Genomic DNA, 57,050 nt, shown 5'->3' with positions numbered 1-57,050 from the left:
CCCAGCGGCGTCGTCCCCTCGAACGTCTTGCCCTGCAGCCACTCCTTGGTACGGAACTGCCAGTCCCGCATGGTGACGTCGTTCATGACGGTGAACCCGGCGATGGCCCGGACCGCCTCGTCCTCCGACGCCCGCCGGACCGTACGGCCGATCACCACCGTGAGCTCGGCCTCCCAGTCGACGGCCGACGACTCCGGCGCCAGCAGGATGTCGTCCCGCGCGCCTATGAGGGCGTCGGCGAACTTGGCGAACAGGGTCGGGTGCTCCGGCAGGTCCCGGCCCATCTCCAGGATGTGGTTGCGGTAGTTGAGCCCGACGCACAGCACCTTGCCCGGCCGCGGCACCACGGGAGCGAGCGTGGTCTCGTCCAGGGGACGGACCTCCCCGCCGGCGGACGCCGCCGCCTCGGCCCCGTTCTCGCGCGCCAGGAGCGCGCCGACGTCGGGAGCGTCCAGCAGCACGCACCCACCGGGGACGACACGGGCGGCGCGGGTTCCCTCGCCGGTACGGACGGTCGCGAGCTTCACTGCGGGTTCTCCTGAGTGTCGTTCTGGACGCGGTGCTGGTACAGCCGCTCGAAGATCGGGGTGTCGCTGAAGCGGAACAGGTCCAGGCCGTGCTCGGTGGTGAGCGTCAGCGGCTGCCACGACGGCACCACGAACAGGTCGCCGCGCTCGACGGACCACGAGCGCTCCCCCACGGTGACCCGGCCCGTGCCCTCGAAGACCTGGAACACCGAGGAGCCGACCTCCCGCTTCGCGGCGGTCGCGGTGCCGGGCGCGAGCCGGTGGAACTCGGTGCGCAGCGTCGGCATGACGTCGTCCCCGGTGGTGGGGTTGGTGTAGCGGACGGCGGCGTGACCGGGCTCGACCGTCGCCCGGTGTCCCTCGGCCTCCAGCGCCAGCTGCTCGGTCAGCGCGCGGTCGGTGTGCTCCCACCGGTACGCCAGCAGCGGCGTGGCGTGCGTCGGCCGCAGGTGCGTGAGCGGGCGCAGGCCGGGATGGCCCCACAGGCGCTCCGACCGCGACCGTTCCGGAGCCTCGCGCGTCTCGACCTCATCGGGCCCGAACTCGAAGAACGTGGACTCCCCGAAGTGCTGGAAGGGCATGTCGAGCCCGTCGATCCAGGCCATCGGCCGGTCGGTGACGTTGTGGTGCCCGTGCCAGTGCCAGCCGGCCTGGGGCAGGAAGTCGCCGCGCCGCATCGCCACCGGGTCGCCGTCCACCACGGTCCACACGCCCTCACCCTCGACCACGAACCGGAAGGCGTTCTGGGTGTGCCGGTGCACCGGGGCGTCCTCGCCCGGGTTGAGGTACTGGATCGCCGCCCACAGCGTCGGCGTGGCGAACGGCCGGCCGCCGAGCCCGGGGTTGGCCAAGGCGATCGCCCGCCGCTCACCGCCGCGCCCGACCGGGACCAACCGCCCGGCCCGCTCGGCCATCGGCAGCAGGGCGCTCCACCGCCACAGATGCGGCAGCGCCTTCGACCGGGGGGACGGCGGCATGAGGTCGCCGATCTCGGTCCACAGCGGGACGAGCAGCTCGGACTCGAAGCCCCGGTACAGCGCCTCGAGTTCCGGCGTCCGTGTGGGCTGGTCCTCGGCGTCGGTCGCGACGATGGTCACCGGCGATCCATCGGTCACCGTCATGGGCCCCTCCTTCGGTTCGGACGGTCGCCTCCAGAATGCCGATGGTTCTTCAGGACAGATAAGCTTTTTCTGCTATGAGGAATAAGCCGCCGTACGCGCTCACCTCGGTGGACCACGCGCTCCAGCTCGCCGCGCTGTTGCAGCAGGAGGGACCGCTGCGGGTGACCGACGCGGCCGAGCGGCTGGGCGTGGCGGTATCGACCGCTCACCGGCTGCTGGCGATGCTGGTGTACCGGGACTTCGCCGAACAGGGCACCGACCGGCGGTACGGGCCGGGGAAGGTGCTGCGCCCCGCGGAGGTCTCCGGCGCCCCCATCGCCCTGCTGCGCGCGGTGTGCGACGCCCCGCTGAAGTGGCTCGTCGACCAGACACAGGAGTCGGCCAACGTCGTGGTGCCGGCCCACACCGAGGTGCGCTTCATCGCCACCGTCGAGTCGCCGCGCGTCCTGCGCGTGGGCGACCGGGTCGGGCGGTCGCTGCCGGCACACCTGACCTCCGGCGGCAAGGCGATCCTCGCCGCGCTCCCGCCCGAGGAGGTGAACGCGATGTACGCGGAGGACGCCGAGGTCGATCTCCGGCGCCTGCGGCGCGAGCTGGCGCTGGTGCGCAAGCGGGGCTTCTCGATCAACGATCAGCTCACCGAGACCGGCCTGACCGCGATCGGCACGCTGATCGCGGACACGGACGGGGCCCCGCTGGCCGGGCTGTCCATCGCGCTGCCGACCGCCCGGTTCGACCGCGACGCCCTGCCCGCGTGGGTGAACGCGCTGTCCACCGCGGCGCGGCGCATCGAGGCCGCCCTGGCGGACTACCGCTGACCTCGCGGCGCCGCTCGCGCCCGGGCGACCGGTTGACATCGCACGTGACGGCGGCGGAGACTGCCTCCACAATTGTGAAGGAAAGTTCACTAGGCGAACGGCGCGGGTGAGGAATGGACAAGGTGGTGGCGAGCGCCGCTGCGGCGGTCGCCGACGTACGGGACGGGGCCTCACTGGCCGTCGGCGGTTTCGGGCTGAGCGGCGTGCCGAACGTCCTCATCGAGGCGCTGCGGGTGGCCGGGCCCCGCGAGCTGAGCGTGGTGTCGAACAACTGCGGGGTCGACGGCGGCGGCCTCGGCCTCCTGCTCGAGGCGGGCCAGATCGTCCGGGTGACCGGCTCCTACATCGGCGAGAACAAGACGTTCGCCCGCAAGTACCTCGGCGGTGAGGTCGAGGTCGAACTCGTCCCGCAGGGGACCTTGGCCGAGCGGCTCCGCGCCGGCGGCTGCGGGATACCGGCCTTCTACACCCCCGCCGGGGTCGGGACGGCCGTCGCCGAGGGCGGCATGCCGTGGCGCTACGCGGCGGACGGCACCGTCGCCGTCGCCTCCCCCGCCAAGGAGGTCCGTGCCTTCGACGGCGTCGACCACGTGCTCGAACGCGGCATCACCACCGACTTCGCGCTGGTACGGGCGCTGCGCGGCGACCGGTACGGCAACCTGGTGTTCGCCAAGGCCTCCCGGAACTTCAACCCGCCGGCCGCGATGGCCGGCCGCACCACGATCGCCGAGGTCGAGGAGCTCGTGGACGCTCTCGACCCCGAGGAGGTCCAGCTGCCGGGCGTGTTCGTCCAGCGGGTGGTGCCCCTGACGGCCGAGCAGGCCGCCGCCAAGGGAGTGGAGAAGAGGACGGTGCGCGCCTGATGGCCTGGACCCGTGACGAGATGGCGGCCCGCGCGGCCGCCGAACTGACCGACGGCGCCTACGTGAACCTCGGCATCGGCCTGCCCACGCTCGTGCCGGGGCACGTACCGCCCGGTGTACAGGTCGTCCTGCACTCGGAGAACGGGGTCCTCGGCGTCGGTCCCTACCCGCGCGAGGACGAGCTCGACCCCGACCTGATCAACGCGGGCAAGGAGACGGTCACCGTCCTTCCGGGCGCCTCCTTCTTCGACTCGTCCCTGTCGTTCGGGATGATCCGCGGCGGCCACATCGACGCCGCGATCCTGGGCGCCATGCAGGTCTCGGCCCGCGGCGACCTGGCGAACTGGATGATCCCCGGCGCGATGGTCAAGGGCATGGGCGGCGCGATGGACCTGGTCCACGGCGCCCGCCGCGTGATCGTCCTGACCACGCACAACGCCAAGGACGGCAGCCCGAAGATCGTCGAGGAGTGCACCCTGCCGCTGACCGGACGAGCGTGCGTCCACCGGATCATCACCGACATCGCCGTCCTGGACGTCACACCGGCGGGCCTCGTCCTGGTCGAGACCGCCCCCGGAGTCGGCGCCGACGAGGTCGCGGACCGCACCGGCGCGCCGATCACCTCCGCCTCCGCATAGGCGCCGGCCGCGCGACGGCGGGTACCGCGACCGCGGCCCCTCTTCCACGCCGGGCGGATAGGCTCACACGGTGATCGCCAAGATGCCGCCGATGCCGGCACGGGTCCAGTCCCTGCGGACATGGTGGCGGGCACGGAACCTGGTCGTACGCGACGGCGCGCTGGCCGTGCTGTTCGCGCTGCTCGCGTTCGCGCCCGGTGTGGCGCGCCAGGGTCTCGTCATGGCCGAGAACGCCCGGCGGCACGACGACCCGCTCGGCCTGGTGCTGCTGGCGGCCCAGTGCCTGCCCCTGGTGGTTCGCCGTAGCCGGCCGGTGTGGTGCCTGGGCATCGTCGCCGCCGCGTTCTCGGCGCACGAGCTCCTCGGCTATCCGGCCACCTTCGCCAGCGAGGGTCTGGTCGTCGCGCTGTACAGTGCCGGGGCGCACCAGGGGCGCTTCCGCCGGGTGACGGCCCTCGCCGGAACCGGCGCGTACGTCGTGCTCGCGGTCACGGTGCACGTTCAGGGCTCGCCCGAACTGCCGGTCGAGCTCTTCACCTTCTACCTGTTCCTGTCCGCGTGCTGGGCGGCGGGCACCTGGATGCGGGCGCGCGCCCGGCAGGAGTCCGAACGGCGCCGGCACGCCGCCGACGCGGCGATCGCACAGGAGCGGGCCCGCATCGCCCGGGAACTGCACGACGTGGTGACCCACCACGTGACGGCCATGGTGGTCCGGGCCGACGCCGCCCAGTTCACCGTCGCCGACGCTCCCGAGCAGGCCGCGGCCGACCTCGCGTCGATCGGCGACACCGGCCGCCGCGCCCTGACCGAGCTGCGGTACTTCCTCGGTGTGCTGGATCCGGTCCCCGAGGCCGAACAGGCACCCAGGGTCGGGCGGTTGCTGGACCTGGTGGAACAGACCCGTTCGGCGGGGCAGCCCGTCGAGCTGAGCGAAGAGGGCGAGCGGCGGCCCATGACCGACAGTGCCGAGCTGGCGGCGTACCGGGTCGTGCAGGAGGCGCTGACCAACGCGCTCAAACACGCCCGCGGGCACCGCACGGTGGTCCGGATCCGCCATGACGCCGCCGAGGTCGGCATCGAGGTGAGCACCGACGGACCGGGCGTCCCCTCGCCCCGCACCGCCGAAGGACGGGGGCTGACCGGCCTGCGGCAGCGTGTCGGGGTGGTCGGCGGCGAGCTGCGGGCCGGTGGCCGCCCGGGCGGCGGCTTCACCGTGCACGCGCGCATCCCGACGGGAAGCGGGCGGTGACCGCGGGCGCGCCCGGCGCGGACCGGGTCCCGATCGGCGTGCTGGTCTGCGACGACCAGGGCGTCATCCGGGCCGGCTACACCACCATCTTCGCGGCCCAGCCCGACATGACGGTGGTCGGCGAGGCCGGCGACGGCCGGACCGCGGTGGACCTGGCCCGCCGGCTGCGCCCGGACGTCGTCGTGATGGACGTCCGCATGCCGGGGCTGGACGGTATCGCGGCGACGCGGCTGCTGGCCGGGCCGGACGTCGCCGATCCGGTGAAGGTGCTGGTGGTCACCACGTTCAACCTCGACGAGTACGTGTACGAGGCGCTGCGCGCCGGCGCCAGCGGCTTCCTGCTCAAGGACTCGTCGCCGGCCGATCTGGTGGCCGGGGTGCGCACCGTCGCCGCCGGTGAGGCGCTGCTCGCGCCCTCCGTGACCCGCCGGCTGATCGGCCGGTTCGGCTCGCGGGTACGGCCGGATCCCGACCCGGCGGGCACGGACGGCCCGCTGGCCGCGCTGACCGGCCGCGAGCGCGAGGTGCTGAAGCTGATCGCCGCCGGGTTGTCCAACGCCGAGATCGCCGCCACTCTGGTGATCAGCCGGGAGACCGTCAAGACGTACGTCTCACACATCCTGACCAAGCTCGACCTGCGTGACCGGGTGCAGGCGGTGGTCTTCGCCCATCGCATCGGCCTCGTCACCGCCGAGGCCTGAGCCCATCCCCCGAGCGAGCTATCCGAGGTCTCAACTCCAGCGCGATGACCTTCTTTTCCGCCGTCCCTAGCGTTTGTGAGGTCGCGGCCGACGTCCGGACCGCGGACGGGAAAGGGAGGCGGACAAGTGAGAGAACGCGACGGCGCCGGCACGGCGGAGCAGGCACCGCCGGAGTACGCGGCGGGACCCGGAGGGCTCGCGCCGGCCGAGGGCGCCCCGCGGTGGGCGCGCCCGGCATGGGTACGCCTCATTGTGATGCTCGTGCTGTTCGTGCTGGTCGAGGGCATCGTGAGCGCGATCAACTCCGCGCTGGACGGCAACGCCGTCGCGGGGCTGCTCCTCGGCCTCGTCTGCGCCGGGCTCGTCCTGTGGGGGTACGCGAAGGCGGTGGGTCTCCTCGAACACCGCCAGGTGGCGGAGCTGGCCCGGGACGGCGCGGCCCGCAGCGTGTGGCGCGGGACGCTGGCCGGGCTGGGGTTGTTCGCGGTCACCATCGGCGTCATCGCGATGTTCGGCGGATACGGGATCGCCGGCTGGGGTTCCTTCGGCGCCTTCGTGGCCTGTCTGGGACTGATGTGCGCGGTGGCGGCGGTCGAGGAGGTTCTCCTTCGCGGCGTGCTGTTCCGCATCGTGGAGGAGATGACCGGCACCTGGGGCGCACTGGCCGTCTCCGCACTGGTCTTCGGGGTTCTGCATCTGGTCAACGCGAAGGCCACGGTCTGGGGCGCGCTGGCCATCGCCATGGAGGCCGGCCTGATGCTCGGTGCCGCCTACGCCGCGACCCGCACCCTCTGGCTGCCGATCGGCCTGCACCTCGGCTGGAACTTCGCCGAAGGCGGGATCTTCGGAGTCACCGTCTCCGGCAACGGCGACGGGCCGGCCGGGCTGCTCAAGGGCACGCTGTCCGGCCCGGTGGCGCTGACCGGCGGAGGCTTCGGGCCGGAGGCCAGTGTCGTGGCGATCCTGGTCTGCGGCGTCCCGACGGTCCTGCTCCTGCGCCGGGCCCGGCGCGACGGCCGCATCCGTCCGCGGCGCCGCCGTGCCACCGCCGGGCGCTGAGCCGCCGGACACCGTCCGCGACGAGCGTTCGGCCCGGTGCCGCCCCCACACGGCACCGAGCCGAACGGATCAGCCGCTCGTCATCGGGGTCAGGACGGCCGGATCCGGTAGGTGTGGCCGGGACGGGTGTCGAACACCACCACGTTGGCCTCGGGACGTTCGACGCTCGCGCCGGTCACCGACACCGGCGCCTGGGTGCGGAGGCGCACCTGCTCGCCGAGGTCGGAGCGGATGTCGGCCTCGGTCAGGCGTCCCTGCGCCCATTCGATGCCGACCTCGAAGCCGCCCCGGGCCCGCAGGCCGCGCACGTGGCCGGCCGGCCACGCGTCGGCGGGCAGCGTCGGGAGCAGGAACACCTCGCCGGCGTGGCTGTGCAGCAGCATCTCGGTGATCCCCGAGACGCCGCCGAAGTTGCCGTCGATCTGGAACGGCGGGTGCAGGTCGAACATGTTGGGCGCGGTCCGCGCGGTGGTGAGGAGCCGGGACAGGTGCTCGTAGGCCTTCGCGGAGTCCTCCAGCCGGGCCCAGATGTTCATCTTCCAGGCCAGCGACCATCCCTCGCCGGCGTTTCCGCGCAGTTCGAGGCTCCGCTTCGCGGCGTTGACCAGGTCGGGGGTCTGCCGGGGCACGATCTGCGCGCTGGGGAACACGCCGTACAGGTGGGAGACGTGCCGGCTCTGTTCCAGGGCCGCCTCCCGCCAGTCCTCCAGCCACTCCTGCAGCTGGCCCAGGTAGCCGATCTGCATGGGCGCGAGCCGGGCGCGGGCCGCCTTCACCTTCGCGCGGAAGTCGCGGTCCTGGCCGAGGATCTCCGACGCCTCGGCGCAGGCGTCGAACAGGTCGCGCAGGATCTGCATGTCCATCGTCGGACCGGCGCAGATGCTCACGCTCTCGCCCTCGTCCTGGTGGTGGGTGACCTCGGGCGACTGGGACGGGTTGGTGATCAGCCAGCCGTGCTCGGGGTCCTCGACCAGGGTGTCGAGGAAGAACTGCGCTGCCCCCTTCATCACCGGGTAGTCGTGCCGGAGCAGGTTCTTGTCACCGGTGAACCGGTAGCGGTCCCACAGCACGACCGACAGCCACGCTCCGCCGCTCGGCCACATGCCGTACTGCGCGAAGTCGACCGGTGCGGTGCCGCGCCAGCCGTCGGTGTTGTGGTGGAGCACCCAGCCGCCGGCGCCGTACTGCACCTTCGCGGTACGGCGGCCGGACTCCGCCAGCTCGTGGACCATGGCCGCCGCGGGCGCCCAGCAGTCGGCGAGGTTCGTCGGTCCGGCGGGCCAGTAGTTCATCTCGAAGTTGATGTTGACGGTGTACTTGGACTCCCAGGCCGGAGTCATGCTGTCGTTCCACAGGCCCTGCAGGTTCGCCGGCTGGCCGGGCGAGCGCGAGCAGGAGATCAGCAGGTAGCGGCCGTACTGGAAGTACAGGGCGGCGAGCTGCGGGTCGGCGCCCGAGGCGAACAGCGGGATCCGCTCGTTGGTGGGCAGGCTCACGTTGTCGGAGGTGCCGAGGTTGATGTCGACGCGTGAGAACAACCGGTGGTGGTCCGCGACGTGGGTGCGCCGGAGCAGGTCGTACGGCTTGGCCGCCGCGGGCGTGAGCGGCCGGCGCGCCCGCGCGGCCGGGTCCGCGCCGACGTCCTGGTAGTTGCGGTAGCTCGTGCCGACCGAGATGACCAGGGTGACGGAGTTCGCCTCGTCGACGATCAGCTTGCCCTGGTCGGTGTGGACCTTCCCGCCGTCCGCGGTGGCCCGTGCCAGCGCCTGGAAGCGTACGGCGCCGGCCCGGCCCTGCCACTCGCCGCTGACGCCGTCGAGCGCGATGGTGCGGCCGTCGGCGGCGGACGTCGTCGTCTGCTGCGGGCTGTCGAAGTTCGCCTGGAAGGAGATCGAGCCCGGCTTGTCGGCGGTCAGGCGCATCACGATCACCTGGTCCGGGGTGCTGGCGAAGACCTCACGGGTGTGGTGCACGCCGCCGCGCAGGTACGTGACCTTCGTGATCGCCGTGGTGAGGTCGAGGTCGCGCTGGTACTCGGTCACCTCGCCCGTGTCGGGGAAGGTGAGGTTCAGATTTCCGACGGGCTGGTACGCCGCCTGCTCCGAGGGCCGGCCGAGGAACTTGGCGTCGACCAGCTTCTGCGCCTGGTTCCACTTCTCGTCGAACACCAGCTGGCGGATCTGCGGCAGGGCGGCCAGCGCGTCGGGGCTGTCGTAGTCGTGCGGGCTGCCCGCCCAGATGGTGTCCTCGTTGAGCTGGAGGCGTTCGGTGTCGGTGCCGCCGAAGACCATCGCGCCCAGCCGGCCGTTCCCGACCGGGAGGGCTTCGAGCCACTCCTGCGCCGGGCCCTTGTACCAGAGGCGGAGCGGATTGGTCTCCTGGCCGGAGGCGGTGCCGGCGAGGGCGGGGTCGGCCAGGGCCGAACCGGCGACCACGGTCGCCGACGCGACCGCCGCGCCGACGCCGGCGGCCTTGAGGACATCGCGCCGGGATGGTTGGGACATGTCGGTGCCTTTCAGTTGTTCCTGCGAGCGACGGACCCCCGAGAGACAAAGGTTCAGGGCGGCGCGAGGTGGTACGCGCGGGCGGCGGTGCCGCCGAAGACCGCCTCCCGGTCCTCGTCCGGCAGGCCGCCGATGAGGCCTTCCGCGGCGGCGACGACCTCCGCGTACGAGGCGGCGAGCAGGCAGACGGGCCAGTCGGAGCCGAACATGACCCGGCGCGGGCCGAACGCCTCCAGCACGACCTCCGCGTACGGGGTCCACGCCTCCGGCGGACCGGCGGTCAGCATCCCGGACAGCTTGCAGAACGTGCCGGGCTCGGCGGCGAGGGCGCGGATGTCCGCCGCCCACGTGCCGAACCCGCCGTCGGCGGGGCGTGGCGCGGCCAGGTGGTCCAGCACGAGCCTCAACCCCGGAACGGCCCGCGCGGCGCGGACCGCGGTGGAAAGATGCTTCGGCCGGATGAGCAGGTCGAAGGCGAGGCCCGCGTCGCGTACGGCGGTGAGCCCGCGCCGTACGCCGGGCCGGACCAGCCAGAGCGGATCGGCCTCGGTGTGCACGGGATGGCGGAGCCCGGCCAGGTGCTCGCCGCCCCGCGCGGCGCGCAGCTCCGCGAGGGTGCCGGCGATGCCCGGTGCGGTCAGGTCGGCCCAGCCCACGACGCCCGCGACCAGGTCCTCGCGGTGTGCGAGCTCCAGGAGTTCGAGCGTCTCCTTCTCCACGCTCGCCGTCTGCACCACGACCGTGCCGGAGACGCCCGCCGCCCGTGCGGCGGGGCGGAGGTCCTCGACGGTGAAGTCGCGGCGGATCGCGGCCATCGACGGCCCGGCGATCCACGGCTGGTCACGGACGCCCAGGTCCCACACGTGATGGTGGGCGTCGATCCGGGGCATCCTAGAGCTCCTCGAGTTCGGCCCACAGCGCCTCGGGGATGGGCGGGGCCGCCGTCGCCGCGGACACCTCCGCGGGGGTGCGGGCGCCGACGACCACCCCCGTCACGGCGGGATGCCGCAGCGGGTAGCGCACGGCCGCGGAGCCCAGCGGCACCCCGTACGCGGCGCATCGCCGGGCCATGGCGCGCGCCCGCTCCAGCACGGCGTCTCCGGCCGGGGCGTAGTCGAAGTGCGCGCCCGGGCGTGGATCGGCCAGGACCCCGCTGTTGAACACCCCGGCGACGATCACCGCGACGCCCCGCTCCCGGCAGCGCGGCAGCAGGTCACGGGCCGCCTCGCGGTCCAGCAGCGAGTAGCGGCCCGCCACCATGACGCAGTCGATGTCGGTCTCGGCGACGAAGCGCGCGAGCAGGCGGGTCTGGTTCATGCCCACGCCGATCGCCTTGACCGCGCCCTCGTCGCGGAGCCGCTCCAGCGCCGGGTACGCCTCCCCCGCCGCCTCGGCCCAGTGATCGTCCGGGTCGTGGATGTAGAGGATGTCGAAGGCGTCCAGGCCGGTCCGTTCGAGGCTGCCGGCCAGGGAGCGGTAGACGCCGTCACGGCTGTAGTCGCGGACCTGTGTCCCGTCCGGCCGCAGCAACCGCCCGACCTTGGTGGAGACGACGGCCTCGGCGCGACGGGCCGGGGTGAGGAAGGCGCCGAGCCGGCGTTCGGCCAGCCCCGCCCCGTAGTGCGGGGCGGTGTCGAAGTAGCGGAGTCCCGCGTCCCAGGCGGCTTCGAGGGTCGCCGCCGCCTGGTCCTCCCCCACCGCCGTGAACAGCCCGCCGATCGGCGCGGTGCCCAGCCCCAGCCGCCCGACGGTCAGGCCGCCGCGGCCGATCGGGCGGCGGTCCGGTGTTCCCTCCATCGCCGTCATCTCAGGAGAGACGGGTCTGGAGGGCGGCGATCTCCTCGGCGCCCTGGTGGACCCGGAAGCTCGTCCGGTACGTCCGGGTCTCCCCCGGCTCGAGCCAGATCATGCTTCCGTCGTCGCGGGCCGCCGCGTCGCCGGCCACGTGGTGCGTCGAGGGCTCCACGCCGACCGCGTAGTCACCCGCGCGCAGGTTGAGCCACTGGAAGAAGCAGGGGAACTCCGCGGCCCGCCACTCGACGCTCACCGCGAGGCCGAGCCGGTCGTTGACGAGGGCCGCGCCGGTCAGCCCCTTCGCGTCCGACGCGAGTTCGTGCTCGTACACCTGCTCGACGAAGCCCGGCAGCGGGGCCGGGAGCACGCGGTTGTCCACGCCCTGCTCGACGACGCTGTCCGACCGCCACACCGTGTCGCGCACCGGCGCGAGGAACCGGCTGCCCTGGTCGAGGAGCGGCCAGCCGAGGTTGATGTGGTAGAGGAACATGTGCGGGACCGGGTCGAACCCCGGGTTGGTCACGGCGTCGATCAGGCGGATCTCGTCGCCGCCCAGGTCGGCCTCGATGCGGCGCGTGAGCCGGAGGTTCTCGGCGAACACCGCGGCCTGCCGCACCTCGCCCTCGGCCCACAGCACACAGCGGTCGCCGTCCCACCGCTCGCCGTAGCCGGTCAGCCGCGCGGGGATGTTGCCGACCCGGCCGTGCAGCCCGTGCCGTACCGTCCGCCGCGGCGGATACCGGTACGACGACGCGTCCACCTCACCGCCGAACAGCGTGTGGTCCAGCCCGGCGGTCACGGTCAGCCCGGAGAACGAGCGGAGCCACGACAGCCCGTCCTCGTCCGCGTTCTCGTGCAGCCCGGGGTGCCGGAACCCGGTCCGCGACCGCCAGCCGAACGCCCGTCCGGCGTGTTCGGCCGCGCCGATGTCCATGCACCGGTCCACCAGCACGTCGAACGCCAGCCCGCTGCCGGTGCGGAACTCCAGCGTACGGATCCCGCGCTCCAGGCCGTCCCCGAGCGTCACGAGCCGCACGCCGCCGGCCGCCGCCAGGTCACCGGCCCGTGCGGCGAGGTCACGCCGCCCGGTCTCTTTTCCGTACAGGTTCATCGAGCCACCCTTCTCACGTGCTCCCAACGGCCGGTTCACGTCATCACCCAGCCGCCGTTGACCTCGATCGTCTGGCCGGTCACGAACGACGCGTCCGGGCCGGCCAGGAAGGCCACGACGGAGGCGAGCTCCTCGTTCCTGCCGCGCCGCTGCAGCGCCTGCCGCTCCAGCACGAACCGGGTGTAGGCCTCCGGGTCCGGGTGGATCTCCTCCGCGGCGGTCGGGAAGGCGCCCGGCGAGACCGCGTTGACGCGGATCTCGTACGGTCCGAGCTCGCGGGCGAGCGCACGGGTCAGCGCGGTCACCGCGCCCTTGGTCGCGACGTAGGCGGCGAGGTTCGCCCACCCGCCGTGCATGGTGATGGACGCGATGTTGACGATCGCGCCGCCGCCGCTCTCGGTCATCCGCCGGGCCGCGGCCTGGGCGGCGACCCAGTACGCACGCTGGTTGACCGCCTGCACGTCGTCGTACTCGGCGAGCGGCACCTCCAGGAACGGCCGGCTGGGATAGACGGCCGCGTTGTTGACGAGGACGCCCAGCGGGCCGAGCCCGGCGGCGGCAGCGGTCACCGCCGTCTCGATCGCCGTCGCGTCGCGCAGGTCGACGGTGAGCGGCAGGACGGTGCCGCCCGCCCTCTCGATGAGACGGACGGTCTCGGCGAGCGACGGCTCGTCGACGTCGAGGGCGGCCACCGGGTGTCCGTCGGCGGCCAGGCGCAGCGCCGTGGCACGGCCGAGGGCTCCACCCGCGCCGGTCACCAGTGCACTCGTCATGGGCATCTCCAGGAGCGATAGAGGGTGTCGAGGTCGTGCAGAAGCCTGCGGGGCGGTACGCGGTCGGCGGCCCCGTCGCGGAGCAGGCGTGACGCGGCGTCCTGGAACGGGACGTAGCCGGCGGTCGCCGGCCGCACCCAGGCCACCTCGATCGTGGCGAGCGTGGCGCGGTAGAAGCCGCCGCTCAGCGCGCTCGCCTCCGCGTCGGTCCAGGTGGAGCGGGCCGCGGGCTGGCCGCCGGCGGCCGGGTACAGGTCGCGCTGCACCGCCGGGGAGCAGAGGCGGCGCAGGTGGCCGCGGATCGCGTCGCGCACCGCGGGATCGGCCGCGCGCGGACGCGAGACGGCCAGCCCGGCACCGCCGAGCACACTGCCCGGCCGCCCACCCGGCTCCCACGCGGGCGCGTCGGCGTACCGCAGGTCCCCGGCGTACGTGACGTATCCGTGGACGAGCGGGCAGTACGCCGGGCCGTCGCCGGCCGCGAGCGCCTCCAGCAGGCCGGCCGGGCCGTGCCGCCAGACCTCGGAGTCGCAGCGCGCGACCAGCTCGGCCATGGTGTCCAGCGCGGCCTCGCCCGCGTCCGGCGGGACGACGGCGCCCTCGTACCGGAAGGGTTCGGCGCCCTGGGCGACACAGAGCGCGCAGAAGGTCAGGAAGGCGTGGGGCCCGCCGAGGCACAGCGCGACCGGCAGCGAACGGGCCAGCTCCCGCACCTCCGCCCAGGTGCCGGGCAGCGCGGACGCGAGGTCCCGCCGGGCGGCGGCGACCTGGGCCGTGGCGTCGACCGGCAGCGCCCACGCGCGGCCGTCGACGACGTAGCTGTCATAGGAGGCACCGACCGTGCCGTCCCGCCACGCGGCCAGCTCGGACCCGGCGAACAGCTCGTCCATGGGCAGCAGGCAGCCGTCGGCGACGGCCGTGCCGAGGCCCACGTGATCGACGACGAGGACGTCGTAGTCGGCCGTGAGCGTCGCCAGAGGGCGCGACTCGAAGTCCTCGAGCGGCCGGCGTTCCCAGCGCAGCGGGCGGCGTACGGCCTCGTACGGATAGGGTCCGCGCGGGCCCGACCGGGCGTCCAGGCGCGCCAGCGTGTCCAGCGGCGCGTACCCCCGCGGGTGGTCCCACGTCGTGCCGCGCAGTTCGGCGGTCATGGGCCCTCCTTCGTCGGGGAGGGTGACCACAAGGGCGTGTCTTCGATTCCCTCGCTTCGCTCGGTCATGTGACCAGCCACCGGTGTAGATGGTCGATGGCGGACTCCTGCAGGACGCAGTCGAACCGGTGCGGGCCCGGGTGGAACTCACCCACGTACGCGCCGGGCGCGCCCGCCCGGCGGTAGTGCTCGGTGAGCCGCCGATGAGCGGCCTCCATCCCCGCGAGGGGGAACAACCTGTCGTCGCGCAGGTACTGCACCAGCAGCGGTGACGGCGCGCGGGCGGCGGCCAGGTCGGGCCAGTCGCCGGCCCGCCGCAGGTCCGGCGGGAAGAACATCCAGGTGTGCCCGGTGACGTGCCGGTCGAGCAGCGCCTCGTGCGTGCTCATCATCCCGGCGACGACCGCCGCCCCGACGTACGGGCTGGTCGCCTGCAGCAGCGCCGCCCGGCACCCTCCGCCGGAGAAGCCGACGCAGCCGATCGCCCCGTCGTTCACGTCCGGCCGAGCGCGCAGGCAGGCGGCGGCGATCCGGTCCTCGTACGCGGCGACTCCGGCCAGGCTCAGCCCGAGCACCGCACAGTGCTTGGCGACCACGTGCTCGTGCCGCGCGGCGAGGCGGTTGTACCGGCGGAGATCGGCCGGGTCGCCGCCGGCGGGCTCGGCCGCGATCCACTCGCCGTCCGGTGAGGGCTCCACCATGTGCTCGGCGGGGAAGCGGCGGCTCCCCCACAGGAAGACGTCGGGGACCAGCACGGTGAAGCCGGCGCGGGCGACCGCGTCGGCGAACGGACGGCCGCCGTAGAACTCCCGCCGCAGGTCCGCGACGCCGGGGACCTCGCCGTCCGGCCCGTCGGCGATCTTCTCCTTGCCGTGGTACTTGAAGGCGTCGTGGCCGTGCAGCGCGAGGACGCCCGGGAGCGGTCCGCGCGCCCCGGAGGGGCGGAGCAGCCACGCGTGGGTCCGCGGGCCGTAACCGACCGACCAGGAGACCTCCTCTCCGTCGATCCCGTCCGCGGACCAGCGGCGTTCCACTCTCGGCGCGATCGGGGCCCCGTCGCGGTCGGCGCCGACGATCCGGCGCGCCGCGGCCATGTCGAGGCGGCCGTCGCCCGGCGGGGCGAGGACGGCCGCGGCCTCGGCGAGATCGCCGAACGCGCCGAGGCCCGCGTCGCTGTGTGTCACCTACTCTCCGTCCGTCCCGTGCCGGTCGCAGCGGAGCAGGTTCAGGTCCACCGAGTCGGCGATGGCCTGGTACCCGGCGTCGCTGAGGTGGAGGTGGTCGCCGGAGTCGTCCGCGGGAAGCAGCCGCGTCGGGTCCTCCGGATCACGGGTCGCCCGGTCGAAGTCGACCACTCCGTCGAACACGCCGCTCGTACGGATGAACGCGTTGACCTCCTGGCGGACGGCCTCGTTCTTGTCGCCCAGGTAGACCGAGCCGCCGAACGGCGTGATGGTCGCGCCGATGAGGCAGCGGCCCGCGGCGTGGGCCTTGGCGACCATGTCCCGGTAGCCGGCGATCAGCGCGTCCGCCGAGGCCCCGCCCGTGCCGATGTCGTTGACCCCTTCGAACAGGATCACCGTCCGTACGCCGGGCTTGGTGAAGACGTCCTGGACCAGCCTCGTCCGCCCGCTGCGGCCGACACCGTCCTTGAGGACCTGGTTGGCGGAGATCCCCTCGTTGGTCACCGCGAGCCGCCGCGACGGCGGCAGCGCGCGCAGCCGGTCGGCGAGGAGGTCGGGCCACCGGTGGTTGGCGTTCTCGGTGGAGCCGACGCCCGAGGTGATCGAGTCACCGAGGGCGGCGACCGTCGAGACGGTCCTCGGCGCGGTCACGACGACGGCGTCCAGCCAGAACCATACGGCCGACTGCGTCGGGAACGACGCCCCCGACTCCTCGGCGGCGTGGTCGCCCGTCGTCGACTTGTAGGTGTACTGCATGGTCCGGTTGTGCGCGGTCAGCTTGCCGCTTTCGCCCTGGAGGTACAGGCTCACCTCCAGGTCGCTGCCGTCCGGCACGCGGCCCGGAAGCGGATCGCTGAACACCACGCCGCCCGCCGGGACCGTCACCGACGGCCGCCCGCCGAACGTCATGCGGCGGTTGGACCCGGGCACCAGCTCCGGCCCCGACCGCTGACGCCCGACGTACGCGGCGCCGAACGTCACCGGCCGGTCGCCCATGACGTTCGACAGCCGGATCCGCAGGCCCGTGCCGCCGCGGCTGATGTGCACGGGGTTCCGTACGGTCATCTCGTGGAGGGTTCCGCCGGTGGTGTCGTCGGCGGCGGCCCAGGTCGACACCTCGTTCGGGCCCCTGCCGTGCGTCTCGGCGGCGTGGGCCGGAGTGCCGGCCAGACCGGTGGCGAGCGCGGTGAACACCACGCCGGCGGCCATGCCGAACCGGCGCGTTCTTTCCTTCGAAATCAACGTCGCTCCTCGACGTCCTGGCGCGGGGCGGGCCCGTGCGGGGCCCGCCCCAGCGCGTCGGCGGCTCAGTGGGCCGGGGTGTTCTCCGGGAGCGGATACGGGAAGTTCGGGGTGACCCCGATCTTGTCGAGCTCCAGCTTGGACTCGTCGAATCCGTCGTTCCAGCTGTCGTTCTCGAACGTGTTGCAGTGCGTGTCACCGTGGAAGGGCGACTTGTACTGCGCATTGGTGATCTTGATGTTGCTGAAGTTCCAGCCGCAGCCGCCGGCGTCCATGTGGATGCCGCTCGGCACGACGTCCGGCATCGACGGGTCGGCGTTGACGTCGTCGATGGTGATCTGCGACATCTGGCTCTCGATGGTGTGCGGCTCGAAGTTCTGCACGCCGTAGGAGTCGATGGCGCCCATGTCGCCGCTGTCCTGGCCGGCGTGCGCGATGCGCAGGTACTTCAGCACGTTGCCGCCGGCGTAGTTGTCCGCGTTGGCGACCGTGGTGATCGCCTTGACGCTCACGGCGTACCGGGCGCTGTGCTGGATGACGCTGTTGCTCAGCTCGTTGTGGCCGCTGTCGACGACCTCGTAGCCCGAGGCGTCGCCGGGTACCAGCTGGCCGACCCAGTTGATGTAGTTGTCGGTGAGGACGTTGTCGTGCGAGATGTTCCCCTCACCGGGGTAGCCGCCCTCGAGCTTGACGCCGTCGCCGCCGAGCCGCTCGAAGAGGCTGTCGGAGATCGTGTCGTGGTCGTTGGCGAACAGCATGAACACGCCGGTCCAGCCGGTGTCGGCGATGTGCATGCGCCGCAGGGCGACATGTGTCGTGTTGGTCAGCGTGATGGTCCCGTACTGGTTACGCGGCATCTCGATCTGACGGTCGTAGTCGGGGTACTTGTGGATCACGCCCGAGTCGCCGTTGCCGTTCCAGCCGTAGCGGTACCAGTCGGTGAAGTCGCTGTACTGCACGGTCAGCCCGTCGAGGGACAGGTCGTGCACCTTGGCGTTCGGCGAGCTGCCCGCGATCGAGAAGACCGTCTGCACGGTCGGCGCCCAGACCTGGGAGTTGTCGATCGAGCCGCTGCGCGGCCAGTAGTACAGCTCACCGGTGGCGTGGTCGAGGTAGTACTCCCCGGCCTCGTCGAGGAAGTCGAGGGAGTTCTGGAGGAAGTACCTGGACCCGACGTGGGAGAACAGCGCGTATCTCGTCGGGTAGCGGAGGCTGATGAACTTCTTGGTCCAGTTGACGTTGAGGATCGGATCGGTGTCGGTGAACCAGGTCCAGTGACCGCCGGACCAGACCACGACCTGCGCGTCGTGCAGGTCCCAGTCCTGGTTCAGGTCGCCGTCCTTGTAGGCCATCCACTGCTGGGAGTTGGTCAGCGCGTCGTCGGAGCTCTCCACACCCTGGAAGTACGGGCCGAGCGTCTCGGTGGACGTGCGGTTCGGCGTGCGCGCCGTCGTCGCCCGCTGGCCGTTGTCGTACAGCGTGTAGAAGGGCTGGTTCTTGTCGACCTGGGTCTTGTAGATGTTGCCCTTGTACTTCTGCCAGCCGGTGATCTGCCGGGCGCCGAGGAAGCGCGCCTTCCCCGGGCCGTCATAGCTCTGGTAGACGACCGAGTGCCCGTTGCTGCCGGAGTCGGCCTCGTTGAACTGGATGGTCTTCGCCACCGGGTAGTCCCCGGCCCGCAGCTCGACCTGGATGTCGCAGGACATGTGCTTGTTCAGCCCGCGCTGACGGATGACGTCCCGTGCGTGCTCGACCGTCTTCCACGGCTTGCCGATCGTGCCGTTCGCCCGGTCGTCGCCCTGCGGGGAGACGAAGAAGCGCTTCGGCGTGCAGGTGCTCTGCCCGGCGTCGGCGGCGCCGGCCGTGGCGGCCGGTGCGGTCAGGCACGCGAGCGCGGCGGCCGCGCACACGGCGCCGCGCAGAAATCTGTGACGGGATTTACGGAACAATGAGCCCTCCTGGGATCAAAGGTGAATCGGGCCCCCCGATGTCCTTTGGTCAGTGCCGGTCGGCGCGCCAGCGCTCGTACTCGGCCCGGGTCTCCTGCGTGAGCGGGTAGTAGTCGACGAGGGCGCCGCCCTCCTCGATGCGGGACCGGCTGAACTTCTCCCACTCCTCGTGCTCGCCGGCCGACTCGATGACCTCGCGGGCACGCCGGCGCGGCACGATGACGGCGCCGTCGTCGTCGGCCACCACCAGGTCGCCGGGCAGCGTCAGCACGCCACCGCAGGCGATCGGCACGTCGTACGCCCACGGGAACAGCTCGGACTGCGACGCGTAGTGAGGGGTGACGCCGGTCGTCCAGATGGGCACCCCGAGCTTGCGCACGCGCGGCGCGTCCCGGATGCAGCCGTCGACGACGATGCCCGCGCCGCCCTTCTGCTTGAAGTAGCGGACGAGCATGTCACCGAAGCAGCCGGTGTAGGCGCTGCCGTAGGCCTGCACGACGAGCACGTCGCCGGGCTGGACGGTCTCCAGCACCGCCCACAGCGCGGTGTGCCGCTCGATGTACTCCTGGCCGAGGCCGGAGGCGATGTCCTCGCGCTGCGGCATGAACTGCAGGGTCAGCGCCCGCCCGGCGACCTTCTGGCCCGGCTCCAGGGGCCGCGGCCCGGCGACGAACGTCCGGCGTATGCCCTGCGCGTGCAGCTTGGCGCAGGCCGTCGCGGCGCTGACCGCGGAGAGCCGCCGCACGAGGTCGGGGTCGGCCGGCTCCGGGGCATCGCCCCGTACGGGCAGGTCCCACACCGAATCCTCGTCGGCACTTCGGCCGCTGTCTTCCACTGACGACTCCTTCATGGTCATGCGTCCGCCGGGATGGTCCCGGCGTGCTGATGGGCGGGCCGCGCGGCCCGCGGGTCCAGGTGCAGGTCGAGCCGGATCCGCCGGCCGGGCGGCAGGACGACCTCGATCCGTGGCCCGCCGACCTCGACCTCCCGGCTGACGACGGCCGCGTCCGGCGCGACGTACGAGGTCAGCTCGCCGGGGTAGGCCGTCTCCGCGGCGGTGACCACCGCACGCGTGATCCGGTGCTCGCCGAACGCCCCGGCCTGCACGACCACGCGGCGGGTGCCGGTCAGCCCGGTGTGGACGAGCTCGACGCCGGTACGGTCGGGGCCGACCTCGTCGACGAGCGCGGCCACGTCCGGCGGCAGGCCCGGCCGGCGGCGGGCGGCGTCGAAGTAGGCCAGCCGCGCCGGCAGCAGGCCGCCGTTGTAGAGCACCTGCGGCGTGCCGGTGGTGAGCTGGAGCAGCGCCTCGGTCAGCACCGGGTTGAGCCGCTGCCAGTGGTGGACGTGGATCTCGCCGGGGTCGGCCTCGTCCGCGTCGATCAGCGCCATCCGCCGCTGCACCTGGCCGAGCGCCGCGGCGAGCATGGCCTCGGGGAAGCCGGGGTTGTCGCCCCGCAGGAACTCGAGCCACGGCGCCTCGTGGCCGGCCTCCTCCTTGTTACGGAAGCCGCGCACCACCCGCCAGTCGTAGCCGGACTCCCGCCGCAGCCGGTCGAGGCGGGCGCGGTCCGGCTCGGCCATGCCCACGTGCCACAGCCAGACCGGCAGGCCGAGCTGCGGCGGCTGGAAGTCGAACCAGCCGCCGTCGTCGTGCCGGTTCGGCACGAGCAGGGTCTCGCGGGCGGCCTCGTCGCCGAGTTCGGCGTACCACCGGTCGCTGATGCTCATCTCTGTCCCGGGCGGTAGGTCGGGGTTGGTTGGTCGGGAAAAATCCGTGACGGCGCCGCGCTTGCTCTGGCCCAGCACCAGGTCGATCGGGCCGCGGCCGAGGTCCAAGTGGTCCGTGCCGCCGGTGAGCAGGACGGAGTTGACCGCGGCGACGGCCGCCGCCGCGCCGACGCTGTAGATCCCGTGCGGCCACTGCCAGCCGTAGTTGCCGCCGTACCAGCGGCCGTCGTGCAGCTCGCCCACCCGGCCGGAGAGGCCGACGTTGTCGGGGAGGATCCCGCCCAGCTCGGCGGCGCGGCGCTCCCACGCCTCCATGTAGCGCAGCGCCCAGTCGCGGAACCGGTCCTCGTGGCCGTACAGCCAGGCGTTGGTGGCCAGGCTCGTGGCGGCCAGGTTCACGGCCACGTCGCCGCGGCCGATCCGCTCGTTCATCGCGGCGCCCATGCGGGCGGCCTTCGCCGGGTCGGCCAGGTCGTTCCACTCGGTGATGCCGGGCAGGTCGCGCAGCGGCAGCCCGAAGGGCCGCATCGACGGCTGGTCCGGGCGGTACGACGACGCCCACTCCTCGTTGACGCCGTAGCGCGGGCCGCCGGCGCCGTTGTGCGGCGCGCGGATGATGTCGTGCTCGGGGTCGTAGTTACCGGTCGGCGAGCCCGGCAGGTACAGCTCGGCGAAGCGGTGCGCGCGCTCGGCGTACTTCTGGTCGCGGGGGTCGGCGGCGCAGATCCCGTAGAACAGCAGCAGGGACTCGCCCTGGTGGAACCAGTCGTAGCCGCGCTCGAACTCGTCCACCAGGTAGCCGAACCCGGTGAGCTGGGCCGTCACCCCCTCCCAGTGGTGCTTGCAGGCGTCGAGCAGGTCGTCGGCGCCACCGAGCTGGTACAGGACCGGCCAGTTGAAGAACGCCTCGTAGAAGTCGTCGGCGCCGTCGCGGCTCGCCAGCTCGCCGTTGTAGCGCAGCGCGCCGTCGGGCAGGCAGTAGTGCGCGGCGAACGCGCGCCAGGCCTCGTCCAGCGCGTCGAACAGCCGGCGCTCCAGCACCGCCCAGGCCGGCGGCGCCCCGGCGGGCACGCTCGCCACCACGCGTGGCAACTCCTGGTTCACGAGCCCTCCTTCGCCGGAAGAGAGACCCGGCAGGCGTGTTCACTGGTTCGCGCGCTTCGCTCGTTCACGGGTCAGCCCTTCGTCGCGCCGGCCGTCAGGCCGCTGATGATGTGCCGTTGCATGACCACGAAGAAGACGAGGAGCGGCGCGATCGCCAGCAACAGCGTCGGGAAGACCACCGAGTAGTCGGTGGAGTACTGGCTGACCGCCGCGTAGACGCCCGTCGTGACCGTGTACAGGCCGCTGCCGGGCCCGAGGATGATCTGCGGGTTCACGAAGTCGTTCCACACCGAGAAGGTGTTGAGGATGACCATCGTGGCGACCACGGGCCGCATGAGCGGAAAGATGATCTTCCAGAAGGTCCGGAGCCGCCCGGCGCCGTCGACCGCCGCGGCCTGGTCCAGCGTCGCCGGGATCGTGCCGATGTAGCCGGCGTACAGGAAGACCGAGAAGGGCAGCGTGAGCGCGGTCTCGAAGAGCACGAAGCCGCGGATCGTGCCCATCAGCCCCAGCGTCTTGAGCACGTACACCACCGGGATGACCAACACCTGGCCCGGGATGAACGTGCCGGCCAGGAAGGTCAGCAACAGCAGCCGGTAGCGGCGGCGGGGGCTGCGGGCGACGACGTAGGCGACGGGCCCGGCCAGCACCACGGACAGCACGTTGACCGCCACCACGAACAGGATGGTCACGGCGTACCCGCGCACGATGTTGAACTGCGGGTTGTGCAGCGCGTGGGACAGGTAGCGGGTGGTGAGGGCGCCCAGCGGCAGGCCGAAGGGGTTGGCGAGGATCTCCTCCTGCGGCTTGAACGCGTTCACCACCAGGACGTACAGCGGGGTGAGCATGAAGATCGCGACCAGGCCGAGGAACACCGCCCGTGGCAGCCCCGCTCGCCGCCGGGCCTGCCGCCGCCCGGGAGCGGCCGCCTCCGTGACGGCCGTTTCCTCCTCCGTACGAGGTTGAGTCATCAGCCCGCCACTCATGAATAGACCGCCATCTCGCCGCGACGGCGCATGCGGGTGACGGCGAGGGCCAGGATCCCGGTGACGATCATGAGCACCACGGACTGCGCCGAGCCGAACCCGAGCTTGTTGTCATGGAAGGAGTTCCACAGGATGAGATAGGCGATCGTCTGGGTCTGCCCGGCCGGCCCGCCGGCCGTCAGCGAGACCACCAGGTCGTAGGTCTTCAGCAGCGTCACCAGCGACAGGACGATGTTGATGGTCACGACCGGCCCGAGCGCCGGGAGCGTCACGTGGCGGAACACCTGCCACCGCGTGGCTCCGTCGATGCGCGCCGCCTCCACGAGCGAGCGCGGAACCGCCTGCAGCCCGGCGAGGTAGAGCACGACGTTCACCCCGAAGCCCGCCCAGACCAGGACCGCGATCATCGTGATCAGGGCCCAGGTGGGATCGGACAGGAACGGCAGGACGCTCCCGCCGTGCGCGGTGAGCAGGCTGTTCACCGCGCCGGTGGTGCCGAGGATGGCGCTCCACAGGAAACCCACGACCAGCGCGCTGAGCACGTGCGGGTAGAACAGCACGACGCGCAGGAAGCGGTTCACCCGTGACGTGCCGTTCACCAGGACGGCGAAGCCGAGCCCGAGGAGGTTCATCCCGATGGTGCCGGCGACCGCGACGAGCAGCGTGACGAAGGTGGCGCGCCGTATCTCCGGGTCGGAGAACAGGTGCGTGTAGTTGGCCGCGCCGATGATCTTCGGCTGGGCGCTGTAGCCGTCCCAGTCGGTCAGGCTCAGGTAGATCGCCAGGCCGACCGGGACGACGAGCATGACCACGAAGACCAGGGTCGCCGGGGCGACCATGAGCAGGGTGGCGGCACCCTCACCCGCCCGCTTGGTCCTTTTTGCAAAATTCATGAGTGCGAGCTGACCCACTGGTCGATGGCGGAGGCGACCTTCTCGGGTGAGCGGCCGACGTAGAGGCCCTGCACCTGGGTGTTCCACGCGTCGTTGAAGCCGCTCGGGAGGGTGTAGTCGCCGTAGCCCTCACCCTGCGGCACGCCGGAGGGCGCGGCGTCGAGGATCTGCTGCACCTGCTGTTCGAGCGGGGTGAACTTCCGGTCGTAGCCCTTGCGGAAGTTCCCGTCCTGCTGGAGCTGGCTGGTCACCGCGGCCTTGTCGGTGACGAGCCACTGGACGAGCTTGAGCGCCAGCGCGCGGTGCTTGGTCGACTTGAGGATCATGTACGGCGCGGCCATGGTGGCGCCCTGCGGGCCGGGGCTCTTCTGCCCCGTCTGGACCGGCGCGGGGAAGACGCCGACGTCGAACTTCTTCTTGGCCGTCGCCTCCGACGCGGTGAACCAGCTGCCCATGATGTACATCGCGGACTTGCCGGAGAAGAACCGGGTCTGGGAGTCGTGGTACTTCAGGCCCATGGCGTTCTTGTCGAGGTAGCCCTTGTCCAGCCAGCTCTTGTAGAGCTTGAGGTAGGGCAGCAGCGACTCGCCGACCTTGAGGCGCTTGGCCCGGATGTCCTGGTACCACTGCGGGTGGCTCTGGGCCAGCGAGGGGTCCGCGAGCTGGAGCATCTGCAGGCCGGTGACGAAGTCGCCGGCGGTCTGGAGCGGGAGGTAGCCGGCGCTCTTGAGCTTGCCCATGTCCTGGGTCAGCTCGTCCAGCGTCGTGGGCGCCTGCGCGATCCCGGCCTTGGCGAAAGCGTCCTTGTTGTAGAAGATCAGCGACTGCGCCTGCTCGCCGACGCCGACCGTGTAGATCTTGCCGCCGAGAGCGGCCTCCTGGGCCAGCGGCGTGCCCTTCACCCACGGCTGGTCGGTCAGGTCGAGCATCTGCGGCGCGAGGGTGCGGTCCGCCATCAGGGTTTCGACCACGTCAGGGGCATTGCCCGCGGCGAGTTGCTGTGGCAGCGTGTCCGAGACCGTCTTGCCGGTCGGCGCCTCGATCTTCACGTCCACACCCGGATTCGCCTGCTCGAACGGCTTGACGAGCCCCTCCCAGTAACTCTGGGTGAGGTTCGGGGTGATGTTGACGAGCATGCGAACCGTGCCCTTGTCACCACCGTCCGACGAGCTCTCGCCAGAGAAACCTCCCCCGCCGCCGCAGGCGGCCAATGCGAGGGCCAGCACGGTTCCGACGGCAGCCCGGCTCAGGTGTTGTACGCGCATCACGCCTCCTCCCCGTTGAGCCCCCCGGCCTTCAACGTTCTAATGGGTCAATCATCGAGTAACGATGCATTAATAAATGGGGCTGGGGTACGATGTCAAGGGTTACCTTGGTGTAACAAGCCGATGGACAGCGTATTTCTCACTCACGATGAGTCGGAAATTCATGAATCAACGGGGTACCATGATCCAATGACGACCACGTCCAAGCCCTCCTTCGCCCTGAGCGACGCGGACCGCTCGACGCTGCTCGCCTGGGCCGCGCAGGATGACGGGGCCCTGAGCCTGCGGAGCCGGATCGTGCTCGCACTGGCCGATGGCCAGTCCAACAAGGACGTCGCCGCGCGGCTGGGCGTCAGCCCCGCGACCGTCGGCAAGTGGCGGAGCCGGTTCGCCGAGCACGGCCTCGACGGGCTGGCCGACGCACCGCGCTCGGGCCGCCCGCGCAGCGTCGAGCGCGAGGAGGCCGAACGCCTCATCGCCGTCGCGCTCAGCGAGGCCGAGCGCGGCGGCACCGTGCCCTCCACCCACGCGCTCGCCCGCAGCCTCGGCCTGTCCCAGTCGACGGTCTCCCGGATCTACCGCGACCTGCAGGAGGCCGGGCCGCTGGAGATGCCGGCCGGCTCACCCCAGCCGCAGGCCGTTCCCGGCGCCGACGCCGACCTGCTTCCGCGCGAGCTGCTGTCCGACCGCGTGTACGAGATGCTCCGCCGCTGGATCGTCGAGGGGCGGCTCACGGCGGGCCAGCGCCTCAGCGAGTCGGAGATCGCGCGCCGGCTGGGCACCAGCCAGGCGCCCGCACGCGAGGCGATCAAACGGCTGGTGCACGAGGGCCTGGTCCGCTACCTGCCCCACCGCGGCAACTACGTCGCGCAGATCTCCCAGGAGCAGGCCCGCGAGGTCCGCGACGTCCGCCTCCTGCTGGAGGAGCACGCCGCCCGCAGCGCGACGGCGCGCATCGAGCCGCAGACGCTGCAGCGGCTCACCGAGGACGTCGAGCGGATGCGCCGGGCCGCGGGCCGCGGCGACATCGGCGGCTTCCGCGACGCCGACATGGCGTTCCACCGCGACGTCTGCGCGGCCAGCGGCAACTCCTTCCTGCTCCGCGTCTGGCGCATGATAGAACCCAGTCTCTGGGGCCTGCACGTGCTCGGAAACCCGCTGTACGCGGGCGACTGGGTGGCGATGGCCGAACATCACGCGACCCTCCTGACCGCCCTGGCCGGCGGCGACCCGGACGAGGCCGGGCGCCTGTTCGCCGCCCACGTACGAGGCGAGTCCACCCGTACCTGACCCCCCGCCTTCGATTCACCGCAGGAACCCCCTCCTGCCCTCTCCCGCGAGGAGCCCCCATGACCAGACCCGTAAGACGTGACGTACTCCGGATGGGCGCGCTGATGGCAGGTGGGCTGCCGCTGCTGGGCGCCCTGCCGAGCGCCGCCGCCGACGACCACGCCGCGGGCATCGCGGGGCGGGTGCGGCCGCCGCGTTTCCCCGACCGCTGGTTCCGGATCGACGCGTACGGCGCGGTCGGCGACGGCACCACCGACTGCACGCGCGCGGTCGACGCGGCCATCCGTGCCTGCCACGCGGCCGGCGGCGGGCACGTGCTCGTCCCCCGCGGACGCTGGGCCACCGGCGCGATCCACCTGCTGAGCCGGGTCGACCTCCACCTGGAGGAGGGGGCGACGCTGCTGTTCAGCACCGACCCGGCCGCCTATCTCCCGGTCGTGCGCACGCGCTGGCAGGGCGTCGAGGTCTACAACTACTCCCCCCTGATCTACGCCTACCGGCAGCGGGACATCGCGGTGACCGGCCGGGGCGTCCTCGACGCGCAGGGCGACAACGCGCACTGGTGGTTCTGGATCGGCTCGGGGCAGTACGGCTGGAAGTCCGGGATGCCGAACCAGCGGGCGGACTGGGCCGCCCTGGAGCAGATGGGCGAGGAGGGCACCCCACTCGACCAGCGGGTGTTCGGCGACGGCCACTACCTGCGCCCGAGCTTCATCCAGCCCCACTCCTGCGAGAACGTCCTCATCGAGGGCGTCACCCTGCGCCGGTCCCCGATGTGGAACATCCATCCGGTGCTGTGCCGCAACGTCATGATCCGGGACGTCTCGATCGACGGCCTCGGCCCGAACGGCGACGGCTGCGACCCCGACTCCTGCCAGGACGTGGTCATCCGCGGGACGACGTTCGCCACCCATGACGACTGCATCGCGATCAAGTCCGGCCGCGACCAGGACGGCCGGCGGGTCGGCGTGCCGTCGAAGAACATCCTCATCGAGGACTGTGAGTTCCGCAGCGGCGGCGGCGCGGTGGCGGTCGGCAGCGAGATGAGCGCGGGCGTGTCCGACGTGGTGGCCCGCAGGCTCCGGATGCCCTTCGACGCGTCCCTGGACGAGGCGAGCGTCCAGTGGATCCTGTCGGTCAAGTCGACCTCGACGCGCGGCGGCTACATCCGGGACGTCAGCGTCACCGACGTCTCGTGCCCGGCCTGGACGTACGTGCCGTTCGAGGTGACCTTCACCTACCAGGGCGGCGCGGGCGGCGACCTGTACCCGGACGTGTCGCGTCTCTCGGCGAAGAACTGGTCGGTCTCCGGCCAGTGCGACTACCCCGTCCGGATCCGCGGCGTCGAGACCGCGCCGGTGCACGACGTGCGCCTGACGAACCTGAGATTCGACCAGGCCGCGAACCAGCCGCTCATCCAGAACACGAACGACGTCACGACCCGCCGCGTCCTGGTCAACGGGGCACCGCCCTCCTGAGAGACCGGCGGCGCGCCGGCGTGACCAGGAGCGGCGACCGGGCGGGCTGTCCGCGCACCGGCACGGGATCTACGATGGCGAATCACCCTGTTCGGGCCGGAAAGGAGCGCCGCGATGGACGCGGACGTGATCGTCGTCGGAGGCGGGCTGGCCGGACTGGTCGCCGCCCACGAGCTCACCAGCCGAGGTCGCAAGGTGGCCCTGGTGGACCAGGAGAACGCCGCCAACCTCGGCGGCCAGGCTTACTGGTCCTTCGGCGGGCTGTTCCTCGTCGACTCGCCCGAGCAGCGGCGTCTGAGGATCAAGGACTCCTTCGACCTGGCGTGGAACGACTGGCAGGGCAGCGCGCAGTTCGACCGGCTGGACGACGAGGACTCCTGGGCGGTGCGCTGGGCCCGCGCGTACGTCGAGTTCGCCGCCGGGGAGAAGCGCTCGTGGCTCGCCGGCCACGGCATCGAGCTCACGCCCGTGGTCGGCTGGGCCGAGCGCGGTGACCTGCGCGCGGACGGCCACGGCAACTCAGTGCCGCGCTTCCACATCGCGTGGGGCACCGGAACCGGGGTGGTCGGGCCGTTCGTCCGCCGGGCCCGCGAGGCGGCCGACGCCGGCCTGCTGACGTTCCACCACCGTCACCGGGTCGACGAGCTCATCGTCCACGACGGCGCCGTCACCGGGGTCCGCGGCACCGTGCTCGCCGACGACGACTCGGCGCGCGGGGTCGCGAGCAACCGCGAGGAGACGGGGACGTTCGAGCTGAGCGCGCAGGCCGTCGTCGTCGCCAGCGGGGGGATCGGCGCCGACCACGACATCGTGCGGCGCTACTGGCCCGAACGCCTGGGCACCGCGCCGAAGAGCATGGTCACGGGGGTGCCGGCCTACGTGGACGGGCGGATGCTGGAGATCTCCGCCGACGCGGGGGTACGCCTGGTCAACCGCGACCGGATGTGGCACTACACCGAGGGAGTGCGCAACTGGGACCCCGTCTGGCCCGGCCACGGCATCCGCATCCTGCCGGGGCCCTCCTCGATGTGGTTCGACGCGCTGGGCCGCCGGCTGCCGGACCCCTGCCTGCCCGGGTACGACACCCTCGGCACGCTGAAGCACCTGCGCACCACCCCCGACATCGCCGAGTACGACCACTCGTGGTTCGTCCTCACCCAGAAGATCATCCAGAAGGAGTTCGCGCTGTCGGGATCGGAGCAGAACCCCGACCTCACCAGCGGCGACCGCAAGGCGGTCCTCCGCGAGCGGCTGTCCCGCGGAGTGCCCGGCCCGGTGGAGGCGTTCAAGCGTCGCGGCGCCGACTTCGTGGTCGCCTCGGCGCTGGATGACCTGGTGGCGAAGATGAACAAGCTGACCGACGAGCCGCTGCTCGACCCGGCCGTCCTGCGCCGCCAGGTCGAGGCACGCGACCTGCAGATCGCCAACCCGTACAGCAAGGACTCCCAGATCCAGGGGATCCGCAACGCGCGCCGCTACATCGGCGACCGGCTCGGCCGCGCCGCAGCGCCGCACCGGATCCTCGACCCGCAGGCCGGGCCGCTGATCGGCGTCAAACTCCACATCCTCACCCGCAAGACGCTCGGCGGCATCCAGACCGACCTCGACTCCCGCGCCCTCGGCCCGGACGGGCGGCCCGTGGACGGCCTGTACGCGGCCGGCGAGGTGGCCGGGTTCGGCGGCGGAGGCGTGCACGGCTACAACGCGCTGGAGGGCACCTTCCTCGGCGGCTGCCTGTTCTCCGGACGCCGGGCGGGCCGTGCGGCGGCGGAGGCCACCGCCTGACCCCGGGCCTCCCGTCCCACCACGATGATCCGGTCCGCATCCGGCGCGAGGTGGAGGTCGTGGGTGATGAGGATGGTCGTGCGTCCCGCCATGAGACGGCGCAGCGGACCGAGCACGCGACGGACGGTCGGGGCGTCCAGGCCGGTGGTCGGTTCGTCGAGGATGAGCACGGGCGCGTCGCGCACCATCGCGCGGGCGATGGCGATCCGCTGACGCTGTCCGCCGGACAGCAGGCGTCCCTGCCGGCCGACCGGTGTGTCGTACCCCTCGGGCAGGGCGGTGATGAAGTCGTGGGCGTCGGCGGCCCGCGCGGCGGCGACGATCTGCTCTTCGGTGGCGTCCGGCCGGCCGTACGCGATGTTGTCGCGCACCGACCCGGGGAAGAGCATGGTCTCCTGCTGCAACACGGTGACGTTCTCCCGCAGAGTCGTCAGGGAGAGTTCGCGGATGTCGACGCCGTCCAGGCGGATCCGCCCGCGCTCGGGATCGTAGAACCGCAGCAGCAGCTTGCCGATCGTGGACTTGCCCGCGCCGCTGGGGCCGGTGACCAGGACGAGTTCCTCCGGCCCGGCGCGGAAGGAGAACCCCTCGAGCGCCGGCCGGTCGGCGCCGGGATAGCGGAAGGTGACGTCGTCGAAGGCCACCCGTCCACGGCGCGCGGCGCGGGTGCGGGGCACCGGGGGCTCGGCGACCGCGGGCGGCGTCTCCATGATCTCGATGACGCGGTCGGCGCCGGCCGCCGCCTCGGAGGCGGTCAGGCCGACGTCGCCCAGGCTCTGGATCGGCGGGTAGAGGTAGCCGAGGTAGGCGGCGAAGGCGAGCAGGCCGCCGAGCGTGACGCGACCGCGTGAGAGCTCCCAGGCGCCGAAGCCGAGGACGAGCAGGACGCACACCGTCTCGATCACCTGGACCAGCGGCTCGTACAGCGCGGACAGCCGATTCTCCGCCATCTTCGCCTCCAGCCACGTCACCCCCTCGCGGTGCAGGCGCCGCCGCTCGGCCGGCTGCCGGTTGTACGCCTGGACGAGGGTGTGGTTGGACAGGCTCTCCTCGACGACGCTCGTCAGGGCGCCGTTGCCGTCCCGCTCCCGTACGGCCGTCTCGCGGAACCGCGCGGTGAAGCGGCGCACGGCGACCCAGAACAGCGGTGCGAGGGCGAACGAGACGAGGGCCAGGTCCCAGCGGACGTACAGCGCCGCGCCGGCGAAGAACACCGCGCTGACGACGGAGGTGACCGCCTTGATCAGCCCGGACGCGACGAACTGCTCGATCGCCTCGACGTCGTCGGTCAGCCGTACCATCAGGTCACCGGTCCGGCCGCGGTCGAAGAAGTCCGGCGAGAGGCGCTGGACGTGGGCGAAGACCGAGTCCCGCAGCCGCAGGAGGAAACGCTCCCCCACGATGGCGGTGAGATAGTCGCCGCCGAAGGAGGCGACGGCGGTCAGCACCGAGAGTTGCAGCCACACGAGGGCGGGCGTCCAGAACGCGGCCAGGTTCCCGGCGGCCAGCACGTGGTCGGTGATGAGGCCGAAGATCCAGATCGCGGCGGCCTCGCCGGCGGCGGCCAGGATCAGCAGCAGCGCTCCGGCGACGAGCCATCGGCGGATCCCGCGCGTGTACGGCCAGAACCGGCGAAACGCCTCCCGGGCGGAGACGTCCTCTCGCGGAGCCTTCGATTGCGCGTTCATTTTCCCTCCCGCGACGAGAAGGGAGCCGGCGGCCGCCGGCTCCCTCTGCCCCCGTTGATTCGTCAGCGGGACGTCCGCTTGATCTGCTTCTTGTGGCGCTTCGGCGCCGGCTTGCGCGGCGGCTCGGCCTTGTGGTTCTTGCGCGGCACGGGCAGTTTACGGAAACTCATCATCGGGTCCTTTCAGTACCCCTTCATCGCCTTTCGGCGCTTACCGGGAAGACATTAGGAACCGACCCTGAAAATCCGGCGAGACCAAGATGAGATCAGCTTTAATTGAGCGTGATACCGAGCTGAGCGGCCCCGGGCACGCGGACGTACGGACCCGGCCGGCGACCGGGTCCGTACGTCGCGGGCCTACCCGAGCAGCAGCTGCCGCCGGGCCGAGCTGACGTGGTGGCGCATCGCGGCGACCGCGGCCTCCGGGTTGTGCGTCACGATGGCGAGCAGAATGGCCTGGTGCTCCTCGAGCGAACCGCGCCGCGGGTGCGGGGCGGACAGGTTGCGGTACTGGCGCATCACGAGCGGGTACAGCAGGCTGTCGTAGGCCCGGGCCAGCGTCATCTGGTGTGCGGCCTCCTTCACCTGCTGGTGGAATCGGCGGTTGCCCTTGGAGTACTCCGCCTGGTCGCCGCGGGCCCGGGCGTCTTCCATGGCCTCCAGGGTGCGGCGCATCTCGCGGATGTCCTCCTCGGTCGCGCGTTCCGCGGCCTTCCCGGCGAGGGCGGACTCCAGCGTCTCCCGCGCCTCGAGGATGTCGGCCGCCTCCTCGGCCGAGAAACTCCGTGTCCGCACCCCGCGATTGACCTCGCTGGTGACGTATCCCTCCTGGACCAGGCGGACCAGGACCGAACGCATCGTGCCGCGCGAGACATTGAACTTCTGGGTCAGATCCGCCTCTGTCAGCCGCGTGTTCGGTTCGAGGCTCCCCGACAGCAGCAGCGAGCGCAGACCTTCGTAAGCCTGGCTGTACCGGGTGGCCGACGCGCCGGTCTTGTCGGGGGCGCCGTTGTTGCTGCTCAGATCCACGATGATCGCCTATGCACCTCAAGGAAATGGATAAACCGCGTGAAGCGGTTCAATTCTGCGTGTTGGCCAGGCTTGGATACAAACGCCGGGCCGTGCCCGCGAAGATAGCCTCCCGGGCCCCCTCCGGAAGCGGACTCAGGACGTTCCGCGCGAGGTCGAGAAGTTCCGGCAGCGACTGTTCGGCCGCCGGGCAGTTCGAGCCCCACGCGATGCGGTTCGCGCCGAACGCCTCCAGCACGGGCCGGAGGAAGTCGGCCGCCTCGTCTCCGGCGTCGTGCAGCCGCTCCAGGTTCCGGTGCGTGAGCTTGAGGTGCAGGCCGGGATTTCCCGCGAGCTCGGCCACCTCCTTTCCCGCGCGGGCGGGCGAGGCGGCGATGTCCGGATATCCCATGTGGTCGAGGAGCACCTTCACCGTGGGGTACCGCTCCAGAACCGACACCAGCTGCGCCGTCGCCGGCCCGAGGCGCATGTGGAGGCAGACGGTGACGCCCAGCTCACCGGCCCGCTGCCAGATCTCCTCCGTCTCGGTCACGGCGAACCACTCGCCCTGGGTCGGTACGGTGCTGCCGCTGGTGAACAGCCGCACTCCCGCCAGGCGTCCGTCGCCGCACAGCTCCGCGAGACGCGCGCCGGCGTCCGGCCGCAGCGGGTCGAAGGTGCCCACGGCGATGAAGCGGTCGGGCCATCGCCGGCGGCTGTCCAGGACGTACGAGTTGTCATACCCGTAGTTGGTGGTGGCCTGGACCAGGACGGACTGCCGGATGCCCACCTCGTCCATGCGGGCGACCATCTGTTCCGCGGTCACCGGCCAGCACGCGGCCCACGTCGACTGTTTCCCGCCGATGGGCGCCCGCGGATACCGGGTCTCGTCCACCGAGATGATGTGGCAGTGCGTGTCGATGACATCCATGGTTACTACTCCCCTGCTCGTACGCGTGTTCTCCGGGTGGGTGCGACCTAGGCGTCCGGGTAGTCGCCCTCGGCGAAGAGCTCACCCGGCTCGTGAGCGAGTCCGCGTCGAGCAGGCCCTGGTCGCGGGAGAAGCGCACGAGCGCGTCGATCGTGGCCTCGTTGGCGTGACGGCCGTACGGGACGGGGTCCCCGCCGATCTACGCGCCTGCCGGGCGAAGCGCGGCAGCGCGGACCACTCCGGGTCTGCGGCGACCTGCCGCCGCTTGCTTTCGGCCAGCGCCGCGTACAGCGCGGTCGGCAGGCCTGGGTTCCGCTCGTCGAGCTCGGAGCGAAGCGCGATCACCGAGTGGCACGGATAGATCCCGGTGCGGACGTACCAGTCGGCGGCCAGCACGTCGGACTCCGCGAACAACGGGTAGGGGCCGTCGCCGGCGGCGCCCTGAGGCTCCGCCGCCGCCGTCCAGCCGGCCCGGGGCGCGCCGGCCCGGCCGGTGCCGGCATTGCCGGTGAAGGCGGCGTCGATCTCCCCGGCGCGGAGCAGCTCACCGAGGGACCGCCCGTCGGTGACCCGCTCCACGTTCGGCGGAACCCGTCCCTCGACGTGGTCGTCGTCGTCCACGATCCAGGTGATCTTCTCGGTGTTCACGCCGTACTCCTCCTGGAGAATTCCGCGCACCCACACCCCGGTGGTCACGGAGTACGCGCGGACCCCGACGCGGCGTCCCTCCAGGTCCGACGGAAGCCTGATCCCGGACTCGACGACGCACTGGACGTGGAGCCCTCGGAAAGGAACCCATGAAGGTCATCCTCGACCAGGACAAGTGCGTCGCCTCCGGCCAGTGCGTGGTCGCCGCCATGGAGGTGTTCGACCAGCGCGACGAGGACGGCATCGCCGTACTGCTCAACGACAGCCCGCCCGCGGACCAGGCCGCCGGCGTCCGCCACGCCGCCACCGTCTGCCCGGCCCTGGCCATCACCGTCGAGGAGTGAGGGCCGGACCGCACTCGGCGGGGCGGTGGCCCGGGAGGCGTGGGTGAGCGCGGTGACCGCTGTGATCCGCGCACCGCGGTCGATCGGGTACAAGGCGCGCGCGGACGGGTACGGAGGGCTTAGCGGGGTGGTCGCGGCCGGCCACGCGACGGCCGGGCGCACGCGAACCCGGCCCGGCTCCCGACATCCTCTGGTGTGAGGAGGGGTGACTCACATGCCCCAGAAGGTACGCGACGTGATGACGCCCGCGCCGGTGAGCGTGTCAGGGCAGACGTCTCTGTCGCACGCGGCCGGTCTCATGCGCGCGCACGACATCGGCGTCGTGCTCATCCTCGACGACGGCCGGCTGCTGGGAATGGTGACCGACCGCGACATCGTCGTCCGGGCCGTGGCCGACGGCCGCGACGTGACCCAGACGACCGTGGCCGAGATCTGCAGCTGCGACCTGATCACCGTCTCGCCCGACGACGACGCGGGCATCGCCCTCCGCTCCATGCGCGAACACTCCATCCGCCGGCTGCCCGTCGTCGAGGACGACCATCCGGTCGGCGTGCTGTCCATCACCGATCTGGCGAGCGACGCCGGCGCGCTCTCACCGGCCTCGCCGTCGCGCGGCGGCCGATTCTGGTAGCGAGGCGTTCTCCGGTATAAGTCGCCGGGCGCGGGTATGCGTGTCTGCTGTGACCGTGCTGCCTGCTCGACCGCCCCCCGCCGGCCCGTACGAGGCCGGCGGCTCACCGGCCTGCCGATCCCCCATGACGCGTCCGCCGGCGAAGCGCCGGCCCACGGGAGAGAGGACCATTGGCCGTACACGACGACGTACTGAGGTACCCGCCGCAGGTGCTGCGGCAGTACGCGCTGCTCGCGGACGGTGAGCGCGGAGTCATCGTCGGCCCCCGCGGTGACTTCTGCTGGATGTGCGTCCCCCGCTGGGACAGCGACGCCGTCTTCTCCTCCCTCATCGGAGGCGGCGGTATGTACGCGGTGACGCCGGAGGAGCCCTTCGTCTGGGGCGGCTACTACGAGCGGTCGTCGCTGATCTGGCGCAGCCGCTGGGTCACCACGAGCGGCGTCGTGGAGTGCCGCGAGGCCCTGGCCTTTCCCGGCGATCCCGGGTGCGCCGTGCTCCTGCGGCGGATCATGGCCGTACGCGGTGACGCCCGCGTTCACGTGGTCTGCGACCCGCGCCCGGGATTCGGCGCGCACGGCCTCCGCTCTCCACGGCGCGGGGACGACGGCGTCTGGCGGACCGATCTCGGCGGCGTGCACCTGCGCTGGTCGGGCGCTGACGACGCGTCGGTGCGCACGACCGCGCACGGCGACCGGCGCCTGGAGACGACCATCGAGATCCCCGCCGGCGACCACCACGACCTCGTCCTCGAACTCGGGGACCGGCCGATCACCGGCCGCTGTCCCGACGCCGATCGCCTCTGGCGGGCGACCGAGACCGCCTGGCGGGAGACCACCCTCCAGACCGGGACGGTCGCCGATCGCGACGCGCGGCACGCCGTCGCCGTCATGCGCGGCCTGACGAGCGGCGGTGGCGGCATGGTGGCCGCCGCCACCACCAGCCTGCCCGAGCGCAGCGGCGCCGGACGCAACTACGACTACCGCTACGTCTGGATCCGCGACCAGTGCTTCGCCGGGCAGGCCGCGGCCACCGCCGGCGTCGACTCCCTCCTGGACGACGCGGTCCGCTTCGTCTCCGCACGCCTGCTCGACGACGGGCCCGCCCTCCGACCCGCCTACACCGTCAGCGGTGGGCCGCCCCCCGAGCAGAGCAGCCTGGACCTGCCCGGATACCCCGGGGGCCATGACGAGATCGGGAACCGCGTCACCCACCAGTTCCAGCTCGACACGTTCGGAGAGGCGCTCCTGCTGATCGCGGCCGCCGCCCGGCGCGGGCGGCTCGACGACGACGCCCGCCGTGCCGCGCACGCCGCGGCCGACGCCATCGAGCAGCGCCGGCACGACCCGGACGCCGGCGTCTGGGAGCTGGAAGACCGCGTATGGACGCACAGCCGGCTGATCTGCGCCGCCGGCCTGCGCGACCTGGCCGACGCCGTCCCGGAGGATCCGGCGGCGAAACGCTGGGCCGGCCTGGCCGAGACCATGGTCGCCGAGACCGCCGCCTTCGGCGTTCACCCGTCCGGACGCTGGCAGCGCGCCGCCGACGATCCGCGCAACGATGGCGCGCTCCTGCTGCCGGCCATCCGCGGCGCGGTCCCTCCCGACGACTCGCGCAGCCGTCGCACCCTCGACGCCTACGTCGAAGAGCTCACCGACGACGGCTACGCCTACCGCTTCCGGCACGACGACCGCCCGCTCGGGGAGGCCGAAGGGGCCTTCCTGCTGTGCGGCTTCCTCCTCGCGATCGCCACCCACCAGCAGGGGGACGACGAGCAGGCGTTCCGGTGGTTCGAGCGCAACCGCGCCGCCTGCGGCCCGGCCGGCATCCTGTCGGAGGAGTACGACGTCACCGAGCGGCAGATGCGCGGCAACATCCCCCAGGCCTTCGTGCACGCCGTTCTCCTCGAGGCCGCGGCCCGGCTCGCCGGGCCGCCGTGCGGGCCGAGGAAGACGGCCCCGCTTCGTTGAACGGCCCTCGCGTCCCGCGCACGTGCCACACGGTGAGCGGCGCGGCGGCTACAGCGGCTGGCCGTCGGCGGCGAGGCGCTGCTGGAGCCGGCCCACGTCGACCCGCTGCACCGGCGTGCCCCCGATCGCGGCGAGCGCGGCGGCCACCCCGGTGGCCTGCCCCAGGGCCATCAGGGTGGGCTCGGTCCGTACGGACGCGAACGCGACGTGGCTCGCCGACAGGCAGATCGGCACCAGGAGGTTGGCGCAGTCGTCCGCCGAGGGGACGACCGCGCGGTACGGGATGGCGTACGGCTCGATGCCCACCGAGACGTACCCCTCGTTGAAGACCGCGGGAACTCCCGGCCGGCTCACCGGCCCGGTGGCGTTCGGCGGCGCGGGGTCGAGGTACTCGGGCAGGTATCGCCACGTCCGCTCGATCTCGCGGATGTCGATGTTGTACGAGCCCACGGCGATCGTGTCCGGCTGACTGACGCGGTTGAGCAGCTCGTGCTCGGTCAGCACGGCCGCGCCCACCATGCGCCGGCCGTCCCGGACGTACAGCTGGTGCGGCCAGCCGTCCGTGTCGTCGAACTCGTCGGCGCACAGGAACCACCCGCTCAGCTGTTCGCGGATCCAGGCGGGGACGCCGTCGTCGTTCTGCAGGTAGTAGAGCAGCTCATGGCTGTAGGCGAGGTGACGGTCGCGGATCTCCTGACGAGTCTCCTCGTCGCCGTCGGGGTAACCGCGGTTCGACCCGTCCAGGAGGTTGAGGGAGAACGGCCCGACCGAGTTGACGTCGCACTTGCCGCCGGGCAGGAGGTCCCGGCGCAGCCCCAGCAGCCAGCCCTCGGCGCTGTCGTACGCGCCGTCCGCGGCCAGGTATCGCCGCAGCAGCTCGAAGCGGCCCGGGTCGTACCCCTTCGGCTCCTCCAGCGGCCGGCCGTTCGCCGGCCGGTCGGTCATACACAGCCGGAAGCCGTACGCCTGCAGGCCTCCGTCGCCCTCGCCGAGCAGCTCGGCGGGCCAGCCCTGCCGGTCCAGCTCGGGCGGGCGGATGAACGGCAGCAGTCCGCCTTCCTCCTCGAACGGCGACAGGATGACGGAGAAGTTGTGCCGGCTCGGCCGGTAGGCGGGCTGGCGCCCCGCCCACGTCTCCCCGTACAGCGCGCGGCTCTCCCGCCCGACCCGGTACGGCACGCCCGCCGCCGCCAGCAGGTCGCCCTCGTAACCCGCGTCCACGAAGACCCCGGCCGGGTGCCGGCCCGCGGTGGTCCGGACGGCCCGGATGCGGTCGCCGTCCATCTCGGCGCCGGTCAGCCGTTCGCCCAGGACGACGTCGACGCCGGCGTCCGCGAGCATGCTCGTCAGCAGGTGCTCGGCGACGTGCGGCTCCGGGCCGGGCACGTCGAACAGCCCGATGTCGTAGTGCTTGGCGACGAGCTCGTAGAACCGCCGGGTCAGCCCGCCGATGGCGTCGAGCGTGCCGACGTCGGTCCAGCTCAGCCCGCCGGACACCATCCCGCCCACGTGCCGGCCCGGCTCGACGAGCCGGACCGTGGCGCCGGTCTCGGCCGCGGCGACGGCGGCGATCACCCCCGCGCCCGTGGCACCGTACACGAGCACGTCTGGCTCACTCATGCCTGTCCTCTCCCGCGACTCTTCCGTCTCACCTGCCGGAACGGCCCGTCCGGAACTCTCCGGCTCCGAAGGCTACGCCACGCCAGAGCCGGTCCGGCCGGTGAAATCCGCACGGCGATAAGGTGCCGGTGTGAGCGATCCCGGAGAGTCCGCCGCGCCGGAGCCGGACCGCCCGGACGCGCCGGCCGCGATCGACACGTCCGTCGCCAGCCCGGCGCGCATGTACGACTACTACCTCGGCGGCACGCAGAACTTCGCGTCCGACCGGCGCGCGGCCCAGGAGATCTACACGATGATCCCCGAACTGCCGGAGATCGCCCGGGACAACCGCGCCTTCCTGCGGCGCGCCGTACGCACGCTGGCCGACGCGGGGATCCGCCAGTTCGTCGACATCGGCAGCGGCCTGCCGACGCAGGGCAGCGTCCACGAGATCGCGCAGGAGGCCGATCCGGCGTCACGGGTCGTCTACGTCGACAACGACCCGCTGGTGCTGGCCCACGCACGCACGCTGCCGGCCGGCGGCACCGAGGGCACGACCGCCTACGTCGCCGCCGACCTGCGCGAGCCCGACGCGATCTTCACGCATCCGGACGTGCGCGCGCTGATCGACATCGACCGGCCGATCGGCCTGCTCCTCGTCGCCGTCCTGCACTTCATCACCGACGAGGAGGATCCCCGTGGACTGGTGGGCCGTTACCGGTCCCGCCTGGCACCCGGCAGCCACATCGCGATCGCCCACGCGACCCGGGACGACCGGCCGCCGGAGGCCGTGCGGAAGATGACCGACGTCTACAAGCGAGCGTCCGCGCCGTTCACCTTCCGCACGAGAGAGCAGATCCTGTCCTTCTTCCACGGAACGCACCTGCTCGATCCCGGCCTGGTCCACTCCCCGGACTGGCGCCGCGAACCGGACACCCCTCCCTCGCCGTCCGCCGCGTGGAACTACGCCGGCGTCGGCCTGATCCCACCCGAGCGGTAGACGTCCACCAGGCTCCGGCACGGTCGGCCGGGTGCGGAGACCGAACGGATCGAGGGCCGCGTCCGTTCCCGGCCGGAGAGCCGGAGGCCGAGGCCCCCGCACTCGGAACCGGCACCCGCCCGGCGGAGACGATCGTCGGACTCCCGACCGGTGATCGACTCATGTGGAGTTCGCGGCGGACGATTACTTCACATCAGTGGACGCACTCTCATTAGACTTGACCTCCAGGATCACTGTCAACAAGTATGAATTAACAAGCTATTCCATTCACAACAGTCGTAGGAGGTGGGGTTGGGCGACGACGAGTCGCGGCGGCGGACGCTCGCCGAGAAGCTGGAGTATCTGTTCCGCACGGTCCGCGAGACGGACCGGCGCGAGTACAGCAACGAGGACGTGGCGGCGGCCATCGTCCGCGACCAGCAGGTGACGATCTCCGCGTCCTACATCTGGTACCTGCGCACCGGGCAGCGGGACAACCCGACGTTCAAGCATCTCAACGCCCTTGCGCGGTTCTTCGGCGTGCCTCCCGCGTACTTTTTCGACGACGAGACGAATGCGCAGGTCGAAGCCGAACTCGGGCTGCTGGCGGCGATGCGGGACGCAGGAGTGCGCGACGTCGCTCTCCGCGCGTCCGGCCTTTCGGCCAAGAGCCTCGACACCATCAACGACGTCATCAGCCGCGTACGGGAACTGGAGGGTCTCCCCCCGTACGAGGAGAAATGAGAACGGAAAGGTACAACGGTCACGTCAAGGACCGAATTCGTGGTGTCATACCCGGCATAATCGGGATGTGGACTTCGCGGCGCTGACCGAACGCTGCCGGACGACGTTAAGGGCACTCGACCTACCGCGTCCGTTCGACGTGCACGCGTTCTGCGCGCAGGTCGGCCGCGACCGCGGCCGGCCCCTCTCGCTGCTGGTGATGGACCTGCCGCCCGACGCCCCCTGCGGCCTGTGGGTCAGCACCGAACAGCGCGACTACATCGTCTACGAGCGTGCGACCACTCCTTTGCACCAGGAGCACATCATCCTGCACGAGCTGGCCCACGTGCTGTGCGGTCACGTCGAGGGCGCCGGGCTCGGTGACGAGCACGCGCGCCGGCTGTTCCCGAGCCTGTCGCCGGGGACGGTCCGGCGCGTGCTGGGCCGGGGCGCGTACTCCAGCGAGGAGGAGCAGGAGGCCGAGCTTCTCGCCTCCATGATCCTGCAGCGGGCCGGCCGGGCCCGCCGGTCGCCACGCGTGACGGATCCGGACGCGGCCGACCACCTCCGGCGTCTGGAGTCGGGTATTTGAACGAGGTGATCCGGTGAGCACTCCTGTGCTGCCGTACCTGGTCATCACGGGACTGCTCCTGTTCGGCCTGGCGCAGAAGCTCTACGGGCTGCGCCGGAGACGGGACGACCCGGTCCGCTGGGCGGTGTGCTTCTGCCTGGCGAGCCTGGCCATGGCGACGGCGTTCCAGTGGTTCACCGACGCCATCGACGAAGGCAGCGGCGTTCCGCATCTCGCCGACGCGCTGAGCGACGTGGGCGCGATGTGCGCGGCGGGCGCCGGACGGGTGTTCCTCATTCACGTCTACTACCCGGTGTCCTCGGCGCGCGTGCGCGCTCGGCGGAGCTACGCGGGGCTGGCGGCGGCCGTGGTGATGGTCGCGGTCCTGTTCGTGGCGGTGCCCCCGGAACCCGACACCGGGCACGCCGGGGCGCACGTCGACGCGGTCTACCTCTACGTCTACGTCTGGTACATCGCGATCGCCCTGCTGTCGGTCTCCCGGCTGGGACTGCGCTACTCCCGGCTCGCCGACCGGTCCTCCCTCCGCCTGGGGCTGCGGGTCATCGTGGCCGGAAGCGCGTGCGGACTCGCCTTCCTCGCCGTGAAGGCCGTGATGCTGATCGGTGAGGAGACCGGCAGGCCGCTCGGGTGGCTGGACCAGTCCGTGGACCTGCCGCTGGAGCTGAGCACGGAGGCGCTCCTGCTGGCGGGGGTGACGATCCCGGCGTGGGGCGACCGGCTCGGCACCCTGGTCCGCTGGGTCGGCGACTGCCGCTCCTACCGCCTGCTCCATCCGCTCTGGCTGGCCCTGCACGAGACCAACCCCGGACTCAGCCTGATGCCCCGGACCGGCGGCCGGTACTGGCGCCGTGACGTCGGCTTCCTGCTGTACCGCCAGGTCATCGAGATCAGGGACGGTCAGCTCGCGCTGCGCCCGTACGTCCACCCCGGCGCCACGGAGGTCGCCAGGGACCTGGGCCGGCGCGCCGGGCTCCCCGACGAGGAGATCCGCGCCGCCGTCGAGGCGGCCACGATCGCCGCCGGCATCGCGGCGAAGGCACAGGGCCGGGGCCCCACCGACATGCCGTCGCCGCCGCCGGCGCCACCCCTCGGCCCCGACCTCGACGCGGAGATCACCTGGCTCACGAAGGTCTCCCGCGCCTTCGCCGGCTCGCCGGTCGTCCCGGCGACCGTGGCCTCGCTCACCGAGCCGAGCGGGGACGGCACGACGCTGTGACCGCCGTGTGACGGGTCGGAGGCCGGAAGTCCCGCCGCCTCCGGCCGGCGCCCGCGGTGCTCACATGCCGATGGGCAGGCCGGCGTAGTTCTCCGCGAGGCCCGTCGCGCCGGCCATGCTGCCGGCCACCCACCGCAGCTGGGACAGCTGGAGCTGGGCGTCGAAGGGGTCGCCGCCGGCGTGCAGCATCGTCGTCATCCACCAGGAGAAGTGCGTGCAGCGCCAGACCCGCCGCAACGCCGTGTCGGAGTAGGCGTCGGCCAGGGCCGTGCTGTTCTTGCGGAGCAGCGCCGTCAGCGCCGGCGCCAGCAGGGCGACGTCCGCCACGGCGAGGTTCAGGCCCTTGGCTCCCGTCGGCGGCACGATGTGCGCGGCGTCGCCGGCCAGGAACAGCCGCCCGTACCGCATCGGCTCCATGACGTAGCTGCGCATCGGCAGCACGCTCTTGTCGGTGATCGGCCCCGGGGTGAGCTCCCATCCGTCCTGCCCGTGCCCGAGCCGTACGGCGAGCTCGTCCCAGATCCGGTCGTCGGGCCACTCGGCGATGTCCTCGCCCGGCGCCACCTGCAGGTACAGCCGGCTGACGGTCTCCGAGCGCATCGAGTGCAGCGCGAAGCCGTTCGGGTGCCAGGCGTAGATGAGCTCGTCCGTCGAGGGCGCCACGTCGGCGAGGATGCCGAGCCAGGAGTACGGGTAGGTGCGCTCCCACGTCCTCTTCACGCCGTCGGGCACCGCCGCGCGGCTCGGGCCGAAGGAACCGTCGCACCCGGCGATGACGTCCGCGTCGAGGCGCACGTCGCGGCCGTCCGCGGACCGGAACGTGACGTAGGGACGGTCGGTCGTCAGGTCGTGCACGGCGGTGTCGCTCACGCCGTAGCAGAACTCCTGGCCCGCGGCCTCGCGCGCGCGGCCCAGGTCCTTGGTGACCTCGGTCTGCCCGTACACCCAGACGCTGCGTCCGGCCAGGTCGACGAAGTCGAGGTGGTGGCGTTCCCCGGGCCACCGCAGGTAGATGCCGCGGTGCTCGTCGCCCTGCTCGTGCAGGCGGTCCCCGAGCCCGACGGCGTCGAGCAGTTCGACGGTCGAGCTCTCGAGAATGCCGGCCCGGATCCGGGCCTCCACGTACTCGCGCGTACGGGTCTCGATGACCACCGAGTCGATGCCTTCGTGGGCCAGCAGATGGGAGAGCAGCAGGCCGGCCGGACCGGCCCCGATGATGGCGACCTCTGTACGCATGCCGATCAGTCAAACCCAGCGCCATTTCGAGACGGTCACGCTCTTTCACTGAATGGAAGGCGTGATGTCGCGCCGGGTCGCGGACTCACGGCGCGACGGTGAACCAGTCGGTGAAGCCGCTCGGGTCGTGCCGGCCGAGCGCGCCGTGCTCGAACAGGCCGTAGCCCGTCGCGCCGTCGCAGGTGGCGCGCGCGACGTGGTCGACCATGCCGAACATCAGCTTGCCGGCGACGTCCGGGGAGCTCAGGTCGTAGGTGCGCCGCTCGGTGAACCCCGGGCCCTTCCACACCCCGTGGGACCAGTCGGAGTCGCCGCCGTAGCCACCGCCGAGGTGCAGCGCGACCGGCAGCAGCGACTCGACCTCCAGCGTGACGGGGCCGCCGTACGCTCCGGAGCAGCGGATCACCGCGCCGGTGGGGATCCGGGTGCCGGAGGCGTAGGAGATGGCCACCTGCGGCCAGCCGAGCTGTTCGATCCGGCCGTCGCCCCACACGCGGTTGCAGTCGTTGAGGGTGCGGAAGCCGTCCGGGTCCTCCTGGACGATGAGCACGATGGCGAAGTCGTCGAAGCGCAGCGGCAGGTAGAGCCACCACATGCCCTCGAACGGCGGGTCCGCCGGCCGGCCCGCCGGCTCGGGCTCGCCGACCGGGCGGATCCCCCACGAGCGGTCACGCGTGCCGACCCAGCGGTCCGGCGTCACCGCGATCTCCTCACCGTCGATGACGATCGAGCCGGACCAGGTGCCCACCTGGGCGAACCGCTGGGCGTCGAGGGTCACGCGGCTTCCGGAGCGCAGGAGGTGCGGCTGCTCCCGGACGACGTCGAACGATCCCTCCCAGGTCAGGTCGAAGGCGATGCCCTCGGTCTCGTCCAGGACCGCGCGCAGCCGCCGGAGCGGTTCGAGGACCTCGATCCGGTAGCCGCCGACCCGCTGGTTCAGCCGGTCGTCGTCGATCGCGTCGCCGAGGTGCACGGCCGTCTGCGTGTCGCCGCGCCGGACCAGCACGAAGGCGTCCTTGGTACCGAGGTGGGGATACCAGCCCATGCCGGTGACGACGAAGATGTCGCCCGTACGGTCGTGGGCGCCCAGATAGCAGCGGTCGTAGAAGTTGCGGTCGCTCGTGGCCGGCCAGGTGACCGGCAGCGGAGCCTGGTGGATGGGGTACTCATCGAGCGGGCCGACCATGGCTACGCACCCACCTTTTCCAGCAGTTCGACGAGCAGCGGCCGGTGGTGGAGCAGGGTCTCGATGTCGGCCGGGCGTTCGACCTCGCCGAAGTGGATCTGCCGGGCGCCGGTCCGCATGAACACGATCGCCCACCGCACGCCGTTGTACACGTGGTACCAGGTCAGGTCGTCCAGGGTGACACCGGCGGCCTTCTCGTACGCGGCCGTCACGTCCTCCTCGCGGAGGAAGTCCGGCATGCCCGGCAGCGCGAGCACCGTGGTGATCGACTCGAAGACCCGGTGGGCGAGGATCAGCCAGGAGACGTCGAGTTCGCGCGGGCCGAGCGCGGCCATTTCCCAGTCGAGTACGGCGGCCGGCGTGAAGTCGCGGTAGAGGATGTTGCCGATCCGCGCGTCGCCCCAGCACAGGACCGTCTCACGGGTCCGCGGCACGGTGGCCGCGAGCCAGGCCAGGCCGCGCTCGACCAGAGGAGACCGGCCCAGGCCGGTCACGGCGAAGTCGTACCAGGCCCTGGTGTCCGCCAGGCCGCGCGCGAGCGGGGTGTCGCCCGCCGTGCTCCGGGCGAGGAAGGCGAACGCCGAGCCGGCGCCGGGGATGGCGTGCAGGCGGGCGATCGTCTCGACCGTACGGTCCTGCAGGCGGCGCCGGTCCTCGGGCGCGGCGTCGTAGAGCCAGTTGTCGCCGAAGTTGTAGGGCAGCACGTCGCGGGGGACGACACCGTCGACGTGGTCCATCAGGAAGAACGGGCTGCCGATCACCTCGCCCGTGGGTTCGAGCCGGTGAACGCGCGGAACGGGTACGTCGGTCAGCTCACCGACCAGCCGCATGGTGTCGTACTGCTCGCGTAAGGAGTAGCGGGGGAAGACCGGGACGTCTTCGGGGTCCGGGACGACGCGTGCGACGTAACGGCCGGACCGGGGCCGGCCGCCCTCGGTCCAGGTGGCCTCCAGGCACAGCGTCTCCGAGGACATGCCGTTGGCGTCGATACCGTCGAGCAGCGTCACGCCGAGGTCACCGGGCCCCGCGGGAAGCACGGTCGCCAGCCACGGGGCGAGACGGGCGGCTAACGCGGCCGTGTCACGGCCCGAACGCCGCAGCTTCGTGTCGGCCGGTGGGCGTGGGCGATCCATCGGAGTTCCTCCCAGCCCGCTGAAACGGAATTTCACCGAGATTACCCGGCGGACCGCGGCACGAACAGGTCCGCCGCGAGGGGCCCGTACCGGCTCCGTTTTGGATTAACTGGAAAGAGTCTTGACAGTAGGTGGCGAGATCGGGCACCTTGACAGTCGCCACCGTGTCGCCATGACACGACTGTCAAGGCAACGGCAACCGGACCGACCCCGCCAGGAGGTTCCGTTGGTCACCCGCAGATCGTTCCTCGCCGCCGCCGGCGCCGCCGCGCTCGCCGCCCCGCTCGGACGCGGGCTGCTCGGCGGCCCCGCGTCAGCGGCCGCCGCGACGTGCGCCCTCACCCTCGCCAACCACGGCTCCAGTCCCGTCAACGCCTACATCACCGGCCGCGAACAGGGCACCGACAAGCCGATGCTGCTGCGCGCCGACGGCACGCCGTACCATCTCGAATCGCCGTCGGGGCCGCAGACCCCGCTGCCCGTGGACTGCTCGATCCCGGTCGGCGCCGGCGGCGAGGCGAACCTCACGCTCAGTCAGATGTACGCCGCGCGCATCTACTTCGTGAAGAACGACAAGCTCGACTTCTACGTCAACCCCGGGCCGGCGCTCGTCGAGCCGGCGTTCGCCAATACCTCCGACGCGAACTACGGCAGGACCTGGTCGTTCTGCGAGTTCACCTTCAACCCGTCCCAGCTGTTCGCCAACATCTCCTACGTCGACCTGCTGACCGCGCTGCCGATCGGACTCGAGCTCGTCGGCGACGCGACGCACACGGTCGCCCCCGCGCCCGCCGGAGCGGTCGGCGCGGTGGCCGACGCCCTCGTCGCGCAGAAGAACGCCGACGGCGCGCCCTGGGATCGGCTCGTCATCCGCAACGGCGACGGTGTCCTGCGGGTCATCGCGCCGCAGGACCTCATGGCGAGCGACTCCGCCGCCTTCTCCTCGTACTGGGACGGCTACGTCGGCCAGGTATGGGACAAGTACGCCACGACCGACCTCAGGGTGGACCTCCAGGGCGGGCGCGGCGTCCTCACCGGACGCGTCAAGGGCGGCGTGCTGACGTTCAACGACGGCAGCACGTTCGCGCGGCCGGCGTCGAAGGACATCTTCACCTGCAACGACGGGCCGTTCGCCAACAACCCGGCCGACTCCGACATCAAGAAGGGCCTGCTCGCGCGCATCGCGGCGGCGTTCAACCGCAGCACCATCCTGAGCAGCGCCGACCAGCCGAACGGCACGCCGGAGTCGGGGTTCTACCAGGCCCCGACCACCAACCACTGGGCGCGGATCGTGCACGCCCACACCCCGATCGGCTACGCCTTCCCGTACGACGACGTCTGCCCGGACGGGCAGCCGGACGTCTCGGGCGCCGCGAGCGACGGCAACCCGCGGCATCTGACCGTGAGCGTCGGTTAGCGTCCCGCGCCCGTTCCGGAGAGCCGGAGACGGCTTCCGCACCACGGCGCGCCCCGGCCCGGTCGTCACCGGACCGGGACGCGCGCCGTCCCGCTACCGCGAGCACGGCGATGCGGATCGGGCAGCGCATGTGGTGGCTCGGGAACGCCGCCCCGTGCCCCCGGCGGCCGCGAGGCGGTCCTTCCCACCCGCCCCGGGGCGTCGGCCCACGGGATAGCGAGGACGGCGGGCGAGCGTCCGCGCCGCGACGCCACGGTCTAACCTTCTCGATCAGAGCCGCGCCGCACGCGGCCGTCGCAGCGAACCCACGGGAGAATCACGGAATGAGCGACCGAGCGGACGAGATGATCCACGCCCTGCGCACCGGCCACGACGACCTCGCGGCGATGGTGCGCGGTTTCACCCCCGACGACCTCGCCCGGCCGTCCGGGGCCGCCGAGTGGGACGTCTCGCAGGTGCTGAGCCACCTCGGCAGCGGCGCGGAGATCACCCTCGCCTCGCTGGAGGGCGCGCTGAACGGCACCGGCAATCCCGGCGGCGACTTCAACCAGCGCGTGTGGGCGCGGTGGGACGCCATGTCGCGCGAGGAGCGCGCCGAGACCTTCCTGACCGCCGATGAGACGCTGGTGCGCCGCTTCGAGTCGATCGACGCGCCGGCCAGAGAGAGTCTCCGCATCGACCTGGGCTTCCTGCCCGCGCCCGTGGACCTCGCCTTCGCCGCCGGACTGCGGCTCAACGAGGTCGCCCACCACGTGTGGGACGTCAAGGTGGCCTTCGACCCGGCGGCGACGCTCGCGCCGGAGGCCGCTCCCCTGCTCTTCGACCAGGCGGCACAGCTCATGGGCTTCCTCGGCAAGGCGGAGGAGATCGACGGCCGGCCGGTGACGGTCGCGGTGACCACGACCTCCCCGGAGCGCTCGTTCGGGGTCCGGCTGGATGAGAAGGTGACGGTGACCGACGTCCCCGCCGACCCGGACGCGTCGCTGACCGCGCCGGCGGAGTGGTGGCTGCGCCTGGTCACCGGCCGGCACGCTCCCGAGCACACCCCGGACGACGTGAAGCTCACCGGCGGCAGGCTCACGCTGGACGACCTGCGCCGCGTCTTCCCCGGCTTCTGACCCCCACGCGGCGCGGTCACGCTCCGGCTGTGGAACGGCGTGCGCGGAGGGTACGTAACCGCGCATGCGGGTCCTTTTGGTGGGTTGGTTCAGTTTCGTCGACGGTGAGGCGACCGCCGGTGATGTGCTCAGCCTCCAGGCGGTACGGTCGGCGCTGGCCGACGTGCCGTGCGACGTGGCGTGGAGCCCGGTCTTCCGGCCCGGCGAGCTGACCCTCGACGACGCCGCTCCCGAGGCGTACAGCCACGTGGTGTTCGTCTGCGGCCCGCTGCACGGGCCGCAGCTCCGGCGGCTGCACGAGCGGTACGCCGCGTGCCGGCGGATCGCGGTCGGGGTATCGGTCATCGATCCCCGCGACCCCGCGGTGACCGGCTTCGACGTGGTGCTCGCCCGCGACGCTCCGGACGCGGCACCCCACCGGGACCTGGCCGCGCTGCCCCCCTGTGCTGCGGTGCCGGTGGCCGGCGTCGTACTGGCGCCCGGCCAGGAGGAGTACGGGGCGGAACGCCGGCACGACGAGGTGCACGCGCGGCTGACGTCGTGGCTGGCCCGGCTCGGCTGCGCCCGTCTCGTCCTGGACACGCGGCTGGACCACGACGACTGGCGTTGCTTCGGCACGCCCGATGAGCTGTTGTCGGTGGTCGGCCGCCTGGACGTCGTCGTCACCACCCGGCTGCACGGCCTCGTGACCGCCCTGCGGTGCGGGGTGCCGGCGCTCGCGGTCGACCCGGTGTGGCGGGGCGCGAAGGTCTCGGCGCAGGCACGGGCCTGGCACTGGCCCGCGGCGCTGACCGCCGAGGAGATGTCGGAGGGGGCGCTGGACCGGTGGTGGCGCTGGTGCCTCGGCGCGGAGGGGCGCCGCGCCGCCGAACGGGCGGCACGCGACCCCGACGGGGCGCTGCTCGCCGAGCTTCGCGAGGCCCTGGGCGCGCCGCCTCGTTGACCGGCACTCGGGGAGTCCCGTCGCGCAGGTCTCAGGGGGACGGCTTGCCGACCGGGGCCGGGGACAGGTCCGGTGCGACACCGTCCGGGTCCGGGTCGCCCGGCAGTTCCTCGACGGCGGGCGGACCCGCGGTCACGAGGGTCAGCGTCCGTACGTCGCGGCTCAGCAGCGGCGCCAGGCTGGCGGCGGCGACGATGATCCCGCACATCAGCAGGGTGGCGCGGATGCCGATCGCGTCGGTGACGGGCGCGACCAGGAGATAGCCGACCGGGGTCAGGCCGATCTCGGCGATGTCGGCGAACGCCGAGACCCGGCCCTGCTGGTCCGCGGGAACGTCCTGCTGGATCGCGGTCCGCCACGCCACCACCGACATGCTCAGCCCGCACGCGGCGACGACGACCGCGGCCATCACCGCGGCCAGTGGCGCCCCGGCCGCCATCAGCGGATCCGGCAGGGCCAGTGCGGCCGTCCCGAGGCAGTTCGTCCATCCCGCCCGGCGCGGGCGCCAGATGAGCGAGACGGCCGCGCCCAGCGCCATGCCGCAGCCCAGGCTGGAGGCGATCAGCCCCCACGCCCAGGCGCCGCCCAGGCAGGACTCGGCGTACGGCGGCCCGAGGATGCCGTAGCCGACGTGCCAGGCCGGGATCATGATCCCGGCGCCGATGAGGCAGGTCCAGATCCAGCGCCGGGTCCGGATCGTGGTCCAGCCCTCGATCAGGTCGGCGCGCATGGTGGACGGCTGCCGGTCGGCACACGGGGCGTGGATCCTCGCCATCAGCGCGCCGGAGGCGAAGAAGGAGACGGCGTTGCATCCCACCCCGTAGCCGGCGCCCGCCGTCGCGACGAGGGTCCCGCCGATCGCCGGGCCGACGGTCAGGACGATGTGCCGGGCGAGCTGGCTGAGGGCGTTCGCCTCGCTCAGCTGTTCTTCGGCGACGACCGCGCGGATGAGGCCGACGCGCGCGGGTCCGGAGAACGACGCCGCGGCGGAGTTCGCGCCGGCCAGTGCCGCGAGGTTCCACACCGCGGCCCGGCCGGTGAAGATCAGCGTGGCCTCGACCACCGTGATCAGCCCGATGATGACCTGGACGACGGAGATGACCAGCGCGCGGGGAAACCGGTCGGCGACCACCCCGCCCATCGGGCCCGCGAGGATGCCCGCCACCATGGTGGCCAGCAGCACCATGGCGATTCCGCGCGCCCCGCCGCCGATGCCGAGCACGGTGAAGGCCAGCGCCCCCGTCGCCGCGGTCGTACCGGCGGTGTTGACCTGGTCGGCCACGAAACACCGGCGGAACCGCGAGTCGGTCCGCAGCGGACCGGTGATCCGCGTCAGATGCGCGGCCGCCCGGTCGGTGAGGGGCAGGCCCCGCATGGAGCCGGTCACGGCCCGGGCTGTGGCCTGCCTCAAAGTCCCCGTCCGGAGCGAGCGGCAATGCGGGTCAAAGGGCAAGACCCGGACGAATGACGGTTGCTCATCGGTAGCGCCTTTCCCGCGCTGGTGCGTGCACTCGCGGGGACTTTACGCGGACGCAATCGAGATCACGCCCACAATGCGCAGCCCTCATCGCCGCTTGACGAAACCGCCGCGTGCCCCGCGTGACCAATGCGGGTGTTGATCCCGTTCCGCCCCACATGTGCGTTGCATGTGGTGGGATTAACACCGCACATCGTGGGATGAGGAATGTCCCAGGACCGCAGCCCATGGCACAACGCTCGGGCGCGCGAACCGGATGGGATTCGTTGGGATGAAACGGCCTGCGGAAGAACCCGATCCGAAGCAGCCGACATCGGCGGACTGCGACGCCGGACCGCGGCTCGCCACCGAACTGCAGGCGCTGCGGGCGCGCACCGGAAAGAGCCTCAAGGAGCTCGAACAACTCGTCCACGCCAGCGACTCGTCGATATCGCGCTACCTGTCCGGGCGGATCGTCCCACCATGGTCGGTCATCGAGCGGTTGTCACGGCTGGCCGGGGACGAGCCCGCGCGCCTGCGCCCGCTCTGGGACCACCTCACCGGTGACGGTCACCGGCAGGGCGACTGTCCGCCGCTGCCCGAGCCGCTCCAGGACCCGGCCCCGCCGCCTCCGGAATCGTCCGCGACGGCCGGAGACCGGGTGCCGCTTCGCCGGGTCGATCGCCGCGGCCGGCTGGTCATCGCCGCCCTGATCGCGGTGACGGCGCTGGTCTTCGGCGGGGCCGGCGTGATCGTCGGGCGGTCGCTGGCGCCCCGCTCCCGGCCCGTCCCGGTCGTACAGCAGTTCGCCGCCTGCAAGGACTGGCCCTGGCCGGGCCGGCAGGACGGCCAGGCGGCGCTCGCTCCCGTCCAGGTGCACGGCCGCGACCACACGGCCACGGTGCAACTGCTCACCCGGAGCATCGGCGGGCGGGAGATGGTCTGGGCGCAGATCACCCATGCCCGGTACGGCGACCGTGTCTGGATGGACTGGACGCGCAACGACGGCAAGACGTGGACCCAGTGCGGTCCGTTCACCACGACCGGCGCCACCTTCGGCAGCCGCGCGCACGAGATGGCGCCGGGGTGGAGGTTCCGCGCCTGCGGCGACACGCCGCGCTGGCCGACCAACCTTCCCCGCGACGCCTGCACCGCCTTCTGGTGACCGGTCCGCCGGGCGGCGGATCCGTCCCGGAAACGGCCTGACCGGGCGCGGTCATCCGGTGGGCGCGCCGCTGCGGCGGCCGCAGCGCAGGCGGCCGGCCTCGTCGCCGATGCGGCCCCACAGCTCGCCCGCCGCCTGCCATTCGCGCAGTGCCGCGCGGGTCTTCTGCTGCCCGGCCAGGACGACGCCGATCATCTCGCGAGCGTGCGCCTGCCCGTCGAGCTCTCCGACGTCCTCGGCCAGGTCGAGCGCCTGCACGAAGTGGTAGTAGGCGCGTTCGAGCTGTTCCGCACGGCGGTCGGAGGCGTCCGGGGGTTCGCCGCCGGGCGTGGCGTCGGCCTGCCGGGTGGCGATGACCCCCAGGTTGATCTCATCCCCGATCCGGCCTCGCGTGTCACCGGGCGGCCGGGCGGCGATGCACGCCTCGATGTTGGTGCGCGCGGCGGCGAGGTCGCCGCGGTCGAGGCTCTGCAGCGCCGCCTCGGTGTGCCACTGCGGCAGGCCCCGCGTGCGCCGGAGGCCGGTCGCGAGGTCCAGGTGACGCTGGGCGGCGTCCGCGTCGCCCCGCGTCCGGGCCATGGCGGCCAGCCGCAGGTGGCCGACGGAGGCGGCCGGTTCGGATTCGGACTCGATGAGCGTCCACGCGACGGCCTCGCGTTCGGAGGTGCGTCCCTCCCGGGCGTACCAGACCTCGAGCGCATCGGCGATCTCCACGATCTCGGCCCTCGGCTCGGCGCGGTCGGTGAGCTTGCGCAGCACGGCGTCCGCGGAGGCGAACCAGACGCGTGCCTCGGCGTAGCGCTCGGTGCCGAGGCGGTCGGCGTGGTCGGCGGCCAGTTCCGCGTAGTAGGCGTACAGCCGGCGGACCGCGCGGGCGCGGCGCCGCCGCCCGAGGTCCAGCCCCAGCGTCCCCGCCTGCTCCGTCAGCCGTACGCCGCCGGGGCCGCGGTGCACCAGGGCACGTGCGACGAGGTCGGCCACGGACGCGTCGACGCGCGCGACGGGACGGCCGGTGAGGGCCGCGAGCGCGCCCCGTTCGTACGGGGCGTGCGGCAGCGCGCTCATCAGCGTGAGCAGCCGCCGTCCCTCCTTGGGCACCCCGACCAGCAGCGATCGGAAGAGGTCGCGGAACCGCTGCGACAGCGGGGACCGGTCGCTCGACCGCAGGAGGTCCAGAAGTTCGGAGACCGAGAGTTCCGGGTTCGCGTCGAAGATCCGGCCGGCCTCCTTCACGATGCGCGGGCGCAGCAGGTAGCTGCGGGCCAGCTCGGCGGCCGGGCCGGGTTCGGCGCCCACCCGCTCCTCGATGGCGTTCGGTGGGCGGCGCACCGCCCGGTGCCACAGCCGCCGCCACGGCCGCCCCCGCTCGGACGCCGGTGTCAGACCGTAGGGGTTGCAGAACAGCCGCAGCCCGTCTTCGGGGGTGAGGCCGCCGACGGTCGTCTCGGCGATGCCGTGCAGGTCGTCCGGCCCGACGTCGCCCGCGATGATGACGTACGCCCCCGAAATCGGGCGGGCGATCCACCGCACCTGGGCCGGATCGGTGACGTTGTCGATCAGGAGCGCCTGACCGCTGTCCTGTAGCCGGCCGACGATGAGCTCGATCGCGCCGACGCCGGCATTGCTCACCGGCAGGTTGAGCTCGCGCAGGACGGCGAGGCGCACCTCACGCTCACTCTGGCCGTACGCGTCGACCCAGCGCCGCCGCCCGGGCTCGGCCACCAGGCGCAGCAGCACCTCGATGGCCACGGCCGAGGTGCCGATGCCACGCGGGCCGCGCACCAGCACGCACCGGTGCGCCCGTGCCTTGCGCACGGTCTCGTCGATGACGTCGTCGCGGCCGACGAGAGGGCTGCGGTCGGTCAGGCTGCGCCGCTCTATCGGCTCCGGCGGGGGCGGCATCCGGTTGTCCAGCACCCACAGCGTCACCGCCGTGGGAGCGCCGACCACCATGAGCGTCCACGGCACCCACTGACCCAGCGCACCGAGCTGGTTCGCGGTCAGGTCCAGCACGAACGCCACCACGCCGCCCGCGAACGCGGCACTGCCGGTCAGGCGGGAACCGGTCCTCAGCGGGCGCCGCATCCGGCCGGGCGTCCCGATCACGGCGCCTGCCCGTGCCGGCGAGGCGGCTGCCGAAGCTCCGGACGCGACCCCGCCGGCCGTACGCCGGAGGTGAAGCCCCGCACCAGCCAGTTGCCCGTGGCGAGGACGAGGCCCAGCGGGATGACCGTCGCGACGACCGCGCCGGCCGCCATCACGCTCTCCGACGTGACGAACTGCCGCGCCTGGTCCGACAGCACGAACGTGACCTGGCCCGCCTCCGGACCGCCCAGCAGCAGCCCGACCACGTAGTCGTTCCACACCAGGACGAACTCCAGCACCGCGACGGTGACCAGCGCGGGAAGGGTCTCGCGCACCACCGCGAACAGCGGCGAGCCCGGCTCCGCGTCGTACCGCCGGGCATGCACGATCTCGCGCGGCACCGAGGCGAACGCGCCGCGCAGCAGCAGCATCGCCAGCGGCACGCCGAAGGCGGTGTGCACGATCGTCAGCGCGGTCGGCGCCCCCAGCAGGTGGAGCCGGTCGAACACCCGGCCCAGCTCGACGATGACGGTCTGCGGCGGGACCACGGCCACCATCGTGGTGACCGCGATCAGCGCGTGATTCACCCGCCGCGGCAGGCCGCCCCAGGCCAGCGCGTACGCGGCGGGCACCGCCACGACCGGCAGCAGCACCGCCGCGAAGACCGAGCGCGCGCCCGTGTTGACCAGCGCGCCGGTCAGTCCGCCGCTCTGGAACGCCTGCCGGTAGGACTCGAACCCGAACCCTCCGGACCACCAGCCGCCGCCCGCCGCCGCCCGCGGCGTGTGCAGCGACGTCAGCAGCAGGACGACCAGCGGCACCACCCACACGGCGACGGCCAGCACGACGACGGCCCTCCCGCGCCGGCGCCTCCGGGGCCCGGCCGCGGGCTCGGCGTCCGCCGTGTTCGTCGGCCACTCGCGGCTCAGCCCCCACAGGCCGATCAGCGCGGCGACCGCGGCGATCGCGAACTGGATCACGGTCAGCGCCGCGGACTCACCGGGCCCCAGGTCGTCGCGGAACCGCCACCAGTGCAGGCCCACCACGTCGACCTCGGCCTGGTCCGAGCCCGGCGCGGCGATCAGGATCAGGTCGAACACCCGCGCCGCCGCCACCAGGACGATGATCAGCACCAGCGCGCCGGCCGGGAACAGGGCCGGCCCGATGACCGTGCGCAACCGCCGGGCCCGGCTCACCCCGAAGGCCCGTGCCATCCGTACGAGGCCGGGCGGGATGGCGTTCAGACCGGACCGGAAGACGACGACCGCCAGGCCCGACCACTGCCAGGCGAACGCCAGGCCGAGCAGCAGCCAGATCCCGTTCGTCCCGAGCAGGAAGTCGCCGGGCTGCGCGATGAGCCGGAAGGCCAGCCCGGTCACCAGCGCCGACACGGCGATCGGCGCGGCGAGGATCCCGATCCGGCGGTGCGCGCTGATCGCCCAGGCCAGCAGGAGCCCGAACAGGCAGATCACCGGCGCCAGGATCAGCCAGAAGAGGCTGTTGCGCACCGCGTGCCGTACCTGCCCGTCGCGGAGGACGCCGGCGTAGTTGCCCAGCCCGCCGTGCAGGCTGTCCACCACCGCCCACACGAGGGGCAGGACCAGGACCACCCCGACGAGCAGCGCGGCCGGGAGCAGGTAGAGCACCGGCCGCCACGGCCGCGGCCGGTGTCCGCGCACCGGCGCCCGGGTGTCCTCGCGAGGGATGAGTCCCGTGCCGCTCACGCCGTCCCCCGTGAGGTGCCGTCGAGCCGGGCGACGGCGCGGCTCACGGCGGCGTCCAGCGCGGACGGGCGTTCGGCGACGGCGGCGAAGAACTCCTGGAAGATCCGCCAGGTGCCGCGGCCGTCGTTTCCGGCGAGTCGCCCGCCGAGCTGGTCGGACAGGTCGAACGTCACACCGTCGGCGGTTTCGTTCCTCAGCTCGGCGGCGAGCAGGCCCTGGTCGGCCGGGTAGTCCTTCACCCGCGGATCGAGCGAGAGCAACCCGCCCGTGGCCGCCCACGGACGGGCGGCCTCCGGGGTGGCGAGCCAGTCGACGAGGGCGCGCCCGGCCTCGCCGTCGGGCCGCAGCAGCACGGCGGCGTCACCGCCGGCCAGCAGCGGCCGGTGTTCGCCCTGGCGGTTGGGGAAGCGGAACCAGCGCGCGGGCGCGGAGCCGTTCTGCCGGATGATCGGGTAGTAGAAGTCCGCCCCGCACACCATGGGGGCCGAGCCGTGCTCGAACACGTCGATGAGCGCCCCGTCGTACTGCGTGAGCAGCGCCCGCCGGGGCCCGCCCGCGAACACCCCCGGGATGCTCCACATCGTCCCGATCCTCCTCAGCGCCGCCTCGACGCTCGGGTGCCGCCACAGCGCGGCTCCGGTCGCCAGCCGCCGGTACGTGCCGGGGTCGATGCTGAGCAGGGCGTTCTCGAACCAGTCGGTGAGCACCCAGCCGTCGGCGGCGCCGATGGCCAGCGGCGGGCGGCCGGCGGCGGCCAGTTCGCCGCACAGCGCGAGCCATTCGTCCCAGTCCGACGGCACTTCGCGGAGCATGTCGGGCCGGTACCACACGAGTGACTTGTGCGCGACCTTGAACCAGGAGCCGTAGACCCGGCCGTCGAAGGTGAGCAGCCGCGTCCAGCCGGCCGGCGCGGGCGGCGCGCCGGGCTCGGGCCGCGATGGCACCAGCTGCCGCCGCGCGGCGGCCACGAGCTGCGGTTTCGGCACGAGCGCGACGTCGGGCGCGGCGGTGCGGGCGACCTGGTTGCCGAGCAGGGCATCGAGGTCGTTGCCCGCCGAGAGCAGACTGACCTTCCATCGGCCCCGGCGGGAGAACGCCGTCAGCACGTCGCGGAACCGGGCCAGCTCCCAGCCGTTCCAGACCCCGACGACCCGCAACCCGTCACGTCCGGCGCCGCAACCGGTCAGCGTGCACAGCGCGAGTGTCAGCAGGGCGTCCCTACGGCGCATCGGCCGTCACCTCGGGCCGTACGACCTCGTCGAACGCGGCCCCGCGCGTCTCCGAATCGGCGATGACCAGCACGGCGGCGTGGCGTCGCGCCTCGGTGACCGCCGTGCGGCAGGGCACGTGCCTCGCGCGGTCCTCGAACACGACCGCGGCGGGCTCGGTGGACAGCGCGCGGGCGAGCGCCACCTGAAGGCGCTGCACCGGGGAGAGCTCGTGCGGGCGCAACCGCCCGATGCCCTCCAGCCGTAACCGGCGCATCCAGCGGGACGCGTCACCGCCGGCGTACTGGACGTTGCGCTCGACGGTGAGGTGCGGCAGCAGCCCGCCGCCCGCCGGGACCAGTGCGACGCCGCGCCGTCCGGGCGGCAGGCCGGTGACGTCGCGATCGCCGGCCCAGACCGTGCCCTTGTCGGGGATGGCCAGCCCGAGCAGGACGTCGGCCAGAGAGGCGGCGGCGGACGTCTCGGTCAGCACGACCGCGACCTGTCCGGACTCGACCGTCATATCCACCGAGCACGTGAATCCGCCAGGCGACCGCCAGCCAAGACCATCGAGTCTCAGGCTCGCCACATCTCTCCCTCGGCTGCGGGGGCGGCTCCGGGGCGATCGCTCCGTGGTGCGGGCGGGGGGCCTGTCTCACCGCGTGACAGAAGGCCCGTGTCGGTCGACGCGTCCTCACTCTATCTCCCGTCACCCCGCCCGGACCGGCGTCGGCCGCCGTGGCCGCGACCGGCCACCGGCCGCGGATCGCCCCACCGCGTCCTAGAGCCTGTCCTCAAAGCAGGCTGGGCTGATCTGGTTTGATCTTGGTTTGTGGTGC

49 protein-coding genes (1 of these 49 running past the window's edge) are annotated in these 57,050 nt (G+C 72.3%); 20 read left to right on the top strand and 29 right to left on the bottom strand.

Annotation, left to right across the window (positions count from 1 at the left end; all coding sequences use genetic code 11):
- On the bottom strand, positions 1 to 527 hold the 5' portion of the coding sequence (locus tag ABEA10_RS09335; protein ID WP_345460209.1) for a fumarylacetoacetate hydrolase family protein. The gene continues 304 nt to the left of window position 1, outside the view; 527 of the gene's 831 nt are visible here — the first part of the coding sequence; it begins with the start codon at positions 525 to 527; the stop codon falls past the left edge of the window.
- Positions 524 to 1,648 carry a cupin domain-containing protein gene (locus tag ABEA10_RS09330; RefSeq protein WP_345460206.1) on the bottom strand — a complete coding sequence of 375 codons (1,125 nt, stop codon included), beginning with the start codon at positions 1,646 to 1,648 and terminating at the stop codon, positions 524 to 526. The genes ABEA10_RS09335 and ABEA10_RS09330 overlap by 4 nt, the downstream gene beginning before the upstream one ends.
- A gap of 74 nt (positions 1,649 to 1,722) precedes the next feature.
- Here ABEA10_RS09330 and ABEA10_RS09325 point away from each other — a divergent pair, with 74 nt between their 5' ends.
- The 6 genes from ABEA10_RS09325 (at position 1,723) to ABEA10_RS09300 (ending at position 6,976) form a co-directional block, all read left to right on the top strand.
- Positions 1,723 to 2,466 (top strand): IclR family transcriptional regulator, encoded by a 744-nt coding sequence (locus tag ABEA10_RS09325; RefSeq protein ID WP_345460203.1) that lies wholly within the window; start codon positions 1,723 to 1,725, stop codon positions 2,464 to 2,466.
- A gap of 113 nt (positions 2,467 to 2,579) precedes the next feature.
- Entirely contained in the window at positions 2,580 to 3,329 is a 750-nt protein-coding gene (locus ABEA10_RS09320; protein ID WP_345460198.1) for a CoA transferase subunit A, read from the top strand.
- Entirely contained in the window at positions 3,329 to 3,967 is a 639-nt protein-coding gene (locus ABEA10_RS09315) for a CoA transferase subunit B (protein WP_345460195.1), read from the top strand. The genes ABEA10_RS09320 and ABEA10_RS09315 overlap by 1 nt, the downstream gene beginning before the upstream one ends.
- Positions 3,968 to 4,037: 70 nt before the next feature.
- A complete protein-coding gene (locus tag ABEA10_RS09310; protein ID WP_345460191.1) occupies positions 4,038 to 5,216 on the top strand; it encodes a sensor histidine kinase in 1,179 nt (392 codons plus the stop codon).
- Complete coding sequence (locus ABEA10_RS09305; protein ID WP_345460188.1) at positions 5,213 to 5,917, top strand: response regulator; 705 nt, start codon at positions 5,213 to 5,215, stop codon at positions 5,915 to 5,917. Before ABEA10_RS09310 ends, ABEA10_RS09305 begins: the two co-directional genes overlap by 4 nt.
- Before the next feature lie 126 nt (positions 5,918 to 6,043).
- Positions 6,044 to 6,976 (top strand): CPBP family intramembrane glutamic endopeptidase, encoded by a 933-nt coding sequence (locus tag ABEA10_RS09300; protein WP_345460185.1) that lies wholly within the window; start codon positions 6,044 to 6,046, stop codon positions 6,974 to 6,976.
- A gap of 89 nt (positions 6,977 to 7,065) precedes the next feature.
- On the opposite strand, the gene ABEA10_RS09295 is transcribed toward ABEA10_RS09300, so the two are convergent.
- From ABEA10_RS09295 to ABEA10_RS09230, 14 genes are all read right to left on the bottom strand, one after another.
- On the bottom strand, positions 7,066 to 9,480 hold the full coding sequence (locus ABEA10_RS09295; RefSeq protein WP_345460181.1) for a glycoside hydrolase family 95 protein: 2,415 nt from the start codon (positions 9,478 to 9,480) through the stop codon (positions 7,066 to 7,068).
- 53 nt (positions 9,481 to 9,533) lie between these two features.
- The gene (locus ABEA10_RS09290) at positions 9,534 to 10,370 is read right to left on the bottom strand and encodes an amidohydrolase family protein (RefSeq protein ID WP_345460178.1); all 837 of its coding nucleotides are present in this window, start codon (positions 10,368 to 10,370) and stop codon (positions 9,534 to 9,536) included.
- Position 10,371: 1 nt separating this feature from the next.
- Complete coding sequence (locus tag ABEA10_RS09285) at positions 10,372 to 11,277, bottom strand: aldo/keto reductase (RefSeq protein WP_345460175.1); 906 nt, start codon at positions 11,275 to 11,277, stop codon at positions 10,372 to 10,374.
- A gap of 10 nt (positions 11,278 to 11,287) precedes the next feature.
- The gene (locus ABEA10_RS09280) at positions 11,288 to 12,385 is read right to left on the bottom strand and encodes an aldose 1-epimerase family protein (protein ID WP_345460172.1); all 1,098 of its coding nucleotides are present in this window, start codon (positions 12,383 to 12,385) and stop codon (positions 11,288 to 11,290) included.
- A gap of 35 nt (positions 12,386 to 12,420) precedes the next feature.
- Entirely contained in the window at positions 12,421 to 13,158 is a 738-nt protein-coding gene (locus tag ABEA10_RS09275) for an SDR family NAD(P)-dependent oxidoreductase (protein ID WP_345460169.1), read from the bottom strand.
- Entirely contained in the window at positions 13,155 to 14,309 is a 1,155-nt protein-coding gene (locus ABEA10_RS09270) for a hypothetical protein (protein WP_345460166.1), read from the bottom strand. Before ABEA10_RS09270 ends, ABEA10_RS09275 begins: the two co-directional genes overlap by 4 nt.
- Before the next feature lie 64 nt (positions 14,310 to 14,373).
- On the bottom strand, positions 14,374 to 15,492 hold the full coding sequence (locus tag ABEA10_RS09265) for a dienelactone hydrolase family protein (protein WP_345460163.1): 1,119 nt from the start codon (positions 15,490 to 15,492) through the stop codon (positions 14,374 to 14,376).
- A complete protein-coding gene (locus tag ABEA10_RS09260) occupies positions 15,493 to 16,734 on the bottom strand; it encodes an SGNH/GDSL hydrolase family protein (RefSeq protein ID WP_345460160.1) in 1,242 nt (413 codons plus the stop codon). It abuts the gene before it with no gap.
- Positions 16,735 to 16,799: 65 nt separating this feature from the next.
- Positions 16,800 to 18,683 (bottom strand): right-handed parallel beta-helix repeat-containing protein, encoded by a 1,884-nt coding sequence (locus ABEA10_RS09255; protein WP_345460157.1) that lies wholly within the window; start codon positions 18,681 to 18,683, stop codon positions 16,800 to 16,802.
- Positions 18,684 to 18,732: 49 nt separating this feature from the next.
- On the bottom strand, positions 18,733 to 19,518 hold the full coding sequence (locus ABEA10_RS09250) for an RraA family protein (protein WP_345460154.1): 786 nt from the start codon (positions 19,516 to 19,518) through the stop codon (positions 18,733 to 18,735).
- Between the two features lie 17 nt (positions 19,519 to 19,535).
- Complete coding sequence (locus ABEA10_RS09245; protein ID WP_345460151.1) at positions 19,536 to 21,518, bottom strand: DUF8034 domain-containing protein; 1,983 nt, start codon at positions 21,516 to 21,518, stop codon at positions 19,536 to 19,538.
- 71 nt (positions 21,519 to 21,589) lie between these two features.
- The gene (locus ABEA10_RS09240; RefSeq protein WP_345460148.1) at positions 21,590 to 22,489 is read right to left on the bottom strand and encodes a carbohydrate ABC transporter permease; all 900 of its coding nucleotides are present in this window, start codon (positions 22,487 to 22,489) and stop codon (positions 21,590 to 21,592) included.
- An 11-nt stretch (positions 22,490 to 22,500) separates the two neighbouring features.
- Positions 22,501 to 23,397, bottom strand: a complete 897-nt coding sequence (locus ABEA10_RS09235) for a carbohydrate ABC transporter permease (protein ID WP_345460145.1) — start codon at positions 23,395 to 23,397, stop codon at positions 22,501 to 22,503.
- Positions 23,394 to 24,662, bottom strand: a complete 1,269-nt coding sequence (locus ABEA10_RS09230; protein WP_345460141.1) for an ABC transporter substrate-binding protein — start codon at positions 24,660 to 24,662, stop codon at positions 23,394 to 23,396. Before ABEA10_RS09230 ends, ABEA10_RS09235 begins: the two co-directional genes overlap by 4 nt.
- A 189-nt stretch (positions 24,663 to 24,851) precedes the next feature.
- Between ABEA10_RS09230 and ABEA10_RS09225 the strand changes: the two genes are divergently transcribed.
- The 3 genes from ABEA10_RS09225 to ABEA10_RS09215 all read left to right on the top strand — a co-directional run bounded on the left by ABEA10_RS09225 (position 24,852) and on the right by ABEA10_RS09215 (position 29,215).
- Positions 24,852 to 25,952 (top strand): FCD domain-containing protein, encoded by a 1,101-nt coding sequence (locus ABEA10_RS09225; RefSeq protein WP_345460138.1) that lies wholly within the window; start codon positions 24,852 to 24,854, stop codon positions 25,950 to 25,952.
- 59 nt (positions 25,953 to 26,011) lie between these two features.
- Complete coding sequence (locus ABEA10_RS09220; RefSeq protein WP_345460135.1) at positions 26,012 to 27,430, top strand: glycoside hydrolase family 28 protein; 1,419 nt, start codon at positions 26,012 to 26,014, stop codon at positions 27,428 to 27,430.
- A gap of 114 nt (positions 27,431 to 27,544) precedes the next feature.
- On the top strand, positions 27,545 to 29,215 hold the full coding sequence (locus ABEA10_RS09215; protein ID WP_345460132.1) for an FAD-binding dehydrogenase: 1,671 nt from the start codon (positions 27,545 to 27,547) through the stop codon (positions 29,213 to 29,215).
- On the opposite strand, the gene ABEA10_RS09210 is transcribed toward ABEA10_RS09215, so the two are convergent.
- The 4 genes from ABEA10_RS09210 to ABEA10_RS09195 form a co-directional block, all read right to left on the bottom strand.
- Positions 29,128 to 30,903 (bottom strand): ABC transporter ATP-binding protein, encoded by a 1,776-nt coding sequence (locus ABEA10_RS09210; RefSeq protein ID WP_345460129.1) that lies wholly within the window; start codon positions 30,901 to 30,903, stop codon positions 29,128 to 29,130. The two genes, ABEA10_RS09215 and ABEA10_RS09210, sit on opposite strands and share 88 nt — an antisense overlap.
- Before the next feature lie 356 nt (positions 30,904 to 31,259).
- The gene (locus ABEA10_RS09205) at positions 31,260 to 31,931 is read right to left on the bottom strand and encodes a GntR family transcriptional regulator (RefSeq protein ID WP_345460126.1); all 672 of its coding nucleotides are present in this window, start codon (positions 31,929 to 31,931) and stop codon (positions 31,260 to 31,262) included.
- Between the two features lie 49 nt (positions 31,932 to 31,980).
- A complete protein-coding gene (locus tag ABEA10_RS09200; RefSeq protein ID WP_345460123.1) occupies positions 31,981 to 32,841 on the bottom strand; it encodes an amidohydrolase family protein in 861 nt (286 codons plus the stop codon).
- Between the two features lie 81 nt (positions 32,842 to 32,922).
- The gene (locus ABEA10_RS09195; protein ID WP_345460120.1) at positions 32,923 to 33,537 is read right to left on the bottom strand and encodes a hypothetical protein; all 615 of its coding nucleotides are present in this window, start codon (positions 33,535 to 33,537) and stop codon (positions 32,923 to 32,925) included.
- 101 nt (positions 33,538 to 33,638) lie between these two features.
- Here ABEA10_RS09195 and ABEA10_RS09190 point away from each other — a divergent pair, with 101 nt between their 5' ends.
- The 3 genes from ABEA10_RS09190 (at position 33,639) to ABEA10_RS09180 (ending at position 36,431) form a co-directional block, all read left to right on the top strand.
- The gene (locus ABEA10_RS09190; RefSeq protein ID WP_345460117.1) at positions 33,639 to 33,833 is read left to right on the top strand and encodes a ferredoxin; all 195 of its coding nucleotides are present in this window, start codon (positions 33,639 to 33,641) and stop codon (positions 33,831 to 33,833) included.
- 214 nt (positions 33,834 to 34,047) lie between these two features.
- Positions 34,048 to 34,464 (top strand): CBS domain-containing protein, encoded by a 417-nt coding sequence (locus ABEA10_RS09185; RefSeq protein ID WP_345460114.1) that lies wholly within the window; start codon positions 34,048 to 34,050, stop codon positions 34,462 to 34,464.
- A gap of 170 nt (positions 34,465 to 34,634) precedes the next feature.
- Entirely contained in the window at positions 34,635 to 36,431 is a 1,797-nt protein-coding gene (locus ABEA10_RS09180; protein WP_345460111.1) for a glycoside hydrolase family 15 protein, read from the top strand.
- A gap of 48 nt (positions 36,432 to 36,479) precedes the next feature.
- Here the strand turns inward: ABEA10_RS09180 and ABEA10_RS09175 are convergent, their stop codons facing one another.
- The gene (locus ABEA10_RS09175; RefSeq protein ID WP_345460108.1) at positions 36,480 to 38,051 is read right to left on the bottom strand and encodes an FAD-dependent oxidoreductase; all 1,572 of its coding nucleotides are present in this window, start codon (positions 38,049 to 38,051) and stop codon (positions 36,480 to 36,482) included.
- Between the two features lie 130 nt (positions 38,052 to 38,181).
- On the opposite strand from ABEA10_RS09175, the gene ABEA10_RS09170 reads away from it, so the two are divergent.
- The 4 genes from ABEA10_RS09170 to ABEA10_RS09155 all read left to right on the top strand — a co-directional run bounded on the left by ABEA10_RS09170 (position 38,182) and on the right by ABEA10_RS09155 (position 41,540).
- On the top strand, positions 38,182 to 39,030 hold the full coding sequence (locus tag ABEA10_RS09170) for an SAM-dependent methyltransferase (RefSeq protein ID WP_345460105.1): 849 nt from the start codon (positions 38,182 to 38,184) through the stop codon (positions 39,028 to 39,030).
- 291 nt (positions 39,031 to 39,321) lie between these two features.
- Positions 39,322 to 39,753 carry a helix-turn-helix domain-containing protein gene (locus ABEA10_RS09165; RefSeq protein ID WP_345460102.1) on the top strand — a complete coding sequence of 144 codons (432 nt, stop codon included), beginning with the start codon at positions 39,322 to 39,324 and terminating at the stop codon, positions 39,751 to 39,753.
- 67 nt (positions 39,754 to 39,820) lie between these two features.
- Positions 39,821 to 40,324, top strand: coding sequence for a hypothetical protein (locus ABEA10_RS09160; protein WP_329237064.1), 504 nt, complete (start codon positions 39,821 to 39,823; stop codon positions 40,322 to 40,324).
- Between the two features lie 13 nt (positions 40,325 to 40,337).
- Positions 40,338 to 41,540, top strand: a complete 1,203-nt coding sequence (locus tag ABEA10_RS09155) for an MAB_1171c family putative transporter (protein WP_345460091.1) — start codon at positions 40,338 to 40,340, stop codon at positions 41,538 to 41,540.
- A gap of 60 nt (positions 41,541 to 41,600) precedes the next feature.
- Here the strand turns inward: ABEA10_RS09155 and ABEA10_RS09150 are convergent, their stop codons facing one another.
- The 3 genes from ABEA10_RS09150 to ABEA10_RS09140 all read right to left on the bottom strand — a co-directional run bounded on the left by ABEA10_RS09150 (position 41,601) and on the right by ABEA10_RS09140 (position 45,095).
- The gene (locus tag ABEA10_RS09150; protein WP_345460088.1) at positions 41,601 to 42,776 is read right to left on the bottom strand and encodes a 4-hydroxybenzoate 3-monooxygenase; all 1,176 of its coding nucleotides are present in this window, start codon (positions 42,774 to 42,776) and stop codon (positions 41,601 to 41,603) included.
- Positions 42,777 to 42,861: 85 nt separating this feature from the next.
- Positions 42,862 to 43,962, bottom strand: a complete 1,101-nt coding sequence (locus tag ABEA10_RS09145; RefSeq protein ID WP_345460085.1) for an Rv3169 family protein — start codon at positions 43,960 to 43,962, stop codon at positions 42,862 to 42,864.
- A 2-nt stretch (positions 43,963 to 43,964) separates the two neighbouring features.
- On the bottom strand, positions 43,965 to 45,095 hold the full coding sequence (locus tag ABEA10_RS09140) for a phosphotransferase family protein (RefSeq protein ID WP_345460082.1): 1,131 nt from the start codon (positions 45,093 to 45,095) through the stop codon (positions 43,965 to 43,967).
- A 226-nt stretch (positions 45,096 to 45,321) separates the two neighbouring features.
- Between ABEA10_RS09140 and ABEA10_RS09135 the strand changes: the two genes are divergently transcribed.
- The 3 genes from ABEA10_RS09135 to ABEA10_RS09125 all read left to right on the top strand — a co-directional run bounded on the left by ABEA10_RS09135 (position 45,322) and on the right by ABEA10_RS09125 (position 48,573).
- On the top strand, positions 45,322 to 46,512 hold the full coding sequence (locus ABEA10_RS09135) for a beta-1,3-glucanase family protein (protein WP_345460079.1): 1,191 nt from the start codon (positions 45,322 to 45,324) through the stop codon (positions 46,510 to 46,512).
- 323 nt (positions 46,513 to 46,835) lie between these two features.
- Entirely contained in the window at positions 46,836 to 47,630 is a 795-nt protein-coding gene (locus ABEA10_RS09130) for a maleylpyruvate isomerase family mycothiol-dependent enzyme (protein ID WP_345460074.1), read from the top strand.
- 64 nt (positions 47,631 to 47,694) lie between these two features.
- A complete protein-coding gene (locus ABEA10_RS09125) occupies positions 47,695 to 48,573 on the top strand; it encodes a polysaccharide pyruvyl transferase family protein (protein ID WP_345460071.1) in 879 nt (292 codons plus the stop codon).
- Between the two features lie 31 nt (positions 48,574 to 48,604).
- Here ABEA10_RS09125 and ABEA10_RS09120 read toward each other — a convergent pair whose 3' ends face one another.
- A complete protein-coding gene (locus tag ABEA10_RS09120; protein WP_345460067.1) occupies positions 48,605 to 49,960 on the bottom strand; it encodes an MFS transporter in 1,356 nt (451 codons plus the stop codon).
- Between the two features lie 361 nt (positions 49,961 to 50,321).
- Between ABEA10_RS09120 and ABEA10_RS09115 the strand changes: the two genes are divergently transcribed.
- A complete protein-coding gene (locus ABEA10_RS09115; protein ID WP_345460064.1) occupies positions 50,322 to 51,194 on the top strand; it encodes a helix-turn-helix domain-containing protein in 873 nt (290 codons plus the stop codon).
- Between the two features lie 51 nt (positions 51,195 to 51,245).
- Here ABEA10_RS09115 and ABEA10_RS09110 read toward each other — a convergent pair whose 3' ends face one another.
- The 4 genes from ABEA10_RS09110 to ABEA10_RS09095 are packed head-to-tail and all read right to left on the bottom strand — an operon-like array spanning position 51,246 to position 56,734.
- The gene (locus ABEA10_RS09110; RefSeq protein ID WP_345460061.1) at positions 51,246 to 53,300 is read right to left on the bottom strand and encodes a hypothetical protein; all 2,055 of its coding nucleotides are present in this window, start codon (positions 53,298 to 53,300) and stop codon (positions 51,246 to 51,248) included.
- Complete coding sequence (locus tag ABEA10_RS09105; RefSeq protein WP_345460057.1) at positions 53,297 to 55,003, bottom strand: ABC transporter permease; 1,707 nt, start codon at positions 55,001 to 55,003, stop codon at positions 53,297 to 53,299. The genes ABEA10_RS09110 and ABEA10_RS09105 overlap by 4 nt, the downstream gene beginning before the upstream one ends.
- On the bottom strand, positions 55,000 to 56,232 hold the full coding sequence (locus tag ABEA10_RS09100; protein WP_345460054.1) for an extracellular solute-binding protein: 1,233 nt from the start codon (positions 56,230 to 56,232) through the stop codon (positions 55,000 to 55,002). Before ABEA10_RS09100 ends, ABEA10_RS09105 begins: the two co-directional genes overlap by 4 nt.
- Positions 56,222 to 56,734, bottom strand: coding sequence for an ATP-binding cassette domain-containing protein (locus tag ABEA10_RS09095; RefSeq protein ID WP_345460049.1), 513 nt, complete (start codon positions 56,732 to 56,734; stop codon positions 56,222 to 56,224). Before ABEA10_RS09095 ends, ABEA10_RS09100 begins: the two co-directional genes overlap by 11 nt.
- Positions 56,735 to 57,050: the final 316 nt, after the last annotated feature.

Source organism: Actinoallomurus oryzae, assembly GCF_039541955.1.
GTDB classification, from domain to species: Bacteria; Actinomycetota; Actinomycetes; order Streptosporangiales; family Streptosporangiaceae; genus Actinoallomurus; species Actinoallomurus oryzae.
Note: the sequence above shows the minus strand (reverse complement) of the source record. Positions and strands in the feature narration are given on the sequence as shown.

What these genes read in the sequence shown, in the direction of transcription:
- ABEA10_RS09330 (WP_345460206.1), bottom strand. Translation starts at nt 1,648, where the DNA reads ATGACGGTGACCGATGGATCGCCGGTGACCATCGTCGCGACCGACGCC.
- ABEA10_RS09325 (WP_345460203.1), top strand. Translation starts at nt 1,723, where the DNA reads ATGAGGAATAAGCCGCCGTACGCGCTCACCTCGGTGGACCACGCGCTC.
- ABEA10_RS09320 (WP_345460198.1), top strand. Translation starts at nt 2,580, where the DNA reads ATGGACAAGGTGGTGGCGAGCGCCGCTGCGGCGGTCGCCGACGTACGG.
- ABEA10_RS09315 (WP_345460195.1), top strand. Translation starts at nt 3,329, where the DNA reads ATGGCCTGGACCCGTGACGAGATGGCGGCCCGCGCGGCCGCCGAACTG.
- ABEA10_RS09295 (WP_345460181.1), bottom strand. Translation starts at nt 9,480, where the DNA reads ATGTCCCAACCATCCCGGCGCGATGTCCTCAAGGCCGCCGGCGTCGGC.
- ABEA10_RS09290 (WP_345460178.1), bottom strand. Translation starts at nt 10,370, where the DNA reads ATGCCCCGGATCGACGCCCACCATCACGTGTGGGACCTGGGCGTCCGT.
- ABEA10_RS09285 (WP_345460175.1), bottom strand. Translation starts at nt 11,277, where the DNA reads ATGGAGGGAACACCGGACCGCCGCCCGATCGGCCGCGGCGGCCTGACC.
- ABEA10_RS09280 (WP_345460172.1), bottom strand. Translation starts at nt 12,385, where the DNA reads ATGAACCTGTACGGAAAAGAGACCGGGCGGCGTGACCTCGCCGCACGG.
- ABEA10_RS09275 (WP_345460169.1), bottom strand. Translation starts at nt 13,158, where the DNA reads ATGACGAGTGCACTGGTGACCGGCGCGGGTGGAGCCCTCGGCCGTGCC.
- ABEA10_RS09270 (WP_345460166.1), bottom strand. Translation starts at nt 14,309, where the DNA reads ATGACCGCCGAACTGCGCGGCACGACGTGGGACCACCCGCGGGGGTAC.
- ABEA10_RS09240 (WP_345460148.1), bottom strand. Translation starts at nt 22,489, where the DNA reads ATGACTCAACCTCGTACGGAGGAGGAAACGGCCGTCACGGAGGCGGCC.
- ABEA10_RS09235 (WP_345460145.1), bottom strand. Translation starts at nt 23,397, where the DNA reads ATGAATTTTGCAAAAAGGACCAAGCGGGCGGGTGAGGGTGCCGCCACC.
- ABEA10_RS09230 (WP_345460141.1), bottom strand. Translation starts at nt 24,662, where the DNA reads ATGCGCGTACAACACCTGAGCCGGGCTGCCGTCGGAACCGTGCTGGCC.
- ABEA10_RS09225 (WP_345460138.1), top strand. Translation starts at nt 24,852, where the DNA reads ATGACGACCACGTCCAAGCCCTCCTTCGCCCTGAGCGACGCGGACCGC.
- ABEA10_RS09220 (WP_345460135.1), top strand. Translation starts at nt 26,012, where the DNA reads ATGACCAGACCCGTAAGACGTGACGTACTCCGGATGGGCGCGCTGATG.
- ABEA10_RS09215 (WP_345460132.1), top strand. Translation starts at nt 27,545, where the DNA reads ATGGACGCGGACGTGATCGTCGTCGGAGGCGGGCTGGCCGGACTGGTC.
- ABEA10_RS09210 (WP_345460129.1), bottom strand. Translation starts at nt 30,903, where the DNA reads ATGAACGCGCAATCGAAGGCTCCGCGAGAGGACGTCTCCGCCCGGGAG.
- ABEA10_RS09200 (WP_345460123.1), bottom strand. Translation starts at nt 32,841, where the DNA reads ATGGATGTCATCGACACGCACTGCCACATCATCTCGGTGGACGAGACC.
- ABEA10_RS09190 (WP_345460117.1), top strand. Translation starts at nt 33,639, where the DNA reads ATGAAGGTCATCCTCGACCAGGACAAGTGCGTCGCCTCCGGCCAGTGC.
- ABEA10_RS09185 (WP_345460114.1), top strand. Translation starts at nt 34,048, where the DNA reads ATGCCCCAGAAGGTACGCGACGTGATGACGCCCGCGCCGGTGAGCGTG.
- ABEA10_RS09175 (WP_345460108.1), bottom strand. Translation starts at nt 38,051, where the DNA reads ATGAGTGAGCCAGACGTGCTCGTGTACGGTGCCACGGGCGCGGGGGTG.
- ABEA10_RS09150 (WP_345460088.1), bottom strand. Translation starts at nt 42,776, where the DNA reads ATGCGTACAGAGGTCGCCATCATCGGGGCCGGTCCGGCCGGCCTGCTG.
- ABEA10_RS09145 (WP_345460085.1), bottom strand. Translation starts at nt 43,962, where the DNA reads ATGGTCGGCCCGCTCGATGAGTACCCCATCCACCAGGCTCCGCTGCCG.
- ABEA10_RS09140 (WP_345460082.1), bottom strand. Translation starts at nt 45,095, where the DNA reads ATGGATCGCCCACGCCCACCGGCCGACACGAAGCTGCGGCGTTCGGGC.
- ABEA10_RS09130 (WP_345460074.1), top strand. Translation starts at nt 46,836, where the DNA reads ATGAGCGACCGAGCGGACGAGATGATCCACGCCCTGCGCACCGGCCAC.
- ABEA10_RS09125 (WP_345460071.1), top strand. Translation starts at nt 47,695, where the DNA reads ATGCGGGTCCTTTTGGTGGGTTGGTTCAGTTTCGTCGACGGTGAGGCG.
- ABEA10_RS09115 (WP_345460064.1), top strand. Translation starts at nt 50,322, where the DNA reads ATGAAACGGCCTGCGGAAGAACCCGATCCGAAGCAGCCGACATCGGCG.
- ABEA10_RS09100 (WP_345460054.1), bottom strand. Translation starts at nt 56,232, where the DNA reads ATGCGCCGTAGGGACGCCCTGCTGACACTCGCGCTGTGCACGCTGACC.
- ABEA10_RS09095 (WP_345460049.1), bottom strand. Translation starts at nt 56,734, where the DNA reads ATGACGGTCGAGTCCGGACAGGTCGCGGTCGTGCTGACCGAGACGTCC.